Genomic DNA, 40,748 nt, shown 5'->3' on the forward strand with positions numbered 1-40,748 from the left:
TGCCCCGGCTGCTCGACGCGCCCGACCTGCCGGACGGGCTCCGGGAGAAGGCGCGCCGCCGGCTCGCCGGCCGCAGCTGACGGCGGGCGGATGAACGGGAACGGGCCCCGTCCCGTGGGGGAGGGGGCCCGTCCGACGTCGGCCCGGCGCGCGCCGGGTGACCGGGTCAGCGCAGCCAGGGCACGCTGCGGTCGAGCAGACCGCGCTGCTTGAGCTCCTTGCGCAGCGGGATCTCGTCGTCGATGTAGCCGTCCCAGTTGATGCCCCAGTAGTTGGCGGTGTGGGTGCCCTCACCGCAGAGCTGGCGCTGCACCGGCGTGCGGTTGGCCCACCACTCGCCGTCCTTGTCGATGTGCAGCTCGTCCAGCGGTCGGATCCACCGGTAGGTGTAGCCGACGAAGAGCATCTTGCGGGTGATGGTCGACAGGTTGGTCGACCGCGAGTGCCACTGGCGGCGGTCGAAGATGAAGGCGTCACCGGGGTTGGCGGTGATCTCCACCGTGCCCTCCGGGTCCGGGTTGTGCACGGAGGTGTCCTCCGGGCGGGGCAGCGAGTTCCACAGGTGGCTGCCCGGGATCACCTTGGTGGCGCCCCGGCCCTTCTCCGACAGGTCGGACAGGACGTAGGCCACCTTGAGCGAGAACATCGGCCGGGGCAGGTTCGGGTCCATCGTCTCCGGGTCCGAGTTCTGCCGGTACCCGTCCTGGTGCCAGCCCCAGTAGGGCTTCTCCGGCTCCGCCGCCGGCGGGGTGACGTCCAGGTGGTTGTGGTGGGTGTAGATGTTCCAGCCGGCCAGGCCCCACATGTACGGGAAGGCGATCGGGTGGGTCAGCAGGTCGCCGAACAGCTCGTCGCGCTCCAGGAAGCCCAGCAGGTGCAGGGTGCCGTCCTTGGTGGTGGTGCCCTTCGCCTTCTCCTCGGCGTAGACGCGGTCCACCGCCGCCTCCAGCGCCGCCCGGTGGTCCTCCGTCAGCACGTTGCGCAGCAGGAGGAAGCCCTGCTCGTGGAACTCCTTGCGGTCGGTGTCACTGATCGGTTCGTAACCGGTCCGGTCGCCGTAGTCGAACACCTCGACGTACCCCTCCCCATGAGGCGAAACCATTGCTGGCACAGGCCGCCGATCGTAACCCGCTGGTTTCGGGGCGGGACACTGCCCAGCACGATATGCGACCGTTGTCCGGACTGTAGGGAGCGGCACGGTGACGATCGGTCACAGCTTCGATGCGTGTCGGGGGTTATCGCGGGGAATGCCGGTTTGCGCGGTGACTGCCGGTAAGGAGATCGGGGCCACTACGCCTCGGCGAAGACCTCCGCGACGACCCGCCCGGTGGCCGGCGTGTCGTCGGTCCGGTTCCAGGTGCCGTCGCGGGCCGTCCACTCCAGGTCGCCGAAGCGGACCCGCTTGACGCCGTGGTCCTGGGCGTGGGAGACCAGCCAGTGCGCGTACCGCCAGCCCCGCAGCTCGTCGGCGGCCGGGACCGTCAGGCCCGTCAGGTCCGCCGCGGTGCTCGCGCCGGCCAGGCCCCAGTCCAACGACAGGCCGCGGGTCAGCGCGCTCGCCGCGGCCTCGCCGCGCATCGCCGGGTCGCGGCCCACCGTGCAGGCGACCGCGCCGGTGGCGTGCCCGACGAGGGCCCGGGTCAGCACCTCGGACTCGTCCGCCCACTTCTGGTACGCCTCCGGGAAGGCCGAGCGCTGCACCTTCTGCGCCGCGTCGGTGACCCGCATCTGCTCCCAGCCGCGCACCTTCTTCAGCGCGGCGTAGAACTTCCTGGCCGCGTACCGGGGGTCGCGGATCTGCTCCGGGGTGCCCCAACCCTGACTGGGGCGCTGCTGGAACAGCCCGACCGAGTCGCGGTCGCCACCGGCGAGGTTGCGCAGGCCGGATTCCTGGTAGGCGGTGGCCAGCGCCACGACGACGGCCCGCTCGGGCATCTTCCGCTGGATGCCGATGGCCGCGATCGTCGCCGCGTTGGCCATCTGGTCGGGGTCCAGGGCCACCCGCCCGTCCGCCTGCACCGTGCAGGTCCGGCTGGCCAGGGGGAGGCGCAACTGCCCGCCCATCTGCCGGATGACGATCCAGATCCCGACCGCGGCGAGGACGACGAGGACGACGCCGCCCGCCACGACTGCCCGAGTACGCACCCACACCCCCTGATCGACAGTCCGACAAGCGTACGTCCCTCGTGGTGCCTTCCGGGTCGTCCGACCGGTTCTCCGCGACCGCCCGGCGCGACGCGCCCCCCGGCGTTACCGGTCGGCGCCCGAGGCGGCGTCGCCGTCGGTCGGCACCCAGCTCGCCGGCCGCTTCTCCCGGAACGCCAGGACGCCCTCGCGTCCCTCCTCCGACAGGAAGTACCCGGTCGAGAGGGTGGACAGGCCGGCGATCTCCGCCCGCAGGTCCGTGGCGGGCGGCCGGCGCAGCAACTGCTTCGCCCCGGCCAGCGCGCCCGGTGCCCCCCGCACCAGAGAGTCGCAGTACCCCGCAACCGCCGCGTCCAGTCCGTCCGCCGGCACGGCGGCGGTGACCAGGCCGATCTCGGCCGCCCGCCGGCCGTCGAAGGTGTCGCCGGTCAGGTAGAGCTCGGCCGATGCGCGGGGGTGCAGGCGGGGCAGCACGGTCGCGGAGATCACCGCCGGCACCACGCCGATCCGCACCTCGGTGAAGGCGAACGTCGCCTCCCGCGCGCACACCGCCAGGTCCGCCGCCGCGATGAGGCCGAGGCCGCCCGCCCGGGCCGGGCCGGCCACCTTCGCCACCACCGGCTTCGGGCACTCCCAGACCGCCGCGAGCACGTCGCCGAGCATCCCGGCCGGCACGGTCCCGCTGGCGTACGCGGCGGCCGTCTCCTTCAGGTCCGCCCCGGAACAGAAGACCGGGCCCGTGTGGTCGAGCACGATCACGCGTACGGAGTCGTCGGCGACCGCCTCGGCGAGGCCGGCCAGCAGCTGGGTCATCAGCGGCGTGGAGAGCGCGTTGCGGTTGTGCGGGCTGTCCAGGGTGAGGGTGGTCACCCCACGGGCCGTGGCGGCCCGCACGAGCACGTCGGGAGAGGTCATGGAAGGGCACACTAGTGGCCATGCCCGGCGTCCTTCCAGAAGGCGAAACCGTCCCCGTCGACGGCTCGCTGCCCGCCACCGCCACCCGAGCCGTTGGCGCGCGCGGCTTCGGCGTGTACGTGCACGTGCCGTTCTGCGCCAGCCGCTGCGGCTACTGCGACTTCAACACGTACACCGCCGCCGAGCTGGGCGGCGGGGCGGGCCGGGAGGACTACGCCGACACCGTGCTGGCCGAGCTGGCGCTGGCCCGCCGGGTGCTGGGCGACGCGCCGCCGTCCCGGGTCGACACGGTCTTCGTCGGCGGCGGCACCCCGACCCTGCTCCCCGCCGACGACCTGGCCCGGATCCTCGACGGCATCGACCGCACCTGGGGGCTCGCGTCCGACGCCGAGGTGACCACCGAGGCCAACCCGGAGTCGGTCACGCCGGAGTCGCTGAAGGCGCTGCGGGCCGCCGGCTACACCCGGATCTCGCTGGGCATGCAGTCCGCCGCGCCGGGGGTGCTGGCGATCCTCGACCGTACGCACAGCGCAGGCCGGGCCGTCGCCGCCGCCCGCGAGGCGCGCGACGCCGGGTTCGACCACGTCAACCTGGACCTGATCTACGGCACGCCGGGGGAGACCGAGGCGGACTTCGCCGCCTCCCTCGACCAGGTCGTCGCCGCCGGGGTGGACCACGTCAGCGCGTACGCCCTGATCGTGGAGGACGGCACGCGGCTGGCCGCCCGGATGCGGCGCGGCGAGCTGCCGTACCCCTCCGACGACGTCGCCGCGGACCGCTACCTCGCCGCGGAGGCCGCCCTCGACGCGGCCGGGCTGTCCTGGTACGAGGTGTCGAACTGGGCCCGCGACGAGGCGGCCCGGTGCCGGCACAACCTGCTCTACTGGACCGGCGCCGACTGGTGGGGCCTCGGCCCGGGGGCGCACAGCCACGTCGGCGGCGTGCGCTGGTGGAACGTCAAGCACCCCACGACGTACGCGAAGCGCCTGGCCGGCGGCGAGTCGCCCGGCCTCGCCCGCGAGGTGCTCACCGCCGACGAGGCGCACATGGAGGACGTCATGCTCCGACTGCGCCTCGCCTCCGGGCTGCCCCTGGCCGCCCTCGACGACGCCGGTCGGGCCGGCGCCGCGCGGGCCCTCGCCGACGGGCTGCTGGTCGCCGACGAACACGCGGCCGGTCGGGCCGTGCTGACGCTGCGGGGCCGGCTGCTCGCCGACGCGGTCGTCCGTGACCTGCTGCCGTGAACCGCGTGCCGGGGCCGGCCGGGGGAGCGGCCGACCCGGGTCACCTGGTGAAGCCGTAGGTCATCGGGTAGCGGTAGAGCACGCCCTCGTTGGCCTTGACCCCGCCGACGATGCCGAAGATCAGCGGCACCAGCCAGACGAGCATCGGGACGAAGAACAGCACCCCGCAGGTGATCAGCGTGACCACCCAGCTCAGCACCCCGACGATCATCCAGGTGAGCTGGAAGTTCAGCGCCGCGACGGCGTGCGCCCGGGCGGTCGGCGACTGCTGCCCCCGGGCCATCAGCGCGATGAGCGGCGCCAGCCAGCCGAGCAGGCCGCCGCCGACGATCACGCCGACCGCGCCGCCGAAGTGGGCGATCAGGGCCCAGTTCTTGTCGTCGTTGCTGGCGTAGCCGCCCGTCGGCGGTCCGTAGCCGCCACCGGCCGGGTAGCCGGCCCCCGGCGGGCCGTAGCCGCCGGGCGGAGGGAAGCCACCGGGCGGGGGATAGTCACCGGGCGGGGGGTAGCCGCCCGACGGCGGCTGGTCGCCGGTGGGCGGCGGATAGTCACCGGGTGGAGGATGGTTGCCCGGGCCGGGTGCCCCGGACAGTGGTGCGGTGGGGTCGCCGGAGCCGGCGTGGCCGGGAACCCCCGACGGAGCGGTCGGATCCGGCGGGAAGCCGGGGTCCCCCGCTCCGGGAGGGCGAGGTGGTTCAGTCATGGAGGTCACGGTAGGGGCAGCCGGCAAGGCGGCACCAGCGTGACACCGGCGTGGGACGACCGGTCCCCGGGCCCGTCCGGCGGGCCCGCACGGTCGCCGATCGGACTGATCGCCCCAGGTCGATCATCGCGCCGGCGGCCCCGCCGACGTAGACTGGCACTCGCTACAGTCGAGTGCCAGCAGCCCGCCCCGGCCCCCCGCGTGCCGGGGCCGACGTGCGACAGGAGGTGGGGAGAATGGGTCTCGACGACCGCAAGCTCGCCGTACTGCGCGCGATCGTCGAGGACTACGTCGCCACGCAGGAGCCCGTCGGCAGCAAGGCGCTGGTCGAGCGGCACCAGCTGGGGGTCTCACCGGCGACCGTCCGCAACGACATGGCCGTGCTGGAGGAGGAGGGCTACATCCGCCAGCCGCACACCAGCGCCGGCCGGGTGCCCACCGACCGGGGCTACCGGCTCTTCGTGGACCGGCTGTCCCGGGTGAAGCCGCTCAGCCCGGCCGAGCGCCGGGCGATCGAGCGTTTCCTGGTCGGCGCCGTCGACCTCGACGACGTGGTGCACCGCACCGTCCGGCTGCTGGCGCAACTGACCCGGCAGGTCGCCGTGGTGCAGTACCCGAGCCTGGCCCGCTCCTCGGTGCGCCACCTGGAGCTGGTGCCGATCTCCACCACCCGGCTGATGCTGGTCATGATCGCCGACACCGGCCGGGTCGAGCAGCGGCTGGTCGAGCTGCCCGCGCCGATCCCCGCCGACGACGTCACGGACCTGCGCCGGCTGGTCAACGAGAAGCTGGTCGGCACCCGGCTGTCGGAGACCCCGCCGCTGGTGCAGGCGCTGGTCGAGGAGTCGCTGCCGCACCTGCGGCCGGCGATGACCACCCTCTCCACCGTGCTGCTGGAAACGCTGATCGAGCGGCACGAGGAGCGGATCGCGCTGGCCGGCACGGCCAACCTCACCCGCGGTGGCCTGCTCGACTTCCAGGGCTCCCTGCGTCCCATCCTGGAGGCGCTGGAGGAGGAGGTCGTCATGCTCAAGCTCATCGGCGAGGCGGAGCCGAGCACGACGCGGGTGCTGATCGGCGACGAGAACGAGATCGACAACCTGCGCGCCGCCTCGGTGGTCAGCACCGGCTACGGGCCGGGCACGACCAGCGTAGGCGGCCTCGGCGTGCTGGGGCCGACCCGGATGGACTACCCCGGCACCATCGCCACGGTGCGGGCCGTGGCACGCTACGTGGGCGAGCTGCTGGCCCAGAACTGACCAGTCAGGGCCGACGGCCGGCTCCGGCCGCCGACCGGCGCAACGCGAGACGAACATGAGGACACGGAACGCAGTGGCCAGGGACTACTACGGCATTCTCGGGGTGAGCCGGGAAGCCTCCGACGACGAGATCAAGCGCGCCTACCGCAAGTTGGCGCGGCAGTTCCACCCGGACGTGAATCCGGATCCGGAGGCACAGGAGAAGTTCAAGGACATCAACGCCGCGTACGAGGTCCTCTCGGACGACCGGAAACGGCAGATCGTCGACCTGGGCGGCGACCCGCTCGCCCCCGGCGGCGGGGGTGCGGGTGGCCCGGGCGGCCCCGGCGGCGCCGGGCCGTTCGTCGGCTTCCAGGACATCATGGACGCGTTCTTCGGCGGCGCGGCCGGCGGTTCGCGGGGCCCGCGACCGCGGACCCGGCCCGGCGCGGACGCGATCCTGCGGCTGGAGCTGGACCTGCACGAGACCGCGTTCGGCGTCGAGGCGCCGATCACCGTCGACACCGCCGTGCTCTGCACCACCTGCTCGGGCGCCGGCACGGCGGCCGGCACCCACCTGGCCACCTGTGAGGCGTGCGCCGGGCGGGGCGAGGTGCAGTCCGTGCAGCGCACCTTCCTCGGTCAGGTGGTCTCCGCCCGGCCGTGCACGGTCTGCCAGGGGTACGGCACCACCATCCCGCACCCGTGCCCGACCTGCGCCGGCGACGGCCGCGTCCGCACCCGACGTTCGCTGACCGTCAAGATCCCGGCCGGTGTCGAGGACGGCATGCGCATCCGCCTCGCCCAGCAGGGCGAGGTCGGCCCGGGCGGCGGCACGGCCGGCGACCTCTACGTGGAGATCCACGAGCGGCCGCACGACGTCTACTCCCGCAAGGGCGACGACCTGCACTGCCGGGTCACGGTGCCGATGACCGCGGCGGCCCTCGGCACCCGGCTGACCATCAAGACGCTGGACAGCGAGGAGACGGTCGACGTCAAGGCCGGCACCCAGCCGGGCAGCACCCTGCGGCTGCGCGCCCGGGGCGTGCCGCACCTGCGCGGCACCGGCCGGGGCGACCTCTACGTCCACCTCGACGTGCGTACCCCCACCAAGCTCGACGCCGACCAGGAGAAGATGCTGCGCGACTTCGCCAAGACCCGGGGCGAGGAGGTCGCCGAGCTCACCAAGCAGGGCGGCTTCTTCTCCCGGATGCGCGACGCCTTCAACGGCCACGCCTGACCCGGCCTGACCGCCCCGGCGCCCGCCGGGGCGGCTAGCCTGATCGTCGTGTCCGCGCCGCTGTTCCTGGTCGAGTCGCTGCCCACCGTCGACCAGCTCACCCTGGGCGGCCCCGAGGGGCACCACGCCGCCACCGTGCAACGGCTGCGCGTCGGCGAGGAACTGCTGCTCGCCGACGGCCGGGGCGGCACCGCGTCCGCGGTGATCACGGCCGTCGGCAAGGGCACCCTCGTCCTCGAGGTCACCTCCCGGGGGTACGTCGACGCGTCCGTCCCCCGCCTCGTGGTGGTGCAGGGCATCGCCAAGGGCGACCGGGGCGAGCTGGCCGTGCAGGCGATGACCGAGGTCGGGGTGGACGAGATCGTGCCCTGGGCGGCGTCCCGCTCGGTGGCGCAGTGGCGCGGCGACCGGGGCGTACGGGCACGGGAGAAGTGGGTCGCCACGGCCCGGGAGGCGGCGAAGCAGGCCCGCCGGTCGTGGCTGCCGGTGGTGGCCGGCGCACCCGACGAGTCCACCGCGACGGTGGCCCGCCGGATCGCCGGCGCCGCCGCGGCGTTCGTCCTGCACGAGGAGGCGGGTGAGCGGCTGACCACCGTCGAGCTGCCCGCCGCCGGTGAGATCGTGCTGGTGGTGGGGCCGGAGGGCGGCATCGCCGACGCCGAGCTGACCGCCTTCACCGAGGTCGGCGCCCGCCCGGTGCGCCTGGGGCCCTCGGTGCTGCGTACGTCCACCGCCGGCGTGGCCGCCCTAGCGGTCCTCGCCACCCGCCTGGCTCACTGGTGACCCGCCGTCCGGGGGGTTAGGTGCGGAGGTAGGACGCGCCGTTGAGGTCGACGATGGTGCCGGAGGCCCACTCCGCCTGCGGGGAGGCGAGCCAGTGCACGGCGGCGGCGATCTCCTCGGGGCGGGCCACCCGGTTGAACGGGCTCTGCGCCCGGATCGCGGCCCCCCGATCCCCGCTCAGGTGCCCGGTGGTCATGTTTGTCTCGACGAAGCCCGGGGCGACCGTGGCGACCGTGATGCCGTACGGGGCGAGGGCCACCGCCAGCGACTGCCCCAGGGCGTTCAGCCCCGCCTTGCTCGCCCCGTACGCCGGCTGCTCCGGCTCGCCCCGGAAGGCCCCCCGGGAGGAGACGTTGACGATCCGGCCGCCCCGGTCGCGCATGTGCTGCGCGGCGCACCAGATGACGTTGCCCGCGCCGGTCAGGTTGGTCTCCAGCACCTGCCGCCACCGTGCGCGCCACTGCTCGTAGGAGGCGCCGAAGACCGGGTGCGGGGCGTCCCGCTCGCCGTACACCCCGGCGTTGTTGACCAGCACGTCGAGCCCGCCGAGCAGGTCGGCGGCCTGATCCACCATGGCCCGTACGGCATCCGGGTCGGTGAGGTCGGCGCGGACCACCACGTGCCCCTCGCCGGGCAGTTCGGCGCGTAGCCGCTCGGCCAGCTCCGCCGAGTCCCGGTGGTGGATCGCCACCCGGTCGCCGCCTGCCGCGAACGCGGTCGCCACCGCCCGCCCGATGCCGCGCGAGGCCCCCGTCACCAGTACCGCCCGTGAAGTCACGCCGGCCATCATGCCGGGCCGGCCCGGTGCGTCGTGGAGAAGGGTCCCCACCGCGGCGCGGGCGTCGACGGGGTGCCCTTCCTTACACTGCCCGGATGGGAACCGACTGCCTGTTCTGCCGGATCGTCGCCGGGGAGATTCCGGCCACGATCGTCCGGGAAACCGCCACCACGCTCGCCTTCCGTGACATCGGCCCGAAGGCGCCGGTGCACGTGCTGGTCATCCCGAAGGAGCACTACGCCGACGTGGCGACGCTCGCCCAGGGCGATCCCGCGCTGGCCGGGGAGGTCCTCGCCACGGCTGCCGCGGTGGCCGAGGACGAGGGGCTGCTCGGCGACGGCTTCCGGCTGATGTTCAACACCGGCGCGTACGGCGGTCAGGAGGTCTTCCACGTGCACGCGCACGTGCTCGGCGGGGCGCCACTGGGCCCGATGCTGGCCCGGAACCTCGCGTGACGCCGATCGGCGACCGCCTGTCCCGGCTGGTGCGCACGGTCCAGGCCCAGGCCCGGGTGCCGGCGGTGTCGGCGGCCCTGCACCGCGCGGACCGTCCGCTCTGGACGTGCGCCGTCGGTGGGACCGGCAACGACACCGAGCTGGGGCCGGGCACCCGGTTCCGGATCGGGTCGGTCACGAAGACGTTCACCGCCGTGCTGACGCTCCAGTGCCGCGACGACGGCCTGCTGGACCTGGACGACCCGCTGGGTCGGCACCTGGACCTGCCGGCGCACGGCGAGTTGACGGTGCGTCGGCTGCTGTCGCACACCGCCGGCCTGCAACGCGAGCCGTACGGCGACGTCTGGGACACCCTGCGCACGCCGGACGTCGACGGGCTGGTCGCCGACCTGGCCCGGACCGAGCGGGTGCTGCCCCCGGGCCGCCGCTTCCACTACTCGAACCTGGGCATGGCGCTGCTCGGCCGGCTCGTCGGCCACCTGCGTGGCGGCACCTGGGCGGAGGTGCTCGGCGAGCGGGTGCTGACCCCGCTGGGGCTGGCCGGGACCTCGACGACGCCCGGGCCGCACGCCGCGACGGGGTTCCTGGTCGACGCCTACTCCGACGAGGCGCACCCCGAGCCGCCGACCGACTTCGGGGCGCTCGGTCCGGCGGCGCAGCTGTGGAGCACCGCCTCCGACATGGCCCGCTGGGCGGCCTTCCTCGCCGACCCGGCGGCGCTGGACCCGGCCGGCGCCGTGCTCGCCCCGGCCACGCTCGACGAGATGCGCTGGCCGGCGACGGTCACCGACGAGACGCTCTGGGCCGGCGGCTTCGGGCTGGGGCTGATCCTGGTGCCGCAGGGCGAGCGGATCATGCACGTCGGCCACGACGGCGCGATGCCCGGATTCCTGGCCGGCGTCTACGGCCGGCGGGGCGGGGAGGGCACCCCCGGCGCGATGGGGGTCGCGGTGCTCGGCTCCTCCGGCACCGCCGGCGAGGTCCTCGACCTGCCGCACCGGCTGCTGGCCGCCGCGGCCGAGCACGATCCCGCCGACGTCACGCCGTGGCAGCCGGGCCCGCCCGCCCCGGAGGGCGTACGCGGGCTGCTCGGCCGCTGGTGGGGAGAGGGTTTCGAGTACGTCTTCTCCTGGCACGACGGCGAGCTGCGGGCCCGGGGCGCCGACGACCCGGCCGGCAAGCCGCCGTCGGTCTTCGTCCCGCTGCCGGAGCGGCCGGACGTGTTCCGCACGGTCTCCGGCCGGGAGGCGGGGGAGCTGCTCCGGCTGACCCGGGACGAGCACGGCTCGGTGGTCCTGATGCACTGGGCGACCTACCGGTTCACCCGGCACCAGGAGACCTTCGAGCGCTACGACTTCCGCGCCGGCTCCTGACGGGCGCGCGTGACCGGACGGGCCGGGGCCGAGGAGCCGCCCCGTCCGGTCCGCCCCCGCCGCGGACGGGGTGACCGGTCCGCTCGTGCCCCACGCGCGGAAATGGGCAGGGTGCCACCGCTGTTGGAAAGATAAGATGGCAGGAACGTCAGCGCGTCGCGCCAGCAGGCCGGCGCCGAGATCGAGAGCAGGTGGCGCAGGGCCCCTCGGCCCGACCTATGACCGGCACCCCACCTCCCGGCCCGCCCCGGGTGCAGACCAGGATCACCGTCCCGGATTCCAAGATCATGGTCAACCTGCTCGGCGCGGGTGACGAGATCCTGCGACTGGTCGAGCGCTCGGTCGACAGCGACGTGCACGTCCGGGGCAACGAGATCACCATCACCGGCGCCCCCGCGGACAACGCCCTCGCCGAGCGGATCTTCAGCGAGCTGCTGGAACTCATCGAGAAAGGCGAGACCCTGACCACTGACGCCGTCCGGCGTACCGTCGGCATGCTCGAGCAGGGCGGCGCCGAGCGGCCCGCCGAGGTCCTGACGCTCAACATCCTCTCCCGGCGCGGCCGCACCATCCGTCCCAAGACGCTGGGGCAGAAGCGCTACGTCGACGCGATCGACGCGCACACCATCGTCTTCGGCATCGGCCCCGCCGGCACCGGCAAGACCTACCTGGCGATGGCGAAGGCCGTCCAGGCGTTGCAGGCCAAGCAGGTCAACCGGATCATCCTGACCCGGCCGGCGGTCGAGGCGGGGGAGCGGCTCGGCTTCCTGCCCGGCACGCTCAACGAGAAGATCGACCCCTATCTGCGCCCGCTCTACGACGCGCTGCACGACATGCTCGACCCGGATTCCATCCCCAAGCTCATGGCGGCGGGCACGATCGAGGTCGCGCCGCTGGCGTACATGCGGGGGCGTACCCTCAACGACGCGTTCATCATCCTCGACGAGGCACAGAACACCACGCCCGAGCAGATGAAGATGTTCCTCACCCGGCTCGGCTTCAATTCCAAGATCGTCGTCACCGGTGACGTCACCCAGGTGGACCTCCCCGGCGGCACGACCAGCGGCCTGCGGGTGGTCCGGGAGATCCTGGAGAACGTCGAGGACGTGCACTTCGCCGAACTCTCCAGCTCCGACGTGGTCCGCCACCGGCTGGTCGGGGAGATCGTCGACGCGTACGCCCGCTGGGACGAGCGGGAGAACCAGCAGGCGCAGAGCGTGCACGCCGTGCCGGGGCGGTCCGCCCAGGGCGGCCGGGCCGGCCGGCGCCGCTAGACCGAGGGAAGACTGTTGTCCATCGAGATCGCCAACGAGTCGGGTGTCGACGTCGACACCGACGCCGTGCTCGCCGTGGCCCGGCACGCCCTCGACGAGATGGGGGTCAACCCCCTCGCCGAGCTCTCCGTGCTGCTGGTCGACATCGACTACATGACCGAGCTCAACCACCGGTGGATGGGCGGCGACGGCCCGACCGACGTGCTCGCCTTCCCCATGGACGAGGGCAGCGTCGACCACGGGCCCGGCGAGACGTCCGCCGCCGGCGGCGAGCCCGCCCTGCTCGGCGACATCGTGCTCTGCCCGGAGGTGGCGGCCAAGCAGGCGGCCACCGCCGGTCACACCGCCGCCGACGAGCTGCACCTGCTCACCGTGCACGGCGTGCTGCACCTGCTCGGCTACGACCACGCCGAGCCGGAGGAGGAGCGGGAGATGTTCGCCCTCCAGGCCCGGCTGCTGGCGAGCTGGCGGTCGACCCGGTCCCGGTGATGACCACCCCGACACTGGCGGCCGGCGCCACCGGCCTGCCCGACCTGCAACTGCTGGTCTTCGCGGCCGGCCTGGTGGTGCTGGCCGGCCTCATCGCCATGACCGAGGCGGCGCTCGCCGCGGTCTCGCCCGCCCGCGCCGCCGAGCTGGCCCGTGACGGCGCGCGGGGCGCGCGGACGCTCCAGGCCGTCGCCGGGGACGTGGTGCGCCACCTCAACCTCCTGCTCCTGCTGCGGCTGCTCGCCGAGCTGACCGCCACCACCCTGGTGGCGCTGGTCGCGGTGGACACCTTCGGCGCGGGCTGGCGCGCGGCACTGATCACCGCCGGCGCGATGACCGTGATCAGCTTCGTGGTGGTCGGGGTCGGCCCCCGGACCATCGGCCGGCAGCACGCGTACGTGGTCGGGCGTTCCGTCGCCCCGCTGGTCCGCTGGCTGGGCCGGGCGCTCAACCCGCTCGCCTCGCTGCTGATCCTGATCGGCAACGCGGTCACCCCGGGCCGGGGCTTCCGGGAGGGTCCGTTCGCCACCCAGGTGGAGCTGCGCGAGCTGGTCGACCTGGCCGAGCAGCGCGGCGTCGTGGAGCACGGCGAGCGGCAGATGATCCACTCGGTCTTCGCGCTCGGCGACACCATCGCCCGGGAGGTGATGGTGCCGCGTACCGAGATGGTGTGGATCGAGGAGCGCAAGACGCTCTCCCAGGCGTTGGCGCTCTTCCTGCGCTCCGGCTTCTCCCGGATCCCGGTCATCGGCGAGAGCGTCGACGACGTGCTCGGCGTGCTCTACCTCAAGGACCTGATCCGGCGTACCCAGGGCGGCGCCCCGGAGGACCGGCAGCTCCCGGTCGCCGAGCTGATGCGCCCCGCCACCTTCGTGCCCGAGTCCAAGCCGGTCGACGACCTGCTCTCGGAGATGCAGGCCGCCCGCAACCACCTGGTCATCGTCGTCGACGAGTACGGCGGCACCGGCGGGCTGGTCACCATCGAGGACATCCTGGAGGAGATCGTCGGTGAGATCACCGACGAGTACGATGTCGAGCGCCCGCCGGTCGAGCATCTCGACGACGGGGCGGTGCGGGTCACCGCGCGGCTCCCGGTGGAGGACCTGGGCGAGCTGTTCGACACCGACCTGCCCACCGACGAGGTGGAGACCGTGGGCGGCCTGCTCGCCCAGTCCCTGGGCCGGGTCCCGATCCCCGGGGCACAGGTCGAGGTCGCCGGGCTCCAGCTGATCGCCGAGGGCACCACCGGCCGGCGCAACCGGATCGACACCGTGCTGGTGAGCCGTGCGGAGTCGACCGACACACAGAACGGCCCGGGCCGTGGCGAGCACGCCGAGCCCCGGGACGACACGAACCGATCCGAGGAGAGGCAACCCGCCGATGCCTGAGTCACCCGCCGTACCGGCCGCCCGGCCCACCCCGTCCGACCCGGTCGAGCTGAGCGCCGAGGACGGCAAGCTGGTCGTCCTGGCGCGGGGCGCGCGTGGCCGGGTGGGCGCCGTGGAGGGCGCGGCGGTCCGCGACCAGGACGGTCGGACGTACGCCGCGGCCAGCGTCTCGCTGCCCTCGTTGACGATCACCGCGCTCCAGCTCGCGGTGGCGTCCGCGGTGGCGGCCGGCGCGACGCGGCTGGAGGCCGCCGTGGTGGTCACCGAGGCGTCGACGCTGGACGGGGCGGGGCACGCGGCGGTACGCGACCTCGCCGCGGACGCGCCGATCCACGTGGCTGCCCCGGACGGCTCCGTCCTGGGCACGGTGGTCGAGTGAGCGATCTCCAGCCGCGCCCCTACCGGGCCGGATTCGCCTGTTTCGTCGGCCGGCCGAACGCCGGCAAGTCGACGCTGACCAACGCGATCGTCGGGCAGAAGATCGCCATCACCTCGAACAAGCCGCAGACGACCCGGCACATCATCCGGGCCGTCCTGCACCGCCCGGAGTCCCAGCTCGTGCTGGTCGACACTCCGGGCCTGCACCGCCCCCGTACGCTGCTCGGCGAGCGCCTCAACGACCTGGTCCGGCAGACCTGGAGCGAGGTCGACGTGATCGGCCTCTGCATCCCGGCGGACGAGCCGATCGGGCGCGGCGACCGGTTCATCACCGGCGAGCTGGCCGAGCTGAAGGCCACCGTGCTGGCGGTGGTCACGAAGACCGACCTGGTGGACCGCAAGCGGCTGGCCGAGCAGTTGCTCGCGGTCAGCGAGCTGGGCGAGTTCGCCGAGGTGGTGCCGGTCAGCGCGGTCTCCGGGCACCAGGTCGACGTCCTGGTCGACGTGATGACCGGCTACCTGCCCGAGTCGCCGCAGCTCTACCCGGACGACATGCTCACCGACGACCCGGAGCAGGTGCTGGTCGCCGAGCTGATCCGCGAGGCCGCCCTGGAGGGCGTCCGCGACGAGCTGCCGCACTCCATCGCGGTGGTCGTCGAGGAGATGGTCCCCGAGGGCCGGCTCATGAAGATCTACGCCGACGTGTACGTCGAGCGGCCCAGCCAGAAGGCGATCGTGATCGGCCACCGGGCGAGCCGGCTCAAGCACGTCGGCACCACCGCCCGCCGGCAGATCGAGGAGCTGCTCGGCACCCGGGTCTACCTCGACCTGCACGTCCGGGTGGCCAAGGACTGGCAGCGGGATCCGAAACAGCTGCGCAAGCTGGGCTTCTGACACCGGGGGCCGGGACGCGCCGCGTCCCGGCCCCCGAGCCCGTCCGGCGCGCGATCGGTATCGGTCGGACGTATGGAAGATGTCACCTTCTGGTGGGTTCCCTTCTGTTTGGCGTGCTCGGCCCGGAGGGTAGGGGATAGGACAGCCCCCGTATCCCCGGACATAGATGCAGGCTGATGCGAAACCGATACCTGGACCTGCTCCGCTTCCTGGCCATCGTTCGAGTCGTCGTCTACCACGTCACCGGTTGGGCCACGCTGACCCTCGTCTTCCCGGCGATGTCGGTGATGTTCGCGCTCGCCGGCTCGCTGATGGCGGCCTCACTGCACCGGTGGGGACCGGGGGCGGTCGTACGCCGGTTGCGGCGCCTGCTGCCGTCGCTGTGGGTGCTCGCCGCCGTCTTCGTACCCGCCATGCTGCTCACCGGGTTGCCGCTGAGCCCGCGGGTGCTGCTCTGGCTCTTCCCCATCGCCGACCCGCCGGCCAACGGCTGGGGCGCGATCGCGCTCAGCGTGATCTGGTACCTGCGCGACTACCTCTGGTTCGTGCTCGCCTCGCCGGTGGCCCTCTGGCTGTTCCGGCGCGCCCCGGTGCCCACCCTGATCGCCCCGTACGCCCTGCTGGCGGCGGCCGAACTGGGCCTGCTCCCGGCGCTGCCGGTGGCGCTGCACCAGTTCGGGCTCTACTTCGGGGCCTGGCTGCTCGGCTTCGCCCACCAGGCCGGCATGCTGCGCCGCCTGACCCACCGGGTGCTGGTGCCGGTGGCGCTGGCCCTCGCCTCGGCCGGCGCGGCCTGGATCGTCACCCACCCCGGACCGCGCGGGTACGACCTGAACGACAACCCGCTGGGCAACGCCCTCTGGTCGGCGGCCTTCGTCCTCGTGCTGCTCGGCCGGGGGCCCGCGAGCGCGCCCTGGGTGGATCTCAGCGCCGCGTTCGGCCGGGTGGTGACCGTGTTCAACCGGCGGGCGCTCACCGTCTACCTGTGGCACATGCCGTTCGTGGTGGCGCTGACCCCGCTGGTCGACGTGGTGGGCTGGTCGCACCAGGACCCGCTCGGCCTGGCGATCCGGGTGGCGCTGGTCTTCGCGCTGGTCGCGCTGGTGACCGCCCTGGTCGGCTGGGTGGAGGACGTGGCGGCCCGCAGGCCGCCGGAGCTGGTCCCCGGCCGCGCCCGCCCCGCCCCGGCCACCGTGCGCCCGCCCGCCGCCGGCAGGGTCGGCGAACCGGCCACCGTGCACGCCTCCGCCGCCGGCAGGGTCGGCGAACCGGCCACCGGTCGCCCGGCCGCCGCCGGGACGGTCGACGGACCGGTCACCGGGCGGGCGGCGGTGCCGGCGCCCCGCGCCGTGCGGGAGCCGGAGACCGTCGAGATCAGCGCTGGGTGACCGTCACGTTGCCGCTGCCGGTGGAGAGGTCGAGCACCAGCGTAGCGGACGGGTCGTCGGTCACGCCCAGTTCGGCGTCGCCGCTGTCGGTGCTGGAGCGGACCCGGTAGCGGCCCGCCGGCACGACCAGCTCGACGTTCCCGCTGGAGGCGTGCACCCGCGCCGAGGCGGGCGTCGTCAGGTCGACGGTGATGTCGCCGGAGCCGGTTTCGGCGTCCACCCCGCCGTCGAGGCGGTGCCCGGTGATGTCGCCGGAGGAGGTGCGCAGCGTGACCGCGGCGGCGACCTCGTCGACCTCGACGTTGCCCGAGCCGGTCTGCGCGCGGACGGGACCGCCGGCACCGGCCACCTGGATGTTGCCGGAGCCGGTCTCCGCGCGGACGGGGCCGCTGGAGGCGGTCACCCGGATGTTGCCCGAGCCGAGCCGCATCTCCACCGGGCCCACCCTGCTCAGGTCGACGTCACCGGAGCCGGTCTCGCCCTTCACGCTCACCCCGTCCGGGGCGGTGACCTCGTAGGAGACGCTGCACCGGGAGCCGCAGTCGGTGTCCAGCACCAGTTCGGTGCCCTTGATCTCGTACGTCGCGTCGGGTTGGCCGCCCTGGTAGCGCACCACCCGCTTGATCCGCACCTCGTCCTGCGCCCCGATGGCGCGGACGGTCACGTCGCCGGCCCCCGGCAGCACCCGGATGCTGTTGATCCGGACCGCCTCGGTGTTGTCGTAGTCGAGCCGGCGGAAGGACAGGTTGTCGCACCCGGCGGCGACGATCAGGGTGGTGGCCGCGGCGAGCGCGGCGGCGGTGCGGTGCAGAGCCATGCGAGCACGCTACGAGGCGAGGCCCGCCCCACGCATCGGGGTTCCGCGCGCGGACACCCCGAGCTGACCCTGATTCCGCACCCCGAGAGAGAATGGTCCGATGGCCGGGTACCGCCGACAGCTCTACCGCGACGACGCGGTGGTCCTGCGCGTGCAGAAGCTCGGCGAGTCCGACCGGATCATCACCCTGCTCACCCGCCGGCACGGCCGGCTGCGCGCGGTGGCCCGGGGAGTCCGCCGCACCACCAGCAAGTTCGGTGCCCGGCTGGAGCCGTTCGGCCACGTCGACCTCCAGCTCGCCGGCGACCCCAAGGGCAACCACGGCAGCTCGCTGCACACGGTCAGCCAGGTCGAGGGCATCGACCTCTACGGCAAGCGGTTCCTCGGCGACTATTCCCGCTACACGGCCGCCAGCGCGATCGCCGAGACCGCCGAGCGGCTCACCCCCGTCGAACGGGAGCCGTCGCTGCGGCTGTTCCAGCTCACCCTGGGCGCGCTGCGGGCGCTCGCCGAGGGCAGCCACGCCACCACCCTGGTGCTCGACGCGTACCTGCTGCGGGGCATGACGCTGGCCGGTTGGGCGCCGGCGCTGACCGCCTGCGCCGTCTGCGGCACGCCGGGGCGGCACCGTGCGTTCTCCGTACCGGCCGGGGGCGCGGTCTGCCCGGACTGCCGGCCGCCCGGCGCGGCCCATCCCGCCCCGGCCACCATCGACCTGATGTCCGCGCTGACCAGCGGCGACTGGCGGGTCGCCGACGCCACCGAGACCGGCGTACGCCGGGAGTGCAGCGGCCTGGTCGCGGCACACCTGCAGTGGCACCTGGAGCGCGCGCTACGCTCGCTGCCGCTGGTCGACCGGGGCACCCCGGCGGCCGGCCCGGTCCCGCCGCCGCGTGCCAGCGGGGCCGGCGCGGACGGCGTGAACAGGGGGAAGACCGAGTGATCCGATCGATGAGGGCCGGGCGTCGCGAGCCCGTGCCGCCGACACCGCACCCGTCGGGCGCCCGACCGCCGGCGCTGCCCGCCGACGCGGTGCCGAAGCACGTCGCCGTGGTGATGGACGGCAACGGCCGGTGGGCCAAGGATCGCGGGCTGCCCCGCACCAAGGGCCACGAGGCGGGGGAGTTCTCCCTCTTCGACACGATCGAGGGCGCCATCGAGCTGGGCATCCCCTACCTGTCGGCGTACGCCTTCTCCACCGAGAACTGGCGGCGCTCGCCCGACGAGGTCCGGTTCCTGATGGGCTTCAACCGGGACGTCATCCGCCGCCGCCGCGACCAGCTGGTCGACCTGGGGGTGCGGGTGGTCTGGTCCGGCCGGGCCGGCCGGCTCTGGAAGAGCGTCATCTCCGAGTTGCAGACGGCGGAGGAGATGTCCCGGGGCAACTCGACGCTGACCCTCCAGTTCTGCGTCAACTACGGCGGTCAGGCCGAGATCGCCGACGCCGCCGCCGCCATCGCCCGCGACGTGGCGGCGGGCCGGCTGGACCCGGAGAAGGTCAACGAGAAGACCGTCGCGAAGTACCTCTACCACCCGGAGATCCCCGAGGTCGACCTGTTCCTGCGTCCCTCCGGCGAGGAGCGGATCTCGAACTTCCTGCTCTGGCAGACCGCGTACGCCGAGCTGATCTTCCTCGACACGCTCTGGCCCGACTTCGACCGCCGCCACCTCTGGTACGCCTGCGAGCTGTACGCGCAGCGGGACCGGCGCTTCGGCGGCGCGCTGCCCAACCCGGTCGCCCCGCCGCCCGCCTGAGGCTTACCGCCCGGTCGTACGGGGTACCACGGTGGTCAGCAGCCACCGACGGAGGTGAACCCACATGATCCAGAAGCGTATTGCCCAGTGGGCGATGATGGCCGTCGCCGTGCCGTTGGCGGCGGCGGGCGCGCGCCGGCTCAGCCACACGATGGAGGCCCGCCGCGGCCCGACCGGGGTGAGCCGCCTGCTCACCAAGGGCGCCGACATGCTCCGCCCGCAGAAGGCGAAGCGTCGCCGCTTCTTCTGACCGATTCACCTGACCGTGACCTGACCCGAACCCCCGACCCGCTCGCCGATCATGCAGTCGTGGTGCCCCGCGAAAGCGCCGCACCGGGGCGTTCCGCCCACCGAAAGTGCATGATCGACTCGCGGGTCGGGGGTTCGGGGTTTCGGGGGTGGGTCAGGGGCGGGGTGGCTAGGGTCGGGGTGAGCCTGGGGTTCCGGGTGGTCGCGGCGAGCATCGGGGGTGGTCGCGGGATGTCGGATCTTCGGGACAAGATGATCGTGGCGTTGGACGGCGCCGACCTCGGTGACCCGGTCCGTGCGCGGGTGGCCGAGATCTGTGCCGGGGTCGCCGAGCAGCACTGCCGGGAACTCGGCCACGCGGCGCAGCCTCGCTCCGGGGAGATCGGCGAGCTGGCCAGCGGCGATCCGGCGCTCACCTGGGCGCCCACCGAGACCGGGCAGCGGGCCTGGTGACGGCCCCCGCGCCGGTCTGGCCCGAGAACGGGGCGGCGGGGCCCGAGCGACGGCCTGTGGTGTGGTGACCGCCCCCTCGCCGGTCGAGAGCCCGCAACGCCACGGAGTGGGAAGCGCCGGCCGCGCGGGTGCGCGAGCTGGCGCCCGGGAGACGCACGCCGCCGTCGCCTGACGCCCACGGACTCGGGCGGGGTCAGGCCTCGATCTCGGTGCGGTCGGTGGGCCAGCGGGTGTGGAAGGTGCCCTCGCGGTCCACGCGCTGGTAGGTGTGCGCCCCGAAGTTGTCCCGCAGCGCCTGGATCAGGGCGGCCGGCAGCCGTTGGGCGCGCAGCGCGTCGAAGTACGCCAGCGACGAGGCGAACGCGGGGACGGGCACCCCGGCCCGGGCGGCCTCGGCCACCACCCGCCGCCAGCTCGGCACGCCGTCGTTCACGGTGTCCGCGAACCACGGCGCCACCAGCAGCGTCGGCAGGTCGGGCCGCTCGTCGTACGCTTGGCGGATGCGGTCGAGGAAGCGGGCCCGGATGATGCAGCCGCCCCGCCAGATCGTCGCGGTGCCGCCCAGGTCGATGCCCCAGTCGTACTCCCGGGAGCCGGCGCGGATGTGGTCGAAGCCCTGCGCGTAGGCCACGATCTTCGAGGCGAGCAGGGCGCGGCGGACGTCCTCGACGAAGGCGTCGGAGTCCTCGACCCGCCAGGTCGCGCCCGCGTCCGGGAACGCCCGGCGGGCCGCCTCGCGCTGGTCGGCGTGCCCGGAGAGCGACCGGGCGAAGGTCGCCTCGGCGATGCCGGTGATGGGGACGCCCAGGTCGAGGGCGCTCTGCACCGTCCAGCGGCCGGTGCCCTTCTGCTCGGCGCGATCCAGCACGACGTCCACGAACGCCCGACCGGTGGCCGCGTCGGTGTGCGCCAGTACGTCCGCGGTGATCTCGATCAGGAAGGACTCCAGCTCCCCGGCGTTCCACCCGCGGAAGATCTCCGCGATCTCCGCCGGCTCCGCGCCCAGTCCGGCCCGCAGCAGGTCGTACGCCTCGGCGATGAGCTGCATGTCGGCGTACTCGATGCCGTTGTGCACCATCTTGACGAAGTGCCCGGCGCCGTCCGGCCCGATGTGCCGGCAGCACGGCACCCCGTCCACCTGGGCGGCGATCCGCTCGAAGATCGGACCGAGCGTGCGGTACGACTCCGCGGATCCGCCCGGCATGATGCTCGGGCCGCGCAGGGCGCCCTCCTCGCCACCGGAGACGCCGGTGCCGACGAAGTGCAGGCCGTGGGCCCGCAGCGCCTCCTCCCGCCGACGGGTGTCGGCGAAGTGCGCGTTGCCGCAGTCCACGACGATGTCGCCGGCGTCGAGCAGCGGGACCAGCTCGTCGACCACGGCGTCGGTGGGCCCGCCCGCCTTGACCATCACGATGACCGCCCGGGGCCGCTCCAGCGACGCGACGAAGTCGGTCATCGACTCGGCGGGCACGAAGGTCCCCTCGTCCCCGTGCTCCGCCACGAGGCTGCGGGTGCGCTCGGGCGAGCGGTTGTGCACCGCCACGGTGAAGCCGTTTCGGGCCAGGTTGCGGGCCAGGTTCCGGCCCATCACCGCCAGCCCGGTCACGCCGATCCGTGCCGTCGCCCGCCCGGCCATCCGTCCGCCCCTCCGCCGTCGACACCCGCCTGTGCGACCGTATCGCGGGCGGGGCGGCCCGGAGGCCGTGTCGGGCAGCCGTCACCACCGGGTGGGGGTCGAGCCGAGGGACGCGGGGCTGGCCGCCGGTCCGCCGGTCCGCCTCCGCCGGGCGCGACCGGCCGCCCGCGGGCGCCGCCGGTAATTAGGCTGCGCGCGAGCGGTCGGGCGGCTAGCGTGTGGGCATGCGCAACTGACGCCCCACTTCCGAGCCGACCCGCCGCTGTCTCGCCGCGGGTCCGCGTGCTCCCGGGCGTCCGCATTCCGCACCTGCCGTCGAGGCGGCGGTGCCCCTCGTGGTCAATCCCGGGCAGCAGTCCCGATCCCGCCCGACCGTCGCGCGACGGTCGCCGAACGAGGCGGGCCCCGGTCACCGGACGTCGTTCCGGTGCGGCAGGCCCGCAGACCGAGGAGGCACCGGATGCCAGCCAGGCGCAACCCGAAGAAGTCCCGTACCACCGTCCCCACGCCGCCCGTCGCGGACCTGACGCCCGTCAACCTCGACGAGGTGGCGGTCGCGCCGGTCGTGCCGGTGCTGCCGGTCGACCGGCCCGCCGCGCCGAAGGCCGGTCCGCCGGTCTCCGGCGCCGGCCGTTCCGGCGCGCTGCGCGGCCAGAAGGCCGGGCAGGCCCGCCGGTACGCCTTCCGGCGCAGCTGACGGTGCCGGCCGGGTGGAGCCGTCGTCACCGGCGTCTCCACCCGGTCCGTCCACGCTCGGCCATCCGGCCCGGCGACTCGGCAGGGCCCGTCCACGCTCGGCCATCCGGCCCGGCGACTCCGCCCGGTCCGTCCGCCGATCAACGGACGCCGTCAGCCGATCAACGGGCGGAAGGTGCCGAGCAGCACGCTGACGGTCAGCGCGGCCCCGGCGAGCACCGCCGCGCCGGCGATCAACAGGCCGTCGGCGGCGACGAAGCGCTGTCGCCGGGCGACGGTGCGTGGGACGCCGGCGTCGAAGCCCCGGGCGTCCATCGCCACGGCCAGCCGGGTGCCCCGGCGGATCGCCCCGACGAGCAGCGCGAAGGCCGTCGACACGAACAGCCGCAGCTTCGCCAGCGGGTTGCGGCCGGCCTCGACCCCCCGGGCGCGACGGGCCATGGAGATCATCTGCCACTCCTGCCCCAGCAGCGGCACGAGCCGGAACGCGGCCAACGCCCCGATGGCGAACCGGGCCGGCGCCTTCGCGTTCTGGATCAGCGCGTCCGCCAGGTCGGTCGGGTCGGTGGTGGCGAAGACGATCACGCCGGGCAGCGCCACCGCGAACATGCGCAGCACCAGGCCGAGCGCGGTGAGCAGCACCCCGGAGGTGACCACCACCGGGCCGGCCTCGACCAGCACCCGGCCGGAGCGTTCGGCCGCGAAGAGCACCAGCGTCACCACCACGCCGACCGCGCCGACGAGCAGCGGCCAGGCCCGCTGCGCCAGCACCCGCAGGCGTACCCCGAACAGCGGCAGCAGGGCCAGCTCGACGGCGATCGCGATGGCCGGGGCCACCGGATCCAGGGTGGCGATCAGGATGAACGAGAACACCAGCGCCGCGGCGAGCTTGGCCACCGGGTTGCGCCGGGCCAGCAACGCCTCCGGCGCGGCGACCGGCTCGAAACTGATCACGCCCGCTCCAGGGTGTGGCGGCGGTCTGGGTGGGTGACCGGTGCGGCGGTCCGGTCCGGGCTGGTCACGGGCGTTCCAGGGTGTGGCGGCGGTCTGGGTGGGTGACCGGTGCGGCGGTCCGGTCCGGGCTGGTCACTTGCGCTCCAGGGTGACGCGGCGATCTGCCAGGGCGGCGACGAACTCCGCATCGTGGGTGACGGCGACCAGGCCGTGACCGGCGTCGCGCAGCTCGGCGAAGAGGTCCACCAGCTCCAGCCAGGTGCGCCGGTCCTGGCCGAAGGTCGGTTCGTCGCAGACGAGCAGGCGGGGCGCGGTGGCCAGGGCGGTCGCCACGCTCAGCCGCCGCGCCTCCCCGCCGGAGAGGGTGTACGGGTTGGCCGCCGCGAGCTTCGTCAACCGCAGCCGGGACAGCAGCGCGTCCACCGTGGCCCGGACCGCCGCCTCGGGCTGGCCGGTGCGACGCGGGCCGAGCGCCAGCTCGTCGAACACGGTGTTGGTGACGAACTGGTGCTCCGGGTCCTGGAAGACCGAGCCGATCCGGCGGGCCAGTGCCGGGGCGCGCCAGCGGTGCGGGGGCGTGCGGGCGTCGCCACCGGCCAGTGCCGTGGTCGCCGTGACCCGGCCGGCCCCGGGCCTGAGCAGGCCCCCGAGCAGTAGGGCGAGGGTCGACTTGCCGGCCCCGTTGGGCCCGAGGACGGCGAGCGCCTCGCCGGCGCGTACCGCCAGGTCGACGGGGGCCAGCCGGGGCGCGAGGCCGAGCCGGTCGGCGGCGAGCAGCACGTCGCCGGCCGGCGTGGTCGCGTGGCGTGGCGGTACCGGGCGGCCGGGCACCCAGACGCCCTCGTCGGCGAGCGCGTCGCCGTGCGTGCCGAAGACAGCCTCGGGCGTGCCGTCGGCGCGGACGCCGCCGCCGGGTTCGAGCACGACCACCCGGTCGACCAGGGGCAGCGCCTCGGCGACCCGATGCTCGACCAGGATCAGTGTGGTGTCGGCGTCCAGCGCGCCGGCCACCGCCGCCCGGATCAGCGTCGCGCCGGTCGGATCGAGATTGGCGGTCGGCTCGTCGAGCAGCAGCAACCCGGGACGCAGGGCCAGCACCCCGGCCAGGGCGAGCCGCTGCTGCTCGCCGCCGGAGAGCGCGGCGGTGGGGCGGTCCCGGGGGTACGGGAAGCCGACCCGGGTCAGCGCCTCGTCGACGCGGGGCCAGATCTCCCCGGCGGGGGTGCCGCGGTTCTCCAGCCCGAACGCCACGTCGTCGCCGCTGCGGGCCATCACGAGCTGGGTCTGCGGGTCCTGGAAGACGATGCCCACCCGCTCCCGGCCCTTGCGGGGGTCGAGCCCGTCGATCTCGACGGTGCCCTCCTGCTCACCCGAGTCCTCGGGCAACAGCCCGGCCAGCGCGGCGAGCAGCGTGCTCTTGCCGGCCCCGGAGGGGCCCAGCAGCAGCACCCGCTCGCCGACCTCGACGCGCAGGTCGATCCCCCGCACGGCCCATGCCCGCCGCCCGGCGTGCCGCCACCCGAACCCCCGCAACGTCACCGCCCCCACCGCAACCCCTCCCTCCCGGCCCGCCCGCGAGCGTCGATCATGAGGTTGGCGGCAGTCACGGAGATCCACATCACCGTCAACCTCATGATCAACCTCGATCTCGGTGGGGGAGGGGCCGGGGGTCAGACGGGGGTGCGGTCGCGGGCGGCGGGGAAGCGGTCCAGGGCCCCCGTGGTGGCCAGGGCCCGGGTCAGGGCCCAGCCGCCGGCACCGGCGACGACCGTGGCGCTGACGATGGTGAGCAGGGCGTACGGGATCCGGTAGCTGCCCAGGGCGTACTCGCTGTTCCAGACGAAGAAGTCGAACAGGGCCGCGCCGAGGCCGGTCAGCGCGCCGGCGATCAGCGCGGTGGGCAGCCGGAACGAGCGGTACCGGAACGCGGCGAAGGCCAGCTCGGCGCCGAGCCCCTGGATCAGGCCCTGCACGATGGTGACGCCGCCCCACTCCGAGCCGAGCAGCGCGGAGACCGTCGCCGCCACCGCCTCGCAGAAGAGCGCCGCGCCGGGCTTGCGGATCACCAGGCCGCCGAGGACGGCCGGGACCAGCCACACGCCGTACATGATCGCCTGGCCGGCGGGGAAGAACGCGAACGCCGGGTCGACGGCCCGCCACAGCAGGCCCCAGGCCCAGAAGATGACGCCGAAGGCCACCGCGATCACGGCGGCGACGACGACGTCGACGGTACGCCACCGGGTGGCGGTGTTGTTGTCTCTCATGATTGCTCCCAGTCCCGAACGAGAACCAGGAGAAGACGCACGCCGCGCCCGGAACGTGCCGGACGTCGACGCGGCTGGAGGTCGACCGAACTCCCTGCGCTGGCATTACCCAGATCAGGTTCGAGGGTCTGCGGGCGGTGCCCGCACTCTCAGCGCTGTGCGCTCCCCTGTCGGATGTGAAGTTGTGGCCCGACGCTAACACCTTTGAAGATCATCGGGCAAAGTGATCTTTCCGCAGCTCACCAGCGCGTTCGATCGACGCCCCGATTCCGGCCCGGTACTCTCGGGCGGCCACTGGGAATCCGGCAGAGGGACACGTACGTGACATCCGAGGCTGACCGCCGCGCGCCGGACGGGCCGCACCCCGGCGCGGTGGACGTGGCCGCCCCGGGCGTACGCGAGGAGACGCCGGCGGCGCCCCGCGGCCCGGAGCGGCGGATCGGGTCGGTGGAGGTCCTCGCCGGCCTGCTCATCCTGCTGGTCGTCTTCCGCGAGCCGCTCGCCCGCGCCCTCTCCGCGCCCCGGTTGCAGACCTGGACCACCGTCTTCGTCTCGGTCATGGTGCAGGCGGTGCCGTTCCTGGTCTTCGGGGTGCTGCTCTCGGCGGTGATCGCCGTCTTCGTGCCCCGGTCGTTCTGGGCCCGGGCGCTGCCGCGTCATCCCGCGCTGGCGGTGCCGGTGGCCAGCGCGGCCGGCGTGGTGCTGCCCGGCTGCGAGTGCGGGGCGGTGCCGATCGCCGGGTCGCTGATCCGGCGCGGGGTCACCCCGGCCGCCGCCCTGGCGTTCCTGCTCGCCGCCCCGGCGATCAACCCGATCGTGCTCACCGCCACCGCGGTGGCCTTCCCCGACGACCCGGCGATGGTCCTCGGCCGGGCCGTCGCGAGCCTGGTCGTCGCGACGGTCATGGGCTGGCTGTGGCTGCGCCTCGGCCGGGCCGACTGGATCCGGCTGCCGCGTCGGCCGGAGCTGGACGACGGCTCGCGCGGGCGGGCGTTCTGGGGGGCGGTCCGGCACGACGTCACGCACGCCGGCGGGTTCCTGGTGATCGGCGCGGCGGCCGCGGCCACGATCAACGTCGTGGTGCCGGAGCGCTGGTTGCAGACGCTCGCCGACGACCCCGTGCTCTCGGTGCTCGCGCTGGCCGCGCTCGCGGTGCTGCTCTCCCTCTGCTCCGAGGCGGACGCCTTCGTCGCCGCCTCGCTGTCGCAGTTCTCGCTGACCTCCCGACTGGTCTTCCTGGTGGTGGGGCCGATGGTCGACCTCAAGCTCATCTCGATGCAGGCCGGGGTCTTCGGCCGGCGCTTCGCGCTGCGGTTCGCCCCGACCACCTTCGCGGTGGCCGTCGCGGTGGCCGCCGCCACCGGGGCGGTGCTGCTGTGAACCGGCAGGCGCAGGCGGTCGTCCTGCTGCTGCTCGGGGGCGCGGTCGTCCGGGCCAGCCTCACCGACCTGCACCTGCGCTACGTCAAGGAGGGGCTGCGGCCCTTCCTGATCGCCGCCGGCCTGCTGCTGGTGGCCGCCGCGGTCATGACCCTCTTCTACGAGCTGCGCCCGCTCCTGCGACGCCCGCCCGCCGGCCACCACGACGGCCACCACGCTCAGGGCGACCAGGGCGACCACGACGCTCAGGGCGACCACGACGGGCAGGACGGCGACGGCGGGCACGACGGCCACGGCCACCACGAGCCCCGGGTCGGCTGGCTGCTGATCCTGCCCGTGCTGGGCCTGCTGCTGGTCGCCCCGCCGGCCCTGGGCTCGTACGCGGCCGGGCAGGCCGGCACCGCCGTCACCACCCGGCAGCAGCCGTCCGACTACCCGCCGCTGCCCGACGGCGACCCCGTGCGGGTGGCCGTGCTCGACTACGCCTCCCGGGCCCTGTTCGACCGGGGCACCTCGATCGGCGGGCGCCGGGTCCAGCTGACCGGCTTCGTCACCACCGGCCCCGACGGCCGGCCGCTGCTGGCCCGGATGGTGCTCTCCTGCTGCGCCGCCGACGGGCGGCCGGTCAAGCTGGGGCTGACCGGCGCGGCCCCCGACGGGCTCGCCGACGACACCTGGATCGAGGTGACCGGCCGCTACAGCGACCGCATCGCCCGCGACCCGGTCAACGACGCCGAGATCCCCTACCTGGACGTGGAGTCCTGGCGGCAGGTGCCCGTCCCCCGGCAACAGTACGAGTGACCATGGGCCGGCGGTCCCGGGCGGCCGGGTGCGACGCTGGGTAGGCTCACGATCATGCGGATCGAGGCCCGGGGGTTCACGTTCGACGTCCGCGTCGGCGGACCGGAGGGCGGCACGCCCATCCTGCTGCTGCACGGCTTCCCCCAGCACGGTGGGGAGTTCGACGACGTGGTGCCCGCGCTGCACGCCGCCGGCCTGCGCACGTACGCGCCGGACCAGCGCGGCTACTCGCCGGGCGCGCGGCCCGAGGCGGTCGAGGCGTACCGGCTGCCGGAACTGGTCGCCGACGCGGTGGGCCTACTCGACGCGCTGGGCGTCGACGCGGCGCACCTGGTGGGGCACGACTGGGGCGCGATCGTGGCCTGGGCCGTCGCGGCCCACCACCCCGAGCGGGTGCGAACGCTGACCGCGGTCTCCGTGCCGCACCCCGGCGCCATGGCGTGGGCGCTGGCCGAGGACGCGGGGCAGAAGGCGCGCTCGGCGTACATGACGGTGTTCCGCAAGCCAGGCACGGCGGAGAAGGCGCTGCTGGCGCTGAACGCGACCGGGCTGCGCCGGATGCTGCACGGGGTCGGCGACGACGCGCGGGTGGCCGCGTACGCGGACCCGATGCGCGAGCCGGGCGCGCTGACCGCCGCCCTGAACTGGTACCGCGCGATGTCCCGCCGGGACCTGGCCGCCACCGGGCCGGTGGCGGTGCCGACCACGTTCGTGTGGAGCGGTCGCGACATCGCGATCGGCCGGACCGCCGCCGAGGCGTGCGCCGAGCACGTGACCGGGGACTACCGCTTCGTCGAGCTGCCCCGGGTGAGCCACTGGATCCCCGACGAGGCGCCCGCCCCGCTGGCCGAGGCGATCCTGGCCCGGGTGCACGACCCGGTCTGACCTTCCCCGCGACGCCGGCCGGTGGACGCCGGCCCACCAATGACGGAGGTACGACATGGACCGAGCAGACACGACGGTGAAGGCCGAGGACTTCCTGGCCGTGGTGACCGAGACGATGAACCGGGTGGCCGAGAGCCAGCGCGAGGCGGTGGGGCGGGCCGCCGACCTGATCGCCGAGGCGGTACGCGCCGACGGCGTGGTGCACGCGTTCGGCACCGGCCACTCCGAGGCGCTGGCCATGGAGATCGCCGGGCGGGCCGGCGGGCTGGTCCCCACGAACCGGATCGCCCTGCGGGACCTGGTGCTCCGCGGCGGGGCCCCGGCGGACGTGCTCGGGCCGCTGCTTGAGCGCGACCCGGCGGTGGCGCACCGCCTCTACGAGCTGGCCCCGGTCGGCCCCCGGGACGTCTTCGTGCTGGCCTCCAACTCGGGCGTGAACGGCGCGATGGTCGAGTTCGCGTCGCTGGTCAGGGAGAAGGGCCACGGGTTGGTCGCGATCACCTCGGCGCAGCACTCCGGGCAGATGACCTCGCGCCACCCGTCGGGGCGCAAGCTCGCCGACTTCGCCGACGTGGTGCTCGACAACGGCGCCCCGTACGGCGACGCGACGCTGCCGCTGCCCGGCGGTGGCGCGGTCGGCGCGGTCTCGTCGATCACCGCGGCGCTGCTGGCGCAGCAGATCACGATCGAGGTGGTGGCCCGGCTGTTGGCGGCGGGGGAGCGTCCCCCGGTCTACCTGTCGGCCAACATCGCCGGGGGCGACGAGCACAACAACGCCCTGGAGGCCCGGTACGCCGGCCGGATCCGGCGCGGCTCCTGACCGGACGGGACCGGCGCCCCGGGCAGTGACGTGAGTCGGTTTCGCGCGCCGGCCGGTGGGGCATCAGCGATGCTGCCGCCGGCCGCCCCCGCCGGCAGTACCGTCTGACCGGAGGTAGCGCGTGTCCAAGGAAACCGAGAAGCAGCGCTGGCAGCGCAACTTCGCCGACCTGCTCCAGGAGCTTCGGGTCGCCCAGACCGGCGTGCAGATCCTCTTCGCCTTCCTGCTCACCCTGCCGTTCAGCAACGGCTTCACCCGTACGAGTGGCTTCCAGAAGGACATCTACATCGTCGCGTTGCTGTCGGCGGCCGCGGCCACCGCGATGATCATCTCTCCGGTGGCGTTCCACCGCGCGCTGTTCCGGCAGGGCCGCAAGCCGGAGCTGGTCCGGTTCGCCCACCGTATGGCCAGCGGTGGCCTCGCCTTCATGCTGATCTCGATGGTCAGCGCGGTGCTGCTGATCACCGACTTCGTGCTGGACCGGAGCATCGCCCTGGTGCTCAGCGGCCTCACCGGCCTCTGGTTCCTCACCTTCTGGGTGTTCCTGCCGTTCTCCCGGCGCAACTGGGGCGACGACGACGCCGACGACGACGACGAGAACGAGCCGCGGTCTCTCAGCGACTGACCGAGGTCGACACAGCTCGATATTTACCGATCGCTACCCCTGGGTAACACCCGGGGGTAGCGTGCTGTTCGTCGAGCACGTTGACGCATCCGGACCGAGGTTCGAGGGGGCCGCCGTGACCACGACAGAGAACAGCCGACCCGCGCCCGACGGATCAGGCGCCGACCGGCCCGCGCAGACCAGCGCCGACGACCCGCCGGCGGCCGGCACGGCCGGGCCACTGCCGACCGAGGCCGGCCAGGTCTCCGAGAAGGAGGCCCGACAGGTCGCCGAGGCGGCCCGGGAATCCTCCTGGGACCGTCCCAGCTTCGGCAAGGAACTCTTCCTCGGCCGGTTCCGGCTCGACCTGATCGACCCCTGGCCGCGTTCCGATCCGGCGGACGTCGCCCGCGCCGACGAGTTCCTCGGCCGGTTCCGCGAGTTCCTGGTCTCCGAGGTGGACGGCGCCGCGATCGAGCGGGACGCGTCCATCCCGGACGAGGTGTTCCAGGGCCTGGCCCGTCTCGGTGCCTTCGGCATGAAGATCGACCGGTCGTACGGCGGGCTCGGGCTCAGCAACCTGCACTACTGCCGGGCGCTCATGCTGGCCGGCTCGGTCAGCCCGGCGATCGGCGCGCTGCTCTCGGCGCACCAGTCGATCGGGGTGCCGCAGCCGTTGAAGATGTTCGGCACCGCCGAGCAGAAGCAGCGCTTCCTGCCCCGGCTCGCCGCCGGCGAGGTCTCCGCGTTCCTGCTCACCGAACCGGACGTCGGCTCCGACCCGGCCCGGTTGGCCACCACCGCCGAGCCCACGCCCGACGGCACCGGCTACCGGCTCAACGGCGTGAAGCTGTGGGCCACCAACGGCACCGTCGCCACGCTGCTCGTGGTGATGGCCCGGGTGCCCGCCGCCGAGGGGCGGCGCGGCGGGATCACCGCCTTCGTCGTCGAGGGCGACACCGAGGGCATCACGGTCGAACGGCGCAACGCCTTCATCGGCCTGCGTGGCCTGGAGAACAGCCTGACCCGCTTCCACGACGTCTTCGTACCGAAGGAGAACGTGATCGGTGGCGAGGGCAAGGGCCTGAAGATCGCGCTGACCACCCTGAACACCGGGCGGCTGTCGCTGCCGGCGATGTGTGTCGGCGCCGGCAAGTGGGCGCTGAACGTGGCCCGGGAGTGGGCCGCCGACCGGGTGCAGTGGGGGCGGCCCGTTGGCGAGCACGAGGCGGTGGCCCAGAAGCTCTCCTTCATCGCCGCGACGACGTACGGCATGGAGACCATGCTGGACCTCTGCTGCCTGCTCGCCGACGACGACCGCAACGACATCCGGATCGAGGCGGCGCTGGTCAAGCTCTACGCCAGCGAGATGGCCTGGAAGATCGCCGACGAGCTGGTGCAGATCCGGGGCGGTCGCGGCTACGAGACGGCCGACTCGCTCGCCGCGCGGGGCGAGCGACCCGCCGCCGTCGAGCAGATGCTGCGCGACCTGCGGATCAACCGCATCTTCGAGGGCTCCACCGAGATCATGCACCTGCTCATCGCCCGCGAGGCGGTCGACGCGCACCTGTCGGTCGCCGGCGACATCATCGACCCGGAGGCGGGGCTCGGCCGCAAGGCCAGGGCCGGGGCGAGGGCCGGCGCCTTCTACGCGAGGTGGCTGCCCACCCTCGCCGTCGGCAGGGGACAGCGCCCCTCGGCGTACGCCGAGTTCGGCCCGCTCGCCGGCCACCTGCGGCAGGTGGAACGTGCCTCGCGCAAGCTGGCCCGCTCGACGTTCTACGCGATGTCCCGCTGGCAGGGGAAGATGGAGCGCAAGCAGGCTTTCCTCGGCCGGGTGGTGGACATCGGCGCGGAGCTGTTCGCCATGTCCGCGGTCTGCGTACGCGCCCACGCCGAGCGGGAGGCCCGGCCCGAGAACGTCGAGCTGGCCGACCTGTTCTGCCGGCAGGCCCGGGTCCGCATCGACGCGCTCTTCACCGCACTGTGGGACAACACCGACTCCGTCGACACGGTCGCCGCGAAGCGGATCCTCGCCGGGCGCTACGCCGCCCTGGAGGACGGCGTGCTCACCCCCGCCGACGACCTGCCCTGGGTGGCCCCCTGGTCCCCCGGCCCGTCCACGACGGGCGACGCCCGCCGCCGCCTCCCGCCTGCGCGGTGACGCCCCGCCCTCACCCCTGACCCGGCCCGATCATGCAGTTCTGGTGCCCCGCAGAAGGGGCGAGTGCGGATACTCCGGGCACCACAACTGCATGATCACGGGGCGGGGTGGGAGCAAGGGCGTCAGCGACCGGTACGCAGGCCGAGTTGGCGTAGTTCCAGGGCGGCGAGCGCGTCGACGGTGGCGTCGTCGCCGCGGCGCCACGCCTCGGCCACGTCGGGCGCGATCCTGGTCAGCCGCCCCAGCGGCTGGGTGGCCAGCGCGCGCAGCGCCAGCAGGTCCCGGCCGGCGGGGGCGGCGGCCAGCTTCGCCGCCGAGCCGGCCCGGCGCATCCAACGCACCCGCAGCGGCAGCCAACCGAAGAGCACCAGGCCGAGCGGGAAGACCAGCACGGCGACGGCCAGCGCGAGGGCGAGCTGGTCGACCAGTTCCTGCTGGTCGCGCCCCGCCTCGGCCAGCGAGCGGGCGGCGGTGGCGGCCCGCTCGAACGGCGCGGTCAGCTCGTCGCCGACCAGCGGCACCCGGTCGACCTTGCCGCCCGCCTCGGCCAGGTTGTCGGCGAGGCCGCTGCCGGCCCCCTCCAGCTTCTGCCCGGGTACGGCGAGCTTCTGGACCAGGTCGTGCAGCCACAGCGCGCCACGGATCGCGCCGTACACCCAGGCGACGACGAGCAGGTCGGTGATCAACTGTCGGACGGCGGTCGGGAAACGATCGGCGTAGATCTTCACGCCGGACAGCGTGCCACGCGCACCCGTCCCCGGCACGCGACGCGAACGGCGGCGCACCGCCCGGCGCCCGGCGGACGGCACGACGGTGGCCGGCGCAACGGCGGACCGGCGCCCGGCGCGACGGGTGGACCCGCGGCCGGCGCGACGGCGGTCGGCGCTACGGGCGGGGTCAGCCCGCGCAGGCCGGGCAGGTGCCGAAGATCTCCAGGGTGTGGCTGACGTCGGCGTAGCCGTGCTTCGCCGCCACCCGCTCGGCCCAGCTCTCCACCGTCGGCCCCGCGACCTCCACCGTGCGGCCGCAGGACCGGCAGACCAGGTGGTGGTGGTGACCCTCGCTGCACCGGCGGTAGAGGTGCTCGCCGCCCGGCGGGCGCATCACGTCGATCTCGCCGGTGTCGGCGAGCCCCTGGAGCGTGCGGTAGACGGTGGTCAGCCCGACCCGCTCGCCGCGCTCGCGCAGCATCGCGTGCAGCTCCTGCGCGCTGTGGAAGCCCTCCAGCTCGCCGAGCAGCGCGCTCACCGCCGAGCGCTGCCGGGTGTTGCGGACCGTGGCACCCGTCATGATCATGATCCCTCCCCGGCGTGGCTCACCGCGTCGGCCACGATGTGTGCGACGTGCTCGTCGACCAGCGCGTACGCGATCTCACGACCCCGCCGGGAGCCACGCACCACGCCGGCGCCCCGCAGCACCCGCAGGTGCTGGGAGACCAGCGGCTGCGCGGCGCCGAGCTTGTCGACCAGCTCGTGCACGCAACGCTCGCCCTCGGCGAGTTCGCTGACGATGGCCAACCGGATCGGCGCCGAAAGGGCACGCAAGAGCTCGCTCGCGCCCTCGAAGGCGTCGTAGCCTGATCCGTCGGTCACCCCGTAACGGTAACCAATCCCACCGACACGCCGCTGACCAGGATCAGTGGAGCACCACCTCGTGCGGCTCCGGCGCGGGCGCGGCGGCGGGGGTACGCCGCCGGCGCAGCACCCGCCACACCGCGCCGAGGACCGCGACCACCCCGAACGAGGCGATCGCCATCAGCACCACCGAGGCGCCGGGGGCGGTGTCGGCGTTCGCCGCCACGTAGACCCCGGAGCCGGCGGCGAAGAGCCCGAGCGCCATCGCCGCCGTCATCGTGCTGCGGAACCCCCGGGTCACCTGCTGCGCGGTCGCCACCGGCACCACCATCAGGGCGCTGATCAGCAGCACTCCGACGGCCCGCATGGCGATCGTCACGGTGACCGCGGTGGCCACGGCGAGCAGCAGGTTGAGCGTACGCACCGGCAGGCCGGAGACCCGGGCGTACTCCTCGTCGTGGCAGACCGCGAAGAGGGCCGGGCGCAGCGCCAGCATGGTCACCCCGATCGCGACGCCGAGCACCGCGATGGTGGTCAGGTCCTGCGGGGAGATCGTGGTCAGCGACCCGAACAGGTAGGCGTTCAGGTTGGCGCTGGTGCTGTCGGAGAGCCCGACCAGCGTCACGCCGCCGGCGATGCCGCCGTAGAAGAGCAGGGCCAGGGCCAGGTCGCCGGAGGTGCGCCCCCGGGCGCGGACCAGCTCGATGGTGATCGCGCCGGCGGTCGCCACGGCCACCGCGACGAGCACGGGGGACCGGTTGAGCAGCAGGCCCGCGCCGACGCCGGTGAGCGCCACGTGCCCCACCCCGTCGCCGATCAGGGCGAGCCGCCGCTGCACCAGGTAGATGCCGAGCGCCGGGGCGGCCAGGCCGATGATCAGCGCCCCGATCAGGGCCCGCTGCATGTAGGGGTACTGGAAGAGTTCCATCTCAGCTGCTCCACAGCCCGGCGGGCTCGTCGGGTCCGTGCGGGTGCACGTGGTCGTGGTCGGGCTCCGCGTGGTGGCCGGCGGGCTCGGGCACCGGGCCGTCGTGACAGATCCCACCCTGGTGTACGACGACCGCCCGGCTGATCAGCGGCCGCAGCGGCCCGAGCTCGTGGGCCACCAGCAGCACCGTGCCGCCACCGGCGACGAAGTCGTGCAGCGCCCCGGCGAACGCCTCCTGGCTGGCCGCGTCGACCCCGGCGGTCGGTTCGTCGAGGACCAGCAGCTCCGGCTGACCGGCCAGCGCCCGGGCGATCAGGGTGCGCTGCTGCTGCCCGCCGGAGAGGGTGCCGACGGGGTCGCGGGCCCGGTCGGCGAGCCCGACCGCCTCCAGCGCGGCGGTCACCGCCGCCCGGTCCGCCGCGCCGGGCGGGCGCAGCACCCCGCGTCGGGCGAGCCGGCCGGAGGCCACCACCTCGCGGACGGTGGCCGGTACGCCGCTGCCGGCGCCGAGGCGCTGCGGGACGTACCCGATGCGGTGCCACTGCCGGAAACGGCGCAGCGGACGGTCGAAGAGGGTGACCGAGCCGGAGCTGAGCGGCACCAGGCCGAGCGCGGCGCGGACCAGGGTGGACTTGCCGGAGCCGTTGGCGCCGAGCACCGCGACCACCTCGCCGGCGGTCACGGTCAGCGAGACGTCACGCAGCACGGGGCGGCCGTCGTAGCCGACCACCCCGTGCGTGACGGTGATGACTGGGGATGTCACGAGCAGCTCAACGCCGTCCTCAGGGTCGCAAGGTTGGTACGCATCACCGAAAGGTAGTCGCCGCCGTCGGTCGTCAGCCCCTCCAGGGGGTCCAGCACCGCGGTCTTCGCGCCGACCTCGGCGGCGATGGTCTCGGCCACCTTCGGGCTGACCAGCGTCTCGAAGAAGATCGTGGTGGCCTTGTGCTCCCGGGCCTCCCGGGCGACCTCGGCCAGGCGCTGCGGGGCGGGCTCGTTCTCGGGGCTGAGCCCGGTGATGCCGATCTGCTCCAGCTTGTAGCGCTCGGTCAGGTAGCCGAAGGCGGTGTGGCTGACCACGATCTCCCGCCGCTGGCAGGTCTTCAGCCCGGCCGTGAACTCGGCGTCCAGCTTCTCCAGCTCGGCGCGCAGCGCCCCGGCGCGGGCGGTGTAGTCGGCGGCGCGGTCCGGGTCGGCCTGGCCGAGCCGCTCGGCGAGCTTGTCGCCGACCGTGGCGAGTCGGGTGGGGTCCAGCCAGAGGTGCGGGTCCTTGGTGCCGCCCTCCTCGTGGCCGGGCTCCTCGGGCTTGCCCGACTCCTCGGGGTGGGCGTGCTCCTCGCCCTCGTGGTCGTGGTCGTGGCCGCCCGCGGCGGCGTCCATCAGCGGCTGCACGGTCGACACGTCGAACGCGCGGTCCTTGGCGTTCTGCTCGACGGCCTCGTCCAGCGCCGGCTGGAAGCCCTTGAGGAGCACGACCAGCTCCGCCTCGGCGACCTGGCCGACCTGGCCCGGGTTCAGCTCCAGGTCGTGCGGCTCCGCCCCGGGCTTGACCAGGTTGCTCACCGTCACCGCGTCACCGCCGATGCGCTCGGCGAGGAACTGCAACGGGTAGAAGGCGGCCACCACGTCGACCCGCTGCGGGTCGGCGCCGGCCGGGCCGTCGTCGGAACAGGCCGTGACACCACCCAGGGCGAGCAGGGCGGTGGCGGCGAAGGCCAGGGTGCGCGGGGCGGTGCGGAGGTTCATGCCATGAACTTTCCGCGACAACGATAATGATTGTCAAAAACGCATGCTTGCATGTCAGAACAGCTTCACCAGGCCCGCGGTGACCAGCAGGGTGAGCGCCACCAGCCGGATCACCCGGGTCGGCGCCGTCTGCACCGACCAGGTGGTGACCAGCAGCGCGGCCACGGCCGCGGCGAGCAGCAGGGTGAACAGCCCGCCGACCACGCCGGGGGTGAAGAACGCGACAAGCACCAGCACCAGGGTGACCAGGAACACCGTCGTCGGGTTCGCCCGGGCCAACCGGGCCGGCATCCGGCTCTGCGTACGCTGCATCCCACAGACTCTACGAGGAGGAACCCCGTGCTGGTGACGAACCGGTTCGTGGTGGACGTCGATGTCGCCGACGAGTTCACCGAGCGGGCGCACGCCGCCCTCGCCGCGCTCGCGGCCCGCCCCGGTTACCTGCGCGGCCAACTGGTCCGGGCGCTGGACGACCCCCGGCACTGGTGCCTGGTCACGGAGTGGGAGTCGGTCGGCACCTACCGGCGGGCCCTGGGCGGCTTCGACGTCAAGATCACCGCGGTGCCGCTGCTCGCCGAGTCGCTCGACGAACCGTCGGCGTACGAGGCGCTCGCCAGCGCCGCCCCCGGCGGGGACGTCGTCCCGGCCGCCAGCGATCGGGCCGCTGGTCCTTACCGCTGAGCCCGTGGGCACTACATTGCTTGCATGACCGCTCCCGGACCGGCGACCCCGCCGGCGTACCCTCCGTCGCCCGGCCAGCAGTGGGGGCAGCCGCCCGCTGTGCCCGGCCCGCCGGCGGATCCGGGCGTGCCCGCCCCGCCCGCCGGGCCGGGGGTCACCCCGCCGTTCGCGGCGCCGCCCACCGAGGGGCGCAACACCCGGCTCTGGCTCGGGCTGGGCGCGGGGGCGCTCGCCGTGCTGCTCTGCTGCGGCGGTGGCGGCGCCGCCGTGGTGGGGCTGGCCGTGACCGGGGTGCAGGCCGTGCGCGAGCAGGGTCGCACCGTGTCGACCGACTACTACCAGGCGCTCGTCGAGCGCAAGTACGGCGCGGCGTACGACCAGCTCTGCGACGACGCGCAGCGGCGCGAGTCACGCCGCGAGTTCGAGCGCCGGGTGGCCGCCGAGCCGCAGATCGCGACCTTCCGGGTGGGCGACGTGGACGCCGTCTCCCTCACCGTGCCCGTCGACGTCACCTACACGGGCGGCCGGCAGGACCGGCAGCAGGTCACCCTCGGGCAGGACCAGCAGACCGGCGGCATGGAGGTGTGCGGGGTGAGCTGACCCGCCCCCGGTATTCTGCTGGGCCCGGGACGGCACGGGTCGTACCGTTGTCCCGAACTGTTCCTTCCATCCTTACCGCGTCCCCGCCGACCGCCAGTCGGCGTAGGAGGAAACATGCCAGCCGACCGTATCGACGCCGTCGTCAGCCTCGCCAAGCGCCGAGGCTTCGTCTTCCCCTCCAGCGAGATCTACGGAGGCACCCGGTCGGCGTGGGACTACGGTCCGCTCGGCGTGGAACTGAAGGAGAACGTCCGCCGGCAGTGGTGGAAGACGATGGTCCAGCAGCGCGACGACGTGGTCGGCCTCGACTCCGCCGTGATCCTGGCCCGCGACGTCTGGGCCGCCTCCGGCCACCTGGACGCCTTCGTCGACCCGCTGACCGAGTGCCAGTCGTGCCACAAGCGGTTCCGGGCCGACCACCTCGAGGAGGCGTACGAGGCCAAGCACGGCAAGCCGCCGGCCTCGCTGACCGAGCTGAACTGCCCGAACTGCGGCAACAAGGGCACCTTCACCGAGCCGAAGATGTTCAACGGCCTGATGAAGACCTTCCTCGGCCCGGTCGAGAGCGAGGAGGGCATGCACTACCTGCGGCCCGAGACCGCCCAGGGCATCTTCGTCAACTACAAGAACGTGGAGACGGTCGCCCGCAAGAAGCCGCCGTTCGGCATCGCCCAGACCGGCAAGTCGTTCCGCAACGAGATCACCCCGGGCAACTTCATCTTCCGCACCCGCGAGTTCGAGCAGATGGAGATGGAGTTCTTCGTCGAGCCGGGCTCCGACGAGCAGTGGCACGAGTACTGGCTCTCCGAGCGCTGGAACTGGTACCTCGACCTGGGCCTGTCGGAGAGCAACCTGCGCTTCTACGAGCACCCGAAGGAGAAGCTCTCCCACTACTCGAAGCGCACTGTCGACATCGAGTACCGCTTCCAGTTCGGCGGCACCGAGTTCGCGGAGCTGGAGGGCATCGCCAACCGCACCGACTTCGACCTGACCACGCACAGCAAGCACTCCGGCGTCGACCTGTCCTACTTCGACCAGGCCAAGGGCGAGCGTTGGATGCCCTACGTCATCGAGCCGGCCGCCGGTCTCACCCGCGCGGTGCTCGCGTTCCTGCTCGAGGCGTACGACGAGGACGAGGCGCCGAACACCAAGGGCGGCGTGGACAAGCGCACGGTGATGCGCTTCGATCCGCGGCTGGCCCCGGTCAAGGTGGCCGTGCTGCCGCTGTCGCGCAACGAGGCGCTCTCGCCCAAGGCGAAGGGCCTCGCCGCCGACCTGCGCAAGCGCTGGGTGGTGGAGTTCGACGACTCGCAGGCGATCGGCCGTCGCTACCGCCGCCAGGACGAGATCGGCACCCCGTTCTGCGTGACGGTCGACTTCGACACCCTGGACGACAACGCGGTGACCGTGCGGAACCGGGACACCATGGCCCAGGAGCGCATCGCGCTGGACCAGGTCGAGCGCTACCTGATCGAGCGCCTCCCCGGCTGCTGAGCTGCGGCGGGGCCCGGCCGGCGCGGAAGTCGCGCCGGCCGGGCCCCGTACACTTGTCCGGTGACCGCGCCGACCGTTCCCGCACTGCGCCCGCTGACCATCGGGCCGCACGAGGTGTGGCCGCCGGTGGTGCTCGCGCCGATGGCCGGCATCACCAACGTCGGCTTCCGGCAGCTCTGCCGGGAGCAGGGCGGCGGCATCTACGTCTGCGAGATGATCACCACCGTCGCGCTGGTCGAGCGGAACCCGAAGACGCTGCGCATGATCGCGTTCGGCGACGAGGAGCGGCCCCGCAGCCTCCAGCTCTACGGCACCGACCCGGAGATCACCGCCGCCGCCGTGCGGATCGTGGTGGAGAAGGACCTCGCCGACCACATCGACCTCAACTTCGGCTGCCCGGTGCCCAAGGTCACCCGCAAGGGCGGCGGCTCGGCGCTGCCGTGGCGGCGCCGGCTCTTCGCGCGGCTGGTCAGGGCCGCGGTGGACGCCGCGTCACCCGCCGGGGTGCCGGTCACGGTCAAGATGCGCAAGGGCATCGACGACGACCACCTGACGTACGTCGAGGCGGGCCTCGCCGCCCAGGACGCCGGCGTGGCGGCGGTCGCCCTGCACGGGCGTACGGCCGCGCAGCGCTACTCCGGCACGGCGGACTGGGACGCCATCGCCACGCTCAAGCAGGCCCTCGACGTGCCGGTGCTCGGCAACGGCGACATCTGGGAGGCCGACGACGCGCTGCGGATGGTGGCGCACACGGGCGTCGACGGGGTGGTGATCGGCCGGGGCTGCCTGGGCCGCCCGTGGCTCTTCGCCGACCTGGAGGCCGCGTTCGACGGCCGCCCGGAACGCCGCCTGCCCACCCTGGGCGAGGTGGCGCGGACCATGCGCCGCCACGCCGAACTGCTGGTCGACCAGTTCACCGCGGGCTCGCGTACCCCCGCCCGGGGCGAGCGGGACGGCTGCACCGACTTCCGCAAGCACGTCGCCTGGTACCTCAAGGGCTTCCCGGTCGGCAGCGAACTGCGTCGCGAGCTGGCCATGATCGAGAGCCTGGCCCAGCTCGACGACCTGCTCGGCAAGCTGGACCCGTCGGAGCCCTTCCCGGTGGCCACGCTGGGCCAGCCACGCGGCCGCACCAACTCGCCCGGCAAGGTCTTCCTGCCGGACGGCTGGCTGGCCAGCCGCGACGACGACACCGTCCCGGAGGGCGCCGAGCTGGCCGACTCGGGCGGCTGAGCCCTCGCCCCCCGGCGCCACCCCGGCCCCACCCCGGCCCCGCCCGGCCTCGGCCTGGCTCCGGTCCGGGCGCGTGCTGTCCCGCCTCGGCTTGGCTCCGGTCCGGGCGCGTGCTGTCCCGCCTCGGCCTGGCTCCGGTGCGGCCCCTGGCCCGGCGGCGACATCCGGGAGCGCCCTCGGTCATGGCGAAAGGGCCGGCCCCTTGTCGGGTCCGGCCCTTGTCGCTTGTGGTGCTGGTGTTGTCGTCGGTCAGGCGGTGTAGCCGCGGGTGGCGATCCAGTCGGCGAGGTTGTCGACGCTCATCCGGTAGGAGGCCTGGTCGGGGTTGGC

At 73.8% G+C, this 40,748-nt stretch carries 45 protein-coding genes and 1 riboswitch (1 of these 46 only partly in view); of the genes, 28 read left to right on the forward strand and 17 right to left on the reverse strand.

Features of this window, described 5'->3' with window-relative positions:
* Positions 1 to 80, forward strand: partial view of an MOSC domain-containing protein gene (locus tag AB0883_RS29270; protein WP_366644521.1) — the 3' end only. Its footprint begins 562 nt before the window's first position; the window shows 80 of its 642 coding nt (coding positions 563-642); its start codon lies beyond the left edge, outside the window; the stop codon is at positions 78 to 80.
* Positions 81 to 166: 86 nt separating this feature from the next.
* Here AB0883_RS29270 and AB0883_RS29275 read toward each other — a convergent pair whose 3' ends face one another.
* From AB0883_RS29275 to AB0883_RS29285, 3 genes are all read right to left on the reverse strand, one after another.
* Positions 167 to 1,102: a phytanoyl-CoA dioxygenase family protein gene (locus AB0883_RS29275; protein WP_121400220.1), complete on the reverse strand. Its 936-nt coding sequence runs from the start codon at positions 1,100 to 1,102 to the stop codon at positions 167 to 169.
* Between the two features lie 188 nt (positions 1,103 to 1,290).
* Positions 1,291 to 2,151, reverse strand: a complete 861-nt coding sequence (locus AB0883_RS29280; protein ID WP_366644522.1) for a hypothetical protein — start codon at positions 2,149 to 2,151, stop codon at positions 1,291 to 1,293.
* 99 nt (positions 2,152 to 2,250) lie between these two features.
* On the reverse strand, positions 2,251 to 3,060 hold the full coding sequence (locus AB0883_RS29285; RefSeq protein WP_366644523.1) for an enoyl-CoA hydratase-related protein: 810 nt from the start codon (positions 3,058 to 3,060) through the stop codon (positions 2,251 to 2,253).
* Between the two features lie 20 nt (positions 3,061 to 3,080).
* Between AB0883_RS29285 and hemW the strand changes: the two genes are divergently transcribed.
* Positions 3,081 to 4,304 carry a radical SAM family heme chaperone HemW gene (gene hemW / locus AB0883_RS29290; protein WP_366644524.1) on the forward strand — a complete coding sequence of 408 codons (1,224 nt, stop codon included), beginning with the start codon at positions 3,081 to 3,083 and terminating at the stop codon, positions 4,302 to 4,304.
* 40 nt (positions 4,305 to 4,344) lie between these two features.
* On the opposite strand, the gene AB0883_RS29295 is transcribed toward hemW, so the two are convergent.
* Positions 4,345 to 5,007, reverse strand: a complete 663-nt coding sequence (locus tag AB0883_RS29295; RefSeq protein WP_366644525.1) for a DUF4870 domain-containing protein — start codon at positions 5,005 to 5,007, stop codon at positions 4,345 to 4,347.
* 236 nt (positions 5,008 to 5,243) lie between these two features.
* Here AB0883_RS29295 and hrcA point away from each other — a divergent pair, with 236 nt between their 5' ends.
* The 3 genes from hrcA to AB0883_RS29310 all read left to right on the forward strand — a co-directional run bounded on the left by hrcA (position 5,244) and on the right by AB0883_RS29310 (position 8,268).
* Positions 5,244 to 6,266 carry a heat-inducible transcriptional repressor HrcA gene (hrcA, locus tag AB0883_RS29300; protein WP_366644526.1) on the forward strand — a complete coding sequence of 341 codons (1,023 nt, stop codon included), beginning with the start codon at positions 5,244 to 5,246 and terminating at the stop codon, positions 6,264 to 6,266.
* A gap of 73 nt (positions 6,267 to 6,339) precedes the next feature.
* Positions 6,340 to 7,485, forward strand: coding sequence for a molecular chaperone DnaJ (gene dnaJ, locus AB0883_RS29305; protein ID WP_192581261.1), 1,146 nt, complete (start codon positions 6,340 to 6,342; stop codon positions 7,483 to 7,485).
* 48 nt (positions 7,486 to 7,533) lie between these two features.
* A complete protein-coding gene (locus tag AB0883_RS29310) occupies positions 7,534 to 8,268 on the forward strand; it encodes a 16S rRNA (uracil(1498)-N(3))-methyltransferase (protein WP_366644527.1) in 735 nt (244 codons plus the stop codon).
* 16 nt (positions 8,269 to 8,284) lie between these two features.
* Here the strand turns inward: AB0883_RS29310 and AB0883_RS29315 are convergent, their stop codons facing one another.
* Complete coding sequence (locus AB0883_RS29315) at positions 8,285 to 9,046, reverse strand: SDR family oxidoreductase (protein WP_366644528.1); 762 nt, start codon at positions 9,044 to 9,046, stop codon at positions 8,285 to 8,287.
* A gap of 95 nt (positions 9,047 to 9,141) precedes the next feature.
* Between AB0883_RS29315 and AB0883_RS29320 the strand changes: the two genes are divergently transcribed.
* The 8 genes from AB0883_RS29320 (at position 9,142) to AB0883_RS29355 (ending at position 16,685) form a co-directional block, all read left to right on the forward strand.
* Positions 9,142 to 9,501, forward strand: a complete 360-nt coding sequence (locus tag AB0883_RS29320; protein ID WP_357871942.1) for a histidine triad nucleotide-binding protein — start codon at positions 9,142 to 9,144, stop codon at positions 9,499 to 9,501.
* A complete protein-coding gene (locus AB0883_RS29325) occupies positions 9,498 to 10,874 on the forward strand; it encodes a serine hydrolase domain-containing protein (protein WP_366644529.1) in 1,377 nt (458 codons plus the stop codon). Before AB0883_RS29320 ends, AB0883_RS29325 begins: the two co-directional genes overlap by 4 nt.
* 218 nt (positions 10,875 to 11,092) lie before the next feature.
* Positions 11,093 to 12,148, forward strand: a complete 1,056-nt coding sequence (locus AB0883_RS29330) for a PhoH family protein (protein WP_311413805.1) — start codon at positions 11,093 to 11,095, stop codon at positions 12,146 to 12,148.
* Positions 12,149 to 12,163: 15 nt separating this feature from the next.
* Positions 12,164 to 12,637, forward strand: a complete 474-nt coding sequence (gene ybeY / locus AB0883_RS29335) for an rRNA maturation RNase YbeY (RefSeq protein WP_210837561.1) — start codon at positions 12,164 to 12,166, stop codon at positions 12,635 to 12,637.
* Entirely contained in the window at positions 12,613 to 14,025 is a 1,413-nt protein-coding gene (locus tag AB0883_RS29340) for a hemolysin family protein (RefSeq protein ID WP_366644551.1), read from the forward strand. Before ybeY ends, AB0883_RS29340 begins: the two co-directional genes overlap by 25 nt.
* Complete coding sequence (locus AB0883_RS29345; RefSeq protein ID WP_101412356.1) at positions 14,018 to 14,404, forward strand: cytidine deaminase; 387 nt, start codon at positions 14,018 to 14,020, stop codon at positions 14,402 to 14,404. The genes AB0883_RS29340 and AB0883_RS29345 overlap by 8 nt, the downstream gene beginning before the upstream one ends.
* On the forward strand, positions 14,401 to 15,297 hold the full coding sequence (gene era, locus AB0883_RS29350; protein ID WP_366644530.1) for a GTPase Era: 897 nt from the start codon (positions 14,401 to 14,403) through the stop codon (positions 15,295 to 15,297). Before AB0883_RS29345 ends, era begins: the two co-directional genes overlap by 4 nt.
* A gap of 176 nt (positions 15,298 to 15,473) precedes the next feature.
* Positions 15,474 to 16,685 (forward strand): acyltransferase family protein, encoded by a 1,212-nt coding sequence (locus tag AB0883_RS29355; RefSeq protein WP_366644531.1) that lies wholly within the window; start codon positions 15,474 to 15,476, stop codon positions 16,683 to 16,685.
* Here the strand turns inward: AB0883_RS29355 and AB0883_RS29360 are convergent.
* Positions 16,672 to 17,502, reverse strand: a complete 831-nt coding sequence (locus tag AB0883_RS29360; protein ID WP_366644532.1) for a DUF4097 family beta strand repeat-containing protein — start codon at positions 17,500 to 17,502, stop codon at positions 16,672 to 16,674. The genes AB0883_RS29355 and AB0883_RS29360 overlap by 14 nt on opposite strands.
* Positions 17,503 to 17,602: 100 nt before the next feature.
* Between AB0883_RS29360 and recO the strand changes: the two genes are divergently transcribed.
* The 4 genes from recO to AB0883_RS29380 all read left to right on the forward strand — a co-directional run bounded on the left by recO (position 17,603) and on the right by AB0883_RS29380 (position 19,959).
* Positions 17,603 to 18,445, forward strand: a complete 843-nt coding sequence (gene recO / locus AB0883_RS29365; protein WP_366644533.1) for a DNA repair protein RecO — start codon at positions 17,603 to 17,605, stop codon at positions 18,443 to 18,445.
* An 8-nt stretch (positions 18,446 to 18,453) separates the two neighbouring features.
* Positions 18,454 to 19,257: an isoprenyl transferase gene (locus tag AB0883_RS29370; RefSeq protein WP_366644534.1), complete on the forward strand. Its 804-nt coding sequence runs from the start codon at positions 18,454 to 18,456 to the stop codon at positions 19,255 to 19,257.
* Between the two features lie 64 nt (positions 19,258 to 19,321).
* Positions 19,322 to 19,507: a hypothetical protein gene (locus AB0883_RS29375; RefSeq protein WP_366644535.1), complete on the forward strand. Its 186-nt coding sequence runs from the start codon at positions 19,322 to 19,324 to the stop codon at positions 19,505 to 19,507.
* A gap of 230 nt (positions 19,508 to 19,737) precedes the next feature.
* Positions 19,738 to 19,959, forward strand: coding sequence for a thioredoxin reductase (locus AB0883_RS29380; RefSeq protein WP_366644536.1), 222 nt, complete (start codon positions 19,738 to 19,740; stop codon positions 19,957 to 19,959).
* 193 nt (positions 19,960 to 20,152) lie between these two features.
* Here the strand turns inward: AB0883_RS29380 and gndA are convergent, their stop codons facing one another.
* Positions 20,153 to 21,595: an NADP-dependent phosphogluconate dehydrogenase gene (gndA, locus tag AB0883_RS29385; protein ID WP_366644537.1), complete on the reverse strand. Its 1,443-nt coding sequence runs from the start codon at positions 21,593 to 21,595 to the stop codon at positions 20,153 to 20,155.
* 460 nt (positions 21,596 to 22,055) lie between these two features.
* Between gndA and AB0883_RS29390 the strand changes: the two genes are divergently transcribed.
* Positions 22,056 to 22,292 carry a hypothetical protein gene (locus tag AB0883_RS29390; protein ID WP_366644538.1) on the forward strand — a complete coding sequence of 79 codons (237 nt, stop codon included), beginning with the start codon at positions 22,056 to 22,058 and terminating at the stop codon, positions 22,290 to 22,292.
* Between the two features lie 152 nt (positions 22,293 to 22,444).
* On the opposite strand, the gene AB0883_RS29395 is transcribed toward AB0883_RS29390, so the two are convergent.
* The 3 genes from AB0883_RS29395 to AB0883_RS29405 all read right to left on the reverse strand — a co-directional run bounded on the left by AB0883_RS29395 (position 22,445) and on the right by AB0883_RS29405 (position 25,509).
* Complete coding sequence (locus tag AB0883_RS29395) at positions 22,445 to 23,245, reverse strand: energy-coupling factor transporter transmembrane component T (RefSeq protein WP_366644539.1); 801 nt, start codon at positions 23,243 to 23,245, stop codon at positions 22,445 to 22,447.
* A 132-nt stretch (positions 23,246 to 23,377) separates the two neighbouring features.
* A complete protein-coding gene (locus AB0883_RS29400; RefSeq protein ID WP_366644540.1) occupies positions 23,378 to 24,793 on the reverse strand; it encodes an ATP-binding cassette domain-containing protein in 1,416 nt (471 codons plus the stop codon).
* Positions 24,794 to 24,915: 122 nt separating this feature from the next.
* Entirely contained in the window at positions 24,916 to 25,509 is a 594-nt protein-coding gene (locus tag AB0883_RS29405; RefSeq protein WP_121400241.1) for an ECF transporter S component, read from the reverse strand.
* 73 nt (positions 25,510 to 25,582) lie between these two features.
* Positions 25,583 to 25,688, reverse strand: a riboswitch (TPP riboswitch).
* Positions 25,689 to 25,887: 199 nt separating this feature from the next.
* On the opposite strand from AB0883_RS29405, the gene AB0883_RS29410 reads away from it, so the two are divergent.
* From AB0883_RS29410 to AB0883_RS29435, 6 genes are all read left to right on the forward strand, one after another.
* Positions 25,888 to 26,889, forward strand: a complete 1,002-nt coding sequence (locus AB0883_RS29410; RefSeq protein WP_366644552.1) for a permease — start codon at positions 25,888 to 25,890, stop codon at positions 26,887 to 26,889.
* A complete protein-coding gene (locus tag AB0883_RS29415; protein WP_366644541.1) occupies positions 26,886 to 27,689 on the forward strand; it encodes a TIGR03943 family protein in 804 nt (267 codons plus the stop codon). The genes AB0883_RS29410 and AB0883_RS29415 overlap by 4 nt, the downstream gene beginning before the upstream one ends.
* 54 nt (positions 27,690 to 27,743) lie before the next feature.
* Positions 27,744 to 28,574 carry an alpha/beta hydrolase gene (locus tag AB0883_RS29420; protein ID WP_366644542.1) on the forward strand — a complete coding sequence of 277 codons (831 nt, stop codon included), beginning with the start codon at positions 27,744 to 27,746 and terminating at the stop codon, positions 28,572 to 28,574.
* A gap of 55 nt (positions 28,575 to 28,629) precedes the next feature.
* A complete protein-coding gene (locus tag AB0883_RS29425; RefSeq protein ID WP_366644543.1) occupies positions 28,630 to 29,394 on the forward strand; it encodes an SIS domain-containing protein in 765 nt (254 codons plus the stop codon).
* Positions 29,395 to 29,515: 121 nt separating this feature from the next.
* Positions 29,516 to 30,019, forward strand: a complete 504-nt coding sequence (locus AB0883_RS29430) for a DUF6328 family protein (protein ID WP_366644544.1) — start codon at positions 29,516 to 29,518, stop codon at positions 30,017 to 30,019.
* Positions 30,020 to 30,134: 115 nt separating this feature from the next.
* The gene (locus tag AB0883_RS29435) at positions 30,135 to 32,162 is read left to right on the forward strand and encodes an acyl-CoA dehydrogenase family protein (protein WP_366644545.1); all 2,028 of its coding nucleotides are present in this window, start codon (positions 30,135 to 30,137) and stop codon (positions 32,160 to 32,162) included.
* A gap of 122 nt (positions 32,163 to 32,284) precedes the next feature.
* On the opposite strand, the gene AB0883_RS29440 is transcribed toward AB0883_RS29435, so the two are convergent.
* The 7 genes from AB0883_RS29440 to AB0883_RS29470 all read right to left on the reverse strand — a co-directional run bounded on the left by AB0883_RS29440 (position 32,285) and on the right by AB0883_RS29470 (position 36,722).
* Positions 32,285 to 32,890, reverse strand: coding sequence for a hypothetical protein (locus AB0883_RS29440; RefSeq protein ID WP_366644546.1), 606 nt, complete (start codon positions 32,888 to 32,890; stop codon positions 32,285 to 32,287).
* 169 nt (positions 32,891 to 33,059) lie between these two features.
* Positions 33,060 to 33,458 carry a Fur family transcriptional regulator gene (locus tag AB0883_RS29445; protein WP_121400248.1) on the reverse strand — a complete coding sequence of 133 codons (399 nt, stop codon included), beginning with the start codon at positions 33,456 to 33,458 and terminating at the stop codon, positions 33,060 to 33,062.
* Positions 33,455 to 33,754, reverse strand: a complete 300-nt coding sequence (locus AB0883_RS29450; RefSeq protein ID WP_088998913.1) for a metalloregulator ArsR/SmtB family transcription factor — start codon at positions 33,752 to 33,754, stop codon at positions 33,455 to 33,457. Before AB0883_RS29450 ends, AB0883_RS29445 begins: the two co-directional genes overlap by 4 nt.
* Before the next feature lie 43 nt (positions 33,755 to 33,797).
* The gene (locus AB0883_RS29455; RefSeq protein ID WP_121400249.1) at positions 33,798 to 34,664 is read right to left on the reverse strand and encodes a metal ABC transporter permease; all 867 of its coding nucleotides are present in this window, start codon (positions 34,662 to 34,664) and stop codon (positions 33,798 to 33,800) included.
* A gap of 1 nt (position 34,665) precedes the next feature.
* Positions 34,666 to 35,427, reverse strand: a complete 762-nt coding sequence (locus AB0883_RS29460) for a metal ABC transporter ATP-binding protein (RefSeq protein WP_366644547.1) — start codon at positions 35,425 to 35,427, stop codon at positions 34,666 to 34,668.
* Positions 35,424 to 36,410: a metal ABC transporter substrate-binding protein gene (locus tag AB0883_RS29465; RefSeq protein WP_366644548.1), complete on the reverse strand. Its 987-nt coding sequence runs from the start codon at positions 36,408 to 36,410 to the stop codon at positions 35,424 to 35,426. Before AB0883_RS29465 ends, AB0883_RS29460 begins: the two co-directional genes overlap by 4 nt.
* Positions 36,411 to 36,464: 54 nt before the next feature.
* The gene (locus AB0883_RS29470; protein ID WP_088998917.1) at positions 36,465 to 36,722 is read right to left on the reverse strand and encodes a hypothetical protein; all 258 of its coding nucleotides are present in this window, start codon (positions 36,720 to 36,722) and stop codon (positions 36,465 to 36,467) included.
* A 27-nt stretch (positions 36,723 to 36,749) separates the two neighbouring features.
* Here AB0883_RS29470 and AB0883_RS29475 point away from each other — a divergent pair, with 27 nt between their 5' ends.
* The 4 genes from AB0883_RS29475 to dusB all read left to right on the forward strand — a co-directional run bounded on the left by AB0883_RS29475 (position 36,750) and on the right by dusB (position 40,418).
* Positions 36,750 to 37,091 carry an antibiotic biosynthesis monooxygenase gene (locus AB0883_RS29475; RefSeq protein WP_121400253.1) on the forward strand — a complete coding sequence of 114 codons (342 nt, stop codon included), beginning with the start codon at positions 36,750 to 36,752 and terminating at the stop codon, positions 37,089 to 37,091.
* 126 nt (positions 37,092 to 37,217) lie between these two features.
* Positions 37,218 to 37,691, forward strand: coding sequence for a hypothetical protein (locus AB0883_RS29480; RefSeq protein ID WP_366644553.1), 474 nt, complete (start codon positions 37,218 to 37,220; stop codon positions 37,689 to 37,691).
* A 114-nt stretch (positions 37,692 to 37,805) separates the two neighbouring features.
* Entirely contained in the window at positions 37,806 to 39,185 is a 1,380-nt protein-coding gene (locus AB0883_RS29485; RefSeq protein ID WP_101412337.1) for a glycine--tRNA ligase, read from the forward strand.
* 60 nt (positions 39,186 to 39,245) lie between these two features.
* Positions 39,246 to 40,418 (forward strand): tRNA dihydrouridine synthase DusB, encoded by a 1,173-nt coding sequence (dusB, locus tag AB0883_RS29490; RefSeq protein WP_366644549.1) that lies wholly within the window; start codon positions 39,246 to 39,248, stop codon positions 40,416 to 40,418.
* The last annotated feature ends 330 nt before the right edge of the window (positions 40,419 to 40,748 follow it).

The organism is Micromonospora sp. NPDC047812 (assembly GCF_040704175.1).
GTDB lineage: Bacteria > Actinomycetota > Actinomycetes > Mycobacteriales > Micromonosporaceae > Micromonospora.

Excerpts from the sequence above, each read along its gene's own strand:
- AB0883_RS29275 (WP_121400220.1), bottom strand. The coding sequence starts at position 1,102 with ATGGTTTCGCCTCATGGGGAGGGGTACGTCGAGGTGTTCGACTACGGC.
- AB0883_RS29345 (WP_101412356.1), top strand. The coding sequence starts at position 14,018 with ATGCCTGAGTCACCCGCCGTACCGGCCGCCCGGCCCACCCCGTCCGAC.
- AB0883_RS29465 (WP_366644548.1), bottom strand. The coding sequence starts at position 36,410 with ATGAACCTCCGCACCGCCCCGCGCACCCTGGCCTTCGCCGCCACCGCC.
- AB0883_RS29375 (WP_366644535.1), top strand. The coding sequence starts at position 19,322 with ATGATCCAGAAGCGTATTGCCCAGTGGGCGATGATGGCCGTCGCCGTG.
- hrcA (WP_366644526.1), top strand. The coding sequence starts at position 5,244 with ATGGGTCTCGACGACCGCAAGCTCGCCGTACTGCGCGCGATCGTCGAG.
- AB0883_RS29485 (WP_101412337.1), top strand. The coding sequence starts at position 37,806 with ATGCCAGCCGACCGTATCGACGCCGTCGTCAGCCTCGCCAAGCGCCGA.
- AB0883_RS29380 (WP_366644536.1), top strand. The coding sequence starts at position 19,738 with ATGTCGGATCTTCGGGACAAGATGATCGTGGCGTTGGACGGCGCCGAC.
- AB0883_RS29405 (WP_121400241.1), bottom strand. The coding sequence starts at position 25,509 with ATGAGAGACAACAACACCGCCACCCGGTGGCGTACCGTCGACGTCGTC.
- AB0883_RS29360 (WP_366644532.1), bottom strand. The coding sequence starts at position 17,502 with ATGGCTCTGCACCGCACCGCCGCCGCGCTCGCCGCGGCCACCACCCTG.
- AB0883_RS29285 (WP_366644523.1), bottom strand. The coding sequence starts at position 3,060 with ATGACCTCTCCCGACGTGCTCGTGCGGGCCGCCACGGCCCGTGGGGTG.
- AB0883_RS29330 (WP_311413805.1), top strand. The coding sequence starts at position 11,093 with ATGACCGGCACCCCACCTCCCGGCCCGCCCCGGGTGCAGACCAGGATC.
- recO (WP_366644533.1), top strand. The coding sequence starts at position 17,603 with ATGGCCGGGTACCGCCGACAGCTCTACCGCGACGACGCGGTGGTCCTG.
- AB0883_RS29445 (WP_121400248.1), bottom strand. The coding sequence starts at position 33,458 with ATGATCATGACGGGTGCCACGGTCCGCAACACCCGGCAGCGCTCGGCG.
- AB0883_RS29455 (WP_121400249.1), bottom strand. The coding sequence starts at position 34,664 with ATGGAACTCTTCCAGTACCCCTACATGCAGCGGGCCCTGATCGGGGCG.
- AB0883_RS29370 (WP_366644534.1), top strand. The coding sequence starts at position 18,454 with ATGAGGGCCGGGCGTCGCGAGCCCGTGCCGCCGACACCGCACCCGTCG.
- AB0883_RS29390 (WP_366644538.1), top strand. The coding sequence starts at position 22,056 with ATGCCAGCCAGGCGCAACCCGAAGAAGTCCCGTACCACCGTCCCCACG.
- hemW (WP_366644524.1), top strand. The coding sequence starts at position 3,081 with ATGCCCGGCGTCCTTCCAGAAGGCGAAACCGTCCCCGTCGACGGCTCG.
- gndA (WP_366644537.1), bottom strand. The coding sequence starts at position 21,595 with ATGGCCGGGCGGGCGACGGCACGGATCGGCGTGACCGGGCTGGCGGTG.
- AB0883_RS29320 (WP_357871942.1), top strand. The coding sequence starts at position 9,142 with ATGGGAACCGACTGCCTGTTCTGCCGGATCGTCGCCGGGGAGATTCCG.
- AB0883_RS29295 (WP_366644525.1), bottom strand. The coding sequence starts at position 5,007 with ATGACTGAACCACCTCGCCCTCCCGGAGCGGGGGACCCCGGCTTCCCG.
- AB0883_RS29420 (WP_366644542.1), top strand. The coding sequence starts at position 27,744 with ATGCGGATCGAGGCCCGGGGGTTCACGTTCGACGTCCGCGTCGGCGGA.
- AB0883_RS29470 (WP_088998917.1), bottom strand. The coding sequence starts at position 36,722 with ATGCAGCGTACGCAGAGCCGGATGCCGGCCCGGTTGGCCCGGGCGAAC.
- AB0883_RS29425 (WP_366644543.1), top strand. The coding sequence starts at position 28,630 with ATGGACCGAGCAGACACGACGGTGAAGGCCGAGGACTTCCTGGCCGTG.
- AB0883_RS29355 (WP_366644531.1), top strand. The coding sequence starts at position 15,474 with ATGCGAAACCGATACCTGGACCTGCTCCGCTTCCTGGCCATCGTTCGA.